The sequence below is a fragment of the Nostoc sp. genome (genome assembly GCF_036918245.1).
GTDB lineage: Bacteria > Cyanobacteriota > Cyanobacteriia > Cyanobacteriales > Nostocaceae > Nostoc.
In genome coordinates this window covers 346,029-388,482 of the sequence record NZ_JBALEF010000043.1, presented here as the reverse complement: position 1 = coordinate 388,482, position 42,454 = coordinate 346,029, and the positions used below count along the sequence as shown (strand labels likewise).

The 42,454-nt window shown below is 42.0% G+C and carries 32 protein-coding genes, 2 tRNA genes and 1 pseudogene (1 of these 35 running past the window's edge); 15 read left to right on the top strand and 20 right to left on the bottom strand.

Annotated elements, in window-relative coordinates; all coding sequences use genetic code 11:
* Positions 1–206: pseudogene (locus V7L12_RS11660) on the bottom strand (hypothetical protein); the annotation flags it as partial.
* 36 nt (positions 207–242) lie between these two features.
* Between V7L12_RS11660 and V7L12_RS11655 the strand changes: the two are divergent.
* Complete coding sequence (locus V7L12_RS11655) at positions 243–1,511, top strand: inorganic phosphate transporter (RefSeq protein ID WP_335084421.1); 1,269 nt, start codon at positions 243–245, stop codon at positions 1,509–1,511.
* Positions 1,512–2,172: 661 nt separating this feature from the next.
* On the top strand, positions 2,173–4,587 hold the full coding sequence (locus V7L12_RS11650) for an EamA family transporter (protein WP_335084420.1): 2,415 nt from the start codon (positions 2,173–2,175) through the stop codon (positions 4,585–4,587).
* A 1,777-nt stretch (positions 4,588–6,364) separates the two neighbouring features.
* On the opposite strand, the gene V7L12_RS11645 is transcribed toward V7L12_RS11650, so the two are convergent.
* Positions 6,365–6,640: a hypothetical protein gene (locus tag V7L12_RS11645; protein ID WP_335084419.1), complete on the bottom strand. Its 276-nt coding sequence runs from the start codon at positions 6,638–6,640 to the stop codon at positions 6,365–6,367.
* A 112-nt stretch (positions 6,641–6,752) separates the two neighbouring features.
* Here V7L12_RS11645 and hetR point away from each other — a divergent pair, with 112 nt between their 5' ends.
* Together hetR and V7L12_RS11635 are read left to right on the top strand one after the other, a co-directional pair.
* Positions 6,753–7,652, top strand: a complete 900-nt coding sequence (gene hetR, locus V7L12_RS11640) for a heterocyst differentiation master regulator HetR (protein WP_335084418.1) — start codon at positions 6,753–6,755, stop codon at positions 7,650–7,652.
* 250 nt (positions 7,653–7,902) lie between these two features.
* Positions 7,903–8,121 carry a hypothetical protein gene (locus V7L12_RS11635; RefSeq protein ID WP_335084417.1) on the top strand — a complete coding sequence of 73 codons (219 nt, stop codon included), beginning with the start codon at positions 7,903–7,905 and terminating at the stop codon, positions 8,119–8,121.
* Between the two features lie 202 nt (positions 8,122–8,323).
* Here V7L12_RS11635 and V7L12_RS11630 read toward each other — a convergent pair whose 3' ends face one another.
* On the bottom strand, positions 8,324–8,995 hold the full coding sequence (locus V7L12_RS11630; protein WP_335084416.1) for a hypothetical protein: 672 nt from the start codon (positions 8,993–8,995) through the stop codon (positions 8,324–8,326).
* Between the two features lie 461 nt (positions 8,996–9,456).
* Between V7L12_RS11630 and rpsD the strand changes: the two genes are divergently transcribed.
* Entirely contained in the window at positions 9,457–10,065 is a 609-nt protein-coding gene (gene rpsD, locus V7L12_RS11625; RefSeq protein ID WP_012408407.1) for a 30S ribosomal protein S4, read from the top strand.
* A gap of 59 nt (positions 10,066–10,124) precedes the next feature.
* On the opposite strand, the gene moaA is transcribed toward rpsD, so the two are convergent.
* Positions 10,125–11,111 (bottom strand): GTP 3',8-cyclase MoaA, encoded by a 987-nt coding sequence (gene moaA, locus V7L12_RS11620; protein WP_335084415.1) that lies wholly within the window; start codon positions 11,109–11,111, stop codon positions 10,125–10,127.
* Between the two features lie 162 nt (positions 11,112–11,273).
* Here moaA and V7L12_RS11615 point away from each other — a divergent pair, with 162 nt between their 5' ends.
* Complete coding sequence (locus tag V7L12_RS11615; RefSeq protein WP_335084414.1) at positions 11,274–12,305, top strand: hypothetical protein; 1,032 nt, start codon at positions 11,274–11,276, stop codon at positions 12,303–12,305.
* A gap of 43 nt (positions 12,306–12,348) precedes the next feature.
* On the opposite strand, the gene V7L12_RS11610 is transcribed toward V7L12_RS11615, so the two are convergent.
* The 3 genes from V7L12_RS11610 to V7L12_RS11600 form a co-directional block, all read right to left on the bottom strand.
* The gene (locus V7L12_RS11610; RefSeq protein ID WP_335084413.1) at positions 12,349–12,492 is read right to left on the bottom strand and encodes a hypothetical protein; all 144 of its coding nucleotides are present in this window, start codon (positions 12,490–12,492) and stop codon (positions 12,349–12,351) included.
* A 311-nt stretch (positions 12,493–12,803) separates the two neighbouring features.
* On the bottom strand, positions 12,804–15,206 hold the full coding sequence (locus V7L12_RS11605) for a filamentous hemagglutinin N-terminal domain-containing protein (RefSeq protein ID WP_335084412.1): 2,403 nt from the start codon (positions 15,204–15,206) through the stop codon (positions 12,804–12,806).
* A gap of 381 nt (positions 15,207–15,587) precedes the next feature.
* Positions 15,588–15,911 carry a hypothetical protein gene (locus tag V7L12_RS11600; RefSeq protein ID WP_335084411.1) on the bottom strand — a complete coding sequence of 108 codons (324 nt, stop codon included), beginning with the start codon at positions 15,909–15,911 and terminating at the stop codon, positions 15,588–15,590.
* Between the two features lie 519 nt (positions 15,912–16,430).
* On the opposite strand from V7L12_RS11600, the gene V7L12_RS11595 reads away from it, so the two are divergent.
* The gene (locus V7L12_RS11595; protein WP_335084410.1) at positions 16,431–16,637 is read left to right on the top strand and encodes a hypothetical protein; all 207 of its coding nucleotides are present in this window, start codon (positions 16,431–16,433) and stop codon (positions 16,635–16,637) included.
* Between the two features lie 130 nt (positions 16,638–16,767).
* Here V7L12_RS11595 and V7L12_RS11590 read toward each other — a convergent pair whose 3' ends face one another.
* Entirely contained in the window at positions 16,768–17,103 is a 336-nt protein-coding gene (locus V7L12_RS11590; RefSeq protein WP_335084409.1) for a hypothetical protein, read from the bottom strand.
* Between the two features lie 412 nt (positions 17,104–17,515).
* Between V7L12_RS11590 and V7L12_RS11585 the strand changes: the two genes are divergently transcribed.
* The 3 genes from V7L12_RS11585 (at position 17,516) to V7L12_RS11575 (ending at position 22,617) form a co-directional block, all read left to right on the top strand.
* Positions 17,516–18,475 (top strand): ribonuclease Z, encoded by a 960-nt coding sequence (locus V7L12_RS11585; protein ID WP_335084408.1) that lies wholly within the window; start codon positions 17,516–17,518, stop codon positions 18,473–18,475.
* 597 nt (positions 18,476–19,072) lie between these two features.
* Positions 19,073–21,265: a GumC family protein gene (locus V7L12_RS11580; RefSeq protein WP_335084407.1), complete on the top strand. Its 2,193-nt coding sequence runs from the start codon at positions 19,073–19,075 to the stop codon at positions 21,263–21,265.
* A gap of 206 nt (positions 21,266–21,471) precedes the next feature.
* Complete coding sequence (locus V7L12_RS11575; protein ID WP_335084406.1) at positions 21,472–22,617, top strand: SpoIID/LytB domain-containing protein; 1,146 nt, start codon at positions 21,472–21,474, stop codon at positions 22,615–22,617.
* A gap of 72 nt (positions 22,618–22,689) precedes the next feature.
* Here V7L12_RS11575 and V7L12_RS11570 read toward each other — a convergent pair whose 3' ends face one another.
* Positions 22,690–23,988: a hypothetical protein gene (locus tag V7L12_RS11570; protein WP_335084405.1), complete on the bottom strand. Its 1,299-nt coding sequence runs from the start codon at positions 23,986–23,988 to the stop codon at positions 22,690–22,692.
* 225 nt (positions 23,989–24,213) lie between these two features.
* Between V7L12_RS11570 and V7L12_RS11565 the strand changes: the two genes are divergently transcribed.
* Positions 24,214–24,693 carry a hypothetical protein gene (locus V7L12_RS11565; RefSeq protein WP_335084404.1) on the top strand — a complete coding sequence of 160 codons (480 nt, stop codon included), beginning with the start codon at positions 24,214–24,216 and terminating at the stop codon, positions 24,691–24,693.
* Between the two features lie 88 nt (positions 24,694–24,781).
* On the opposite strand, the gene V7L12_RS11560 is transcribed toward V7L12_RS11565, so the two are convergent.
* The 6 genes from V7L12_RS11560 to V7L12_RS11535 form a co-directional block, all read right to left on the bottom strand.
* Positions 24,782–24,853 (bottom strand) — tRNA-Gln (locus tag V7L12_RS11560).
* A gap of 252 nt (positions 24,854–25,105) precedes the next feature.
* Positions 25,106–25,903 carry a WecB/TagA/CpsF family glycosyltransferase gene (locus V7L12_RS11555; protein WP_292776608.1) on the bottom strand — a complete coding sequence of 266 codons (798 nt, stop codon included), beginning with the start codon at positions 25,901–25,903 and terminating at the stop codon, positions 25,106–25,108.
* A 489-nt stretch (positions 25,904–26,392) separates the two neighbouring features.
* Complete coding sequence (locus V7L12_RS11550) at positions 26,393–26,647, bottom strand: hypothetical protein (protein WP_335084403.1); 255 nt, start codon at positions 26,645–26,647, stop codon at positions 26,393–26,395.
* Between the two features lie 33 nt (positions 26,648–26,680).
* Positions 26,681–26,764 (bottom strand) — tRNA-Leu (locus V7L12_RS11545).
* Between the two features lie 106 nt (positions 26,765–26,870).
* Positions 26,871–27,995 carry an alpha-hydroxy acid oxidase gene (locus V7L12_RS11540; RefSeq protein ID WP_335084402.1) on the bottom strand — a complete coding sequence of 375 codons (1,125 nt, stop codon included), beginning with the start codon at positions 27,993–27,995 and terminating at the stop codon, positions 26,871–26,873.
* Between the two features lie 483 nt (positions 27,996–28,478).
* Positions 28,479–28,712 carry a hypothetical protein gene (locus V7L12_RS11535; RefSeq protein WP_094349603.1) on the bottom strand — a complete coding sequence of 78 codons (234 nt, stop codon included), beginning with the start codon at positions 28,710–28,712 and terminating at the stop codon, positions 28,479–28,481.
* 160 nt (positions 28,713–28,872) lie between these two features.
* Between V7L12_RS11535 and V7L12_RS11530 the strand changes: the two genes are divergently transcribed.
* Complete coding sequence (locus V7L12_RS11530) at positions 28,873–31,008, top strand: NAD(P)/FAD-dependent oxidoreductase (RefSeq protein WP_335084401.1); 2,136 nt, start codon at positions 28,873–28,875, stop codon at positions 31,006–31,008.
* Positions 31,009–31,053: 45 nt separating this feature from the next.
* Here the strand turns inward: V7L12_RS11530 and V7L12_RS11525 are convergent, their stop codons facing one another.
* Positions 31,054–32,598 carry a hypothetical protein gene (locus V7L12_RS11525; RefSeq protein ID WP_335084400.1) on the bottom strand — a complete coding sequence of 515 codons (1,545 nt, stop codon included), beginning with the start codon at positions 32,596–32,598 and terminating at the stop codon, positions 31,054–31,056.
* 1,026 nt (positions 32,599–33,624) lie between these two features.
* Between V7L12_RS11525 and V7L12_RS11520 the strand changes: the two genes are divergently transcribed.
* The 3 genes from V7L12_RS11520 (at position 33,625) to V7L12_RS11510 (ending at position 37,636) form a co-directional block, all read left to right on the top strand.
* Entirely contained in the window at positions 33,625–35,079 is a 1,455-nt protein-coding gene (locus V7L12_RS11520; protein WP_335084399.1) for an aminotransferase class V-fold PLP-dependent enzyme, read from the top strand.
* A 303-nt stretch (positions 35,080–35,382) separates the two neighbouring features.
* Entirely contained in the window at positions 35,383–36,669 is a 1,287-nt protein-coding gene (locus tag V7L12_RS11515) for a sulfite oxidase (RefSeq protein WP_335084398.1), read from the top strand.
* Between the two features lie 127 nt (positions 36,670–36,796).
* Positions 36,797–37,636: a sulfite exporter TauE/SafE family protein gene (locus tag V7L12_RS11510; RefSeq protein WP_335084397.1), complete on the top strand. Its 840-nt coding sequence runs from the start codon at positions 36,797–36,799 to the stop codon at positions 37,634–37,636.
* A gap of 22 nt (positions 37,637–37,658) precedes the next feature.
* Here V7L12_RS11510 and V7L12_RS11505 read toward each other — a convergent pair whose 3' ends face one another.
* The 4 genes from V7L12_RS11505 to V7L12_RS11490 all read right to left on the bottom strand — a co-directional run.
* Complete coding sequence (locus tag V7L12_RS11505; protein WP_335084396.1) at positions 37,659–39,155, bottom strand: Ig-like domain-containing protein; 1,497 nt, start codon at positions 39,153–39,155, stop codon at positions 37,659–37,661.
* 80 nt (positions 39,156–39,235) lie between these two features.
* Positions 39,236–40,009: a TIGR03943 family putative permease subunit gene (locus tag V7L12_RS11500; RefSeq protein WP_335084395.1), complete on the bottom strand. Its 774-nt coding sequence runs from the start codon at positions 40,007–40,009 to the stop codon at positions 39,236–39,238.
* A gap of 138 nt (positions 40,010–40,147) precedes the next feature.
* A complete protein-coding gene (locus V7L12_RS11495) occupies positions 40,148–41,203 on the bottom strand; it encodes a permease (RefSeq protein ID WP_335084394.1) in 1,056 nt (351 codons plus the stop codon).
* Positions 41,204–41,992: 789 nt separating this feature from the next.
* Positions 41,993–42,454 carry the 3' end of a WD40 repeat domain-containing protein gene (locus V7L12_RS11490; protein WP_335084441.1) on the bottom strand. The gene runs 546 nt beyond the window's last position, so 462 of the gene's 1,008 nt are visible here — the last part of the coding sequence; its start codon lies off the right edge, out of view; the stop codon is at positions 41,993–41,995.

Below are 42,454 nucleotides of genomic sequence, written 5' to 3'. Positions count from 1 at the left end.
AAAGGTTCAACAATGAAGCTCAAAGGTTCAACAATGAAGCTCAAAGGTTCAACAATGAAGCTCAAAGGTTCAACAATGAAGCTCAAAGGTTCAACAATGAAGCTCAAAGGTTCAACGATGAAGCTCAAAGGTTCAACAATGAAGCTCAAAGGTTCAACGATGAAGCTCAAAGGTTCAAAGTTCACCCTTAAAAGCTCAAGTTTCATCCTCATCTCTCTCACTTTCCCCTTGTCCCCAACAAAATGCTTATTACCCTACTTTTCGTAGCTCTACTAGCTTTCTACGTCGCCTGGAATCTCGGAGCAAACGATGTCGCTAACGCGATGGGAACCTCTGTAGGTTCCAAAGCTGTTACGCTCAAACAGGCACTAATCATTGCTGGGGTATTAGAGTTTACGGGTGCTGTGTTGTTTGGACATGAGGTAACGGAAACTCTAGCAACGAAAATTGCTAATCCCGCCTTATTCGCAGCTACACCCCAAATATTCGTTGTTGGAATGGTAACAGTACTAATATCGTGTGGTGTGTGGTTGCAAATTGCCACATCACGCGGTTTACCTGTATCTTCTTCTCATGCAGTTGTTGGTGCGATCGCTGGATTTAGTTGGGTAGCTTTGGGAGTAAATGCAATTGATTGGTCATCAATTGGCTTGATCACCATTGGTTGGATTTTAACACCGTTAATTAGTGGTGCGATCGCTGCTTTATTCTACAGTCAAATCAAGCACTGGATTTTAGATCAACCCAATCAAGTAGTGCAATTACAAGAGTGGATTCCCTGGTTGAGTACTCTGCTGCTAGGTGTATTCGGCGTGATTGTATTACCATCACTCACAGAACCGCTAACCAATTTTGTAATTGAGCAAGTTGGTTTTACAATCCCTTCTCATGACATCCCACTGTTAACCGGTGCAGTAGCAGCAGTTGGACTCACAATCATGAGTTGGCGACAATTGGAAGAGAGGGGAGACAAGGGGGATAAGGAAGAACTACTCACCAATCCCGTGGAAAGATTATTTGCGCGATTCCAACTGCTAAGTGCTTGCTTTGTAGCCTTTGCTCACGGTTCTAATGATGTGGGAAATGCGATCGCTCCTTTAGCTGCGATCGTTTACATCAATCGCACTGGTAGCGTACCTACTGATGGTATAACTATCCCGCTTTGGATTTTAATCCTTGGTGGTGCTGGTATTGTTGGTGGTTTAGCTGTCTGGGGAAAAAAAGTCATTGCTACCATTGGCGAAAACATCATTGCCTTGCAACCCAGTAGTGGATTTTGTGCCGAACTGGCAACTGCTACCACCATCCTCATCGCTTCCCGGCTAGGTTTACCAGTCTCCACCTCCCACGCTCTCGTCGGTGGTGTAGTTGGTATTGGACTAGTGCAAAATCTCAAGTCGATTAAGTTTCAAACACTAAAAGGCATTGCTGCCGCATGGCTAATTACAATCCCTGTGAGTGCTGCCCTTAGCGCTGGCATCTTTAGCATCGCCCGGATTTTATTCTTCTAAGAATTATTAATATTGTCCAAAATTTTTCCTCTACTGGAATTTACTCAAAGCAAAACCCAGATTGCAAAAACGCGTGCTTTTGCAGAATTGCTGCTAATTCATTAGAATGTTGTGCAGGGGATAGCGTAACTTGGAATTTCCACAGAAAGATACTTTAATCTCCATTTAGAGATATAAACTGTCACACAAGTTACATTCAACACAAATTTATAGCTAGTTTCGCAAGTCAGACAATTTTGTGGCCATCGCACAGGCATCTGCAAGTCTTTGACAATTATTATTGTCAGCAAAACAGTAAATATATATTTATTTGGAGTGAGATTTCTTTAAAAGTAAAAATCTCATTAGCAAATAATTTATGAAAATTAAACTGACCAAAAACAAAAAAGTCTCAGTTCAAGGGACTTGCAGGCGTAGCGATAAATCCCAAAAAATCTAATGGTCAAATACTTATCAATGCTGAAGAGAACACGGTGTAGTAAGCTGTAAAGCAAACTTAGATGCTTTGCTAACCTGTGTCTAGTATGACAGAATTACGTTGAAATGCGGAAGTGCTGTTAAAATTTTTGATTTATCTGGCAAAATACAGGAAATTAGGATGACCGTCAATAAAGTGTACCGGAAGCAGCTTTATCGTCAAAGTGTTAGAGGTTAGAAGCTAATGGGGCGATTCGAGAAGCAACCAGAAAACCCAAGAGTCAGAGGGGAGCTATCTAGAGCAGCAGAAAATGCTCTTTGGGCTGTAGTTGAAGACTTAGAAAATCTTCAGCAGAATGTCCTCAGAGCCTTGCAGGAAGACGTAAAGCGGCTTCAGTCAGAAAAAAATCGGTTATCTGATGAGATTCAAAGCTTGGTAGAGGAAAAAGAGCATTTACAACAAGTGCGCCAAATTACTGAGCAGCAAGTCTTAATTCGGCAACTGGCAGAAGTTCTGGCAAAGCATATATCTTCACAACTGCAATCCTCTCTGGCAACTTTAGCTAACCAAAGCATGGAGGGCAAATCTTACGAACAAGCTGCGCTGAAGTCTGCTGAAGTGAGCAGCAATGTAGTAGGTGAAATCAATGAAAAAGTCGAACACATGTTTGACAGTCTCGATGACACCGTTACTGTTACCTTTAATTCCTTACAACAGGAGCTGAAGAACTATCAAAGTAATCTTTCCCAACAGTTGTCACGGATGTATAGCCAGCAGCAGCAAGGGGAAACGATTTTGGCGGAGTTTGTCAACCGCCTGCATGGAGAACTAGAAAAAACTATAGAAGAAACTTCACGCAAATCAGCAACAGCAGGTATACCTACTGTTTTGCAGTTTACGGAACCACAAAAAAACAGTTCTGTTGAAACATCCCTGCCAGAATTTGAGCAAGTAGTAAGAAATTCCCTTGAGCCAATTTCCCCGATCTCCAATAAATTTTCACCAAGGGAAACAACATTAGAGCCGCCTATTGTTAAAGAAAATACCGCGAATCCAATTTCTTCTCCCAGCAAGGATTTGTCGTCAAGGGAAATAACATCAGAGCCGCCTATTGTTAAAGAAAATACCGCAAATCCAATTTCTTCTCCCAGCAAGGATTTGTCGGTAAGGAAAATAACATCAGAGCCGCCTATTGTTAAAGAAAATACCGCGAATCCAATTTCTTCTCCCAGCAAGGATTTGTCGGTAAGGAAAATAACATCAGAGCCGCCTACTGTTAAAAAAAATACCGCGAATCCAATTTCTTCTCCCAGCAAGGATTTGTCGTCAAGGGAAACGCCATCAGAACCTACTGCGGCTATAGTTCCCCCACTAAAAGATAATGCCACCGAGCCAATTTCTGTCTTAAATCAAGAATCGCCGGAAAACGAAACCAAATCAGAGCCTGCGATCGGATCTTTGCTACAACCGAGAATGATCCGACCTTCTCCAAAGAATGTTAATGAACCAATTGCTGTCCGCCGCAAGAACGTATCGCAAAGCAAAGCTGAATCTTCATCAACCACTGCGTTAGAACCGCAAGTAAAAGCAAAACCCTCACAATCGCGATCGCCTAATTCCTCTGGCTTCTCGACACTCCAAATCGGTTTATTGTTGATCGTATTATCGGCAGTGGTATCGTCGCTTTACAACGTAGCTATCAAGGTGATTTTCCACGAAGGTTCCCAGATTTTTGGAGTATTAGAGGTAGAGCAGTTGCTACCGCCGACTTTGGGCAATACTCTGTTAATTTTGACGCTACGGTTTATGGTAGTCGTACCACTAATGGTACTTTTGTCTCCGATATTGCATCCAAGACTGTGGCAAGACTTGGAAAACTTGTCTGCTTCAGTCCGAGGAAATGCCACACCTGCCAATGCAGCTACCAAGCAGATTTTGGTGTTGTCAATTGTGAGTGGGTGCTTTTTGTTTTTATCTCAGGTACTAATCTACATTGCGATCGCTCAAGTCACAACTGGAATGGCGATCGCACTGTTCTTTATCTATCCAATGGTTAGTGGTCTATTTTCGTGGTTTCTGTTTCGCGATCGCCCCACTCTATTCCGCATCGCGGCGATCGCTGCAATTTGCTGCGGTGAATTGTTGGTTTTAGGGGGTTCTCCCAGCATCGGTATCGGTAATACTTCAATGGGAAGCAGCACCGCCATTCTTTCGGGTGTGGCTTTTGCTGCCTATATAATTCTGACGCGAGTCTGTGCTAGCAAACTGCATCCGGTGACTTTTACTTTAATTAACTTCACTACCATGCTGTTGTTGAGCTTTATCTGTTTGATGCTACCTTTGCCAAGCAATTGGAACTTGGTAGTAGTTGACCCCTCTAAAATGCTGGAACTAGTTTTAAGCGCATTTATTTTGGGTGTGCTGACTCTTGCTGGCTATTTGCTCAATAATGTTGGTATTGGTAAACTAGGTGCTTCGCGATCGGCGCTCATCGGTGGTAGCATCCCAGTTTTAACCGTGATTTTCGCTGGGTTAATCATTCAAGAAAATTTGGATATTGTGCAAATTCTGGGAGTATTATTTGTAACCTTTGGTGCGGCTGCTTTCAGCTTTGAAACAATGCGAAATCAGGTTAAACCCTCTAGTCCCACGAATTAAATGGCGAGTTTAATCAGCTTAAGGGTGATGGCAGCTACTTTACCTTCCATCACTGCCAGCATCAATCCTGACGCTAATGCGCTCACTTGTAACTTCTCTAAATCATCTGTGACAAACAAGATCCCCGACTTCTCAAAGAGGTCGGGGATTTAAGTTTTTATGAATGATTTCAGAATGCTGTATAGGTGCAGACAACACTTAATAGATCGGCAAGCAGTATTCAGAATAAATCGACTTGTAATATATTTTTAGGAATTTAGCCTGATACAGGTAGGGAAAACACGTATATGTAAGCAATATGAGTAGTACTGACTCTAGCAATGTGAGCACGAGTACTTGCTCAGAGAGAAGATTCACAAGGAGTTAAGACCATTGCAGAACATTTTGGAATTAAGAGATGAAGAAGTCGCAGAAATGTTTAGAGTACCCCGTTTTTTTGAGGCAAGCGTATCTAAATTAATTACTTTCGAGCGCAACCAATGTTAAGAACCAACGACAAAATCAGCATTTCTTGTTTAGGTTTGATAGTTTCTAAGACTCAAAGCGATGTCTACGATAGACTGCACCTACGCAAAATCTGTATCAATAAGCAGTTCTTAATGCGACTAGTTTGAAATTTATTGAGAATATAATCCCTTTGTTGATATTAAGCAGCCGGACTGCCCGTTTTTTCTATGTGGGAGGATAAATAAGTGGGCAAGAATAAACTAACTTATATTAAGCAATGTAAATTTATCAAATTGCCTTATACTGAGGGCTAAAGCCCTTATTATTGGTCGCTGAAGGAGAAGCCCCCAGACGCTCGATGACTCGCTAATGCTGCGCTATCGCCCTTGGCGTCTCCCTTTGGGAGAAGACAGCGCTAAGTCACTACAAATCTTTAATTATTCACACCCACTTACTAATTGTGTTTCGTAAGATGGTATCTTTATTTCTGTCGTTTTATACAAGTCAACTTAATCTGCGATCGCCCAGACACCCAGAAAAAGAAGCTGATATCGTAGCTTGCTGCGGATTATCATCCTTTTATAGCAACAAACTCTCTACGTAATTTAAGTCTCTCAAATATATAAAATAGCGAGGTAAAAACATACTTGAAAGTAGCCAATAAATTAGTTAAATCATGAAAATTTAAAATTCTTTCATGAAATAAATATAAATTTATTGCAAAAAAATCTCTAAATAATCATTGGATGGAACCCAAGATGTTTTATTATATGTATGGCTATTAACTAATCTTTTGGTTATTATCACGAGCGGCAAAGCCTTATAGATACGCGATTTAGTCGTAATTAATCGCGGCTTTTTGTGTCCAACATCAATATAAAATAATAAATAAAACTTGGATTTAGGAGTAGATATAAAAATATCATCAAACCTTGATTCAAGCAGAATATAAAATATTTAAATAGTCATCATTTATAAACTTTAAAATGCATAAATTTATTTCAAAACTAAAAAATAGTGATATGATAAGGAACAATATTTGAAAAACAACAGGTATTTTGAAATTGGAATTATTTGCTCTACTTGATGTCTACTATCTTTCCTCAAGCCAACGGCTGATACTGCCGAGACATCACTGGAGGTTGTAAACGGAATGATAGTTCACAACGAGCTGTATAGCTCAACCTCTAAATGTGGCTACACCTGGTAAGCGATTTGTTTTGAGACTATTCCCAATTATTTCTAGTCACTTGTGTACTAAAAATAATTCGCCAAAGCTGAAAACAAGCATCTTTCTCTAGTAACAGATATCCTAGATTAACCGCGCAAACTAGTTTTTACTCTGAGTCGGCATAGTGCCATAATTAGGTGTAAGCAGCTTGACGTTGTTGCTCTTGAAAGATGAAAAAAACCAGAAAACTAAAAGGCTTTGTAGATTAATTGCAGCATAGTTGACTGTTGGGAGATAAACCGCCGTTAAACTGGATTTGGTGGTGTCTCTAATTTTCCGGTTAGATGCAGAGACAGTTATAGTGACAACTACCGACTCTGCTTTTTGTACCAGGAAATATGCGAAAACGGTAGTTTGTGCTACCACCGATATCATCGTTATCGCATACTAATATAGTTTGAAGTAAAGACAGCCTTCAGCCAGGTGTATACTACCTATTTTCACTCGATTAAAAATTGTGTAAACGTGCTATTCAATTGTCTGTAATATGAGTAACGACATAGATCTGATCAAACGTCTTGACCCCAGTGCGATGGATCAGATCATGCTTTATCTGGCTTTTAGTGCCATGCGGACGAGTGGGCACAGGCATGGGGCATTTTTAGATGCAGCCGCAACAGCAGCAAAGTGTGCAATTTACATGACTTATCTAGAGCAGGGACAAAACCTGCGAATGACAGGGCATTTGCATCACTTGGAGCCGAAACGAGTAAAAATTATTGTAGAAGAAGTCAGACAGGCACTAACAGAAGGCAAACTGTTAAAAATGCTGGGTTCTCAGGAACCTCGCTATTTGATTCAATTGCCTTATGTCTGGCTAGAAAAATATCCTTGGCAACCGGGGCGATCGCGCGTTCCTGGTAGCAATCTGACAAGTGAAGAAAAAAGACAAATTGAGCAGAAACTGCCCAGTAATTTACCTGATGCTCAGTTAGTTAGCTCCTTTGAGTTTCTGGATTTGATCGAGTTTTTACACAAGCGATCGCAAGAAGACTTACCACCCGAACACCAAATGCCTTTGAGTGAAGCTTTGGGTGAGCATATCAAGCGCCGTTTGCTTTACTCAGGAACGGTAACGCGTATTGATTCTCCTTGGGGAATGCCCTTCTACGCGCTTACCCGTCTTTCTTATACGCCAACAGACGATGAAGAACGTACACACATCACGGTGGAAGATACCGCCCGGTATTTCCGCATGATGAAAAATTGGGCAGAACGGCGACAAAACGCCATGCGCTTGCTGGAAGAACTTGACATACTGCCAGAAAAAATGGGTCAGGCGATGGAAGAATTAGATGAAGTTATTCGTGCCTGGGCAGACAAATATCACCAAGACGGTGGTATTGCAGTGGTTTTACAGACGGCTTTTGGTGAAAAAGAAGACTAGTACAACTAACTGTGCAAACTGTGCAAAATTCTAAATTCCCAAAGCTGAAAAACTGACGTGAGTTCAACTAACCTCTCTCCAACTCCTCTTTGCGTTGGAGAGGAGCATTATAATGTTTTTCATTTATTTGAATGCTTACCTGGTCAGTGGATACTTTGGGAACAGTGCTAGGTATCGGAACGCCCACAAGTAGCAGAAGTGGTACTGAAGTTTGTCTGAGCTAATAGAGCGTTTGACGGAAGTTGCATTAGTGTACAATCCGCTTGAAGGTTCACGTGATATTTTTGTAGTCTGCTTGTACCGACTTAGGATTAGTGTGACAACAGCAAGCGATCGCTTTATCTACGATCAAACTACGGGTAATTTTTTCTTTGATGCAGATGAGATTAGTAAAGCTGCACAAGTTCAAATCACCCAGTTCTCGAATCAGGCAATGCTGACTAATCTAAATATTACTGTCATTGCCTAACGAAAGCTATATAGTCAGCAAAGGGAAATTACCCAGTCAGGTTGAAGCATTGTAATATGTAAGGTTGGGCTTCGCTGTTGCTCAACCCAACCTACAAATTAAAATCGGATGATTTATTTTTTGGTAGTCCCTGAATCAGGTTGGCAAATAGCCACTCTATATTCAACCTGTATTTTCAATCAATTACACAAAGCACTGTAATCTAATTAGTGCCCGGTTGAGTTGGAACAATTGGTTGAGTTGGAACAATTGGTTGAGTTGGAACAATTGGTTGAGTTGGAAATGGGGTAGTCTCTAAACTTGGACTTGAACCCGCAGGAATTATCGTTGGCGGTGTAGACGAAGATGAAGCACCGATAACACTATCATCAGCACTGATACAAGTATCTAGCGCTTGAGTAGCGGGAAAGTCAATTTGACTACGCAAGCCAACCACACACTGGCCAAAGCGCACGGGTAACAAACTGCGTCCACAATAATCTAAAACTGTCGGATTAGCTTCTTCCTTAGTACTTAGGCTGACGCCAACTACACAGGTTGCTAACTCTTCAGGACGCCGGGCCTTTCCACAAGAAAAAAGCGCATCCGTCGCAGCAATTTGGGTTTCCTTATCAATTTTCACCACGCAAGCAGCCAAATCTTTTGGACGCAGTGCTGCTGCACAACCTGATGATGCCGCTTCTGCCTTTACACCCACACTCAAAAGGCGACCCGCACAGACACTATAATCATTCCTGTAGGAGGCAGCAACAGCCACATTAGGCAAGATTGTTAAACATCCAGCTATAGCCAAAACTGGTAATGTTAAAATCCTGGAGGTGGAACTGCCTTGTTTGTTCTTACCTCTGCTAACCATTTTTTTGCTCATTGACATTGCCATTCTCCAAACACCCAAAGTTATGCTAACTCAAATATCTTAAAAATCCTCTGTAATCTAAGAATTTCAGAGGTAGTAAAGTATAGACATAATTAATTATGTCGAAAATTGTGTTAATATAGCTGTTTGAAAGATAAGTAGGCAACGTAAAAAGTATTTCAGAGTAAGAATACTGCGTAAACCAATCTGATGATTGAGTAGTCTACGAAACTAAATAAACACAAAAAACTTATTGGCAGTAGTACGGCGGGGCACGTCGGAATTCAGGCTTGGAAGCTAGTGTGTCGGCTCAACCGACTTAAAGCAACTGGCGTAAAGCAGATGCCTCTACATTGGTAGGATACGTCATACCAAAGTAAGCACCTTCAAAAAACCAAGAATCCGCTGATTTATCATCAGTGGAATGTCAAAATGGAATGTTTAGGTAAAGTTTAAACAGGATTAGATTAAGGAAACTCATGTCCCGATATAGAGGGCCCCGCCTCAGAATTGTCCGCCGCTTGGGCGACTTACCAGGATTAACTCGTAAAAGTGCCAGACGCGCTTACCCACCTGGGCAGCATGGTCAGAATCGCAAGAAGCGCTCTGAGTATGCTATCCGTCTAGAGGAAAAGCAAAAGCTCCGCTTCAACTACGGTTTGACTGAAAAGCAATTGCTCCGCTATGTGCGGAAAGCCAGACGTGTTACTGGTTCTACCGGACAAGTCCTGCTGCAATTGCTAGAAATGCGTTTGGATAATACCGTTTTCCGCTTGGGTATAGCCCCGACTATCCCAGCAGCTCGTCAACTAGTAAATCACGGTCACGTAACTGTTAACGGTCGTGTGGTGAATATTGCCAGCTACCAATGCCGTCCTGGTGAAGTAATTGCGGTCAGAGATCGGGCACAATCCCGGAAGTTGGTGGAAGCCAACTTGCAATACCCCGGTTTGGCCAACCTCCCCAGTCATTTGGAGTTTGACAAAAATAAGTTGGTTGGTAAAGTCAACAGCGTTATTGAGCGCGAATGGGTGGCACTACAAGTTAATGAACTACTTGTGGTGGAATACTACTCACGACAAGCGTAATAGTTATTTGTCCTTAGTCATTTGTCCTTAGTTATTTGCAAAGGACAAATGACCAATTACTAGCCGCCAATTTGCGACATGGTGCGGGTATATGTACCTAAATTACCAGAATCACGTTGTTTAAAGTTAATTTCTGGCTTGATTCCGAGTAAATGTCTAACCTGCTCTTGTAATTGAGCGGTGCTGACACCAGAACGCAGAGCAGTTTTTAAATCTATTTGACCAGTTTCGTTTAATAAACAGGGGCGCAGCCAGCCATCGGCACTCAGGCGCATCCGGTTACAACGATCGCAAAAACATTCTGACATCTGACTAATAAATCCTAGTGTCCCCTTCGCACCGGGAATTTGAAAGACATCAGCTGGGCCAGCACCACGAACTTGTGATTCTGTCAAGCCCCAGCGATCGCGAATCTGTCCTCGTAAATCGGCTGATGATACCCAACCGCGATCGCCAAATAAATGCACATTGCCAATGGGCATAAATTCAATAAATCGAACGTGCCACTGTTTATCGATTGTCAGGGCAGCTAAATCTAGAACTTCGTGGTCGTTAACGCCAGGAATCACCACCACATTCAGCTTCAGTGGGTCGAATCCGACTTGATGGGCAGCTTGAATCCCATGCCAAACTTGTTGCCAACGAGAACGCCCCTGATTACCAATAATTTGATCAAAAATATCGGGATCGAGAGAGTCCAGACTAATATTAATTCGTCGCAGACCAGCATTGTAGAGGTTTTGTGCCATCGGAGCCAGCAAAAAACCGTTGGTGGTCATTGAGAGGTCTTGAGTTTGGGGTAAAGTTGCGATCGCCCTGACCAAATCCACCACACGCGGACGCAATAAGGGTTCACCCCCAGTCAACCGAAATCGGCTAAAGCCTACTGGAATAAATACCTCTTGAATTAAGGTGAGCAATTCCTCATCAGTTAACAGCTGTTGCTTGAGAATATAGTCCAGTTCTACTCCCTCTGGCATACAGTACTGACAACGAAAATTGCAGCGATCAATTAAGCTAATGCGGAGGTAGTCTACCTGGTTCATCGTTTTATTTTTATTGTCTCTGATTAATTAAAGACTTTACAAAGGTGGTTTACCCCTTATTACTATCTTTGTTGTAGCTGAAAATACTGTACTCCCCCTTAAGTGAGAGTCCACAGATTATGGCATAATAAGCCGATCGCATCCACTAGTTAGTCATCAATCGTGCAAGACACCGACTCCATCAACGACCTTGCTGCTGCCTTACAACAGCCAGCCGATATCAGCTTTGAACTGCCCGATCCAGAAGATGAACAGATTCTAGAATCAGATTTTCAACAGCAGCTAGAAATAGCTTGGCAGGTATGCGATCGCTTTGATTTGCAAACTGAAATCTGGCGGGGGCGAATTTTACGGGCGATCCGCGACAGAGAAAAAGTGGGTGGTGACGGACGCGGTACTGGCTTTTTGCGATGGCTAAAAGAGCGGGAAATCAGCAAAAGTCAAGCATACTCCTGGATTCAACTGGCGAATAGTGCTGATACTCTCATTGAAGACGGTAAACTTGACCCCGCATCTGTGAACAACTTCAGCAAACGGGCATTTGTCGAAACCTCCAAAGCAGTCCCCGAAGTGCAACAGATGGTGAGTGAAGCCGCCCAAAAAGGCGATCGCATCACTAGGCGGGAAGTGCGTCAACTCAATGATGAATGGACAGCCATGTCCTCAGATTTATTACCCCAAGCAGTTAAAGAAAAAGCAGCAGATAACACCCTTCCCCCGCGCTACATTGCCCCACTGGTGAAGGAAATGGAAAAACTGCCAGAATCGCATCAAAAGTTTATCCAAAAGGAAATAGCTGCCAATCCTGATGTGGATACCCTGAAACAGGTAACTAACGAAGCGCGTAACTTAGCTAAATATCTTAAAGGAGCGGCTCAAGTTCAGGCGCTGACACAGGAAGATGTTGACATTGAAACAGCCTTAGAAGAAGCCCAAAGGGTCGGCTGTTTGAGCATTGCGGCTGACTTGGTAAATCAAGCATCGCAAATTGAACAAACGATCGCTAAATTGTACATGACTTGGAAACGAATCGGTAATTTAGCAGATCGATTATATGTAGATACTGGTGCAAGTACACCCAACTTGCGATCGCTCCTCACTTGCTTGGAACCTCTGGGTGGTGAAATCATGGAATTGCAACTTAGTGGTGCGACTGAACACACTGTTCGTTTGCAAATTCAGGAGACGAATTAGAGAATAGGCAATCTCGCATTTGTTATTTCGGCGATCGCATTTGTTACTTTGGCGAACGCATTTGTTGATTCGGCGATTGCATTTGTTGATTCGGCGAACGCATTTGTTGATTCGGCGAACGCATTTGTTGATTCGGCGAACTCATTTGTTGATTCGGCGAACTCATTTGTTGATTCGGCGTACGCATTTGTTGATTCGGCGTACGCATTTGTTGATTCGGCGTACGCATTTGTTGATTCGGCGTACGCATTTGTTATTTTGGCGTACGCATTTGTTGATTCGGCGTACGCATTTGTTATTTTGGCGTACGCGTTTGTTATATCAGCGATGCCTACGGCTGGCTACGCCTACGCATTTGCTGATTGCGTTTATCCTAAAACAATCTTAAAACAAAGACCTCTCCCTGGTTTTACTATGCAAAGCCTGTCCCTCTTCATTTCAAAGAGGGACAAGCTTGAACTAAAGTTCAAGGTAGGAAGAGGTTTGTCGAACTTACGCCTAATTAGCAGGGCAAGATTTAGAGGTGAGCAAGGAGTTATGGGGCGTCGCTGTGGGTACTTGAGCAACTAGAACTACATTCCCATTGGCATCCATTACCCAGCCTTGGGCTTCTACAATTTGAGTAGATTCGTTGACAGAATTAACTTTCTGTGATTTTTCTGTGTTTCGCTGCGCCTGAACAACGGCTCTTTTCTGAATACTGCCAGCACGATTCTGACTCTCTGGCTTGAGTGTGATCCAATCTGCCAGCACCGCATCATCAGCTATCAATGGCTGTGTGGGATCGGCTACTAGTCCTCCACGTCCAGTCTGAATAAATGAACTCCTTCCTATTTTTCCACCAGAATTACAATCAGCAACAATTTGCCGCGAAGCATCAACCAAATTTACGGGTAGTTCCACTAATCCTTTACTAGGGTCAGCATCTGGTGAGTTGATTTGTACAGTGCCATTTAATCCAAACTCGGAACTGGCAGTAATGTCACTATAAGGAGTCGGTTTTTCTCTATATTGTGTGCCTATGACACCAAAAGCCTTGATTTTGACATTACCACCATTGCCGCCGACAGCATTAGCACTGATGTCGCTATCTTCACTGGGGACAGCGACAATGAAGCTATTACTATTAGGTACGATGAAGCTATTACTACTATTAGGTACATTGATGAAGATATTACCGCCATCTCCCTTATCTCCTGCATTAGTGGTTATTTGACTGTTGCGGCGCATCAGTAATAAGTCCCGCACCTGTAGCGAAATATCACCACCCCGACCTAACTCACTATTAGACATGAGTGTTCCTTTGTCCAGAAGGACAGAGCGAGCAGTTATATTTAGATTTCCGGCTGATCCCACTTGGTAGGTTAGATCATTTTGAAATTCACTGCCTACAGTTACTACAGCCCCATCCCGAACAATCAATTGCCCTGTAGTTAGCGTTAAGTCTCCAGCAGCTCCAAAACCTCGTGTAGAAGCAAACAAGCCGCTGAGTCTAGAAGTATTTTCTGGGATTCCAATTAATTCTATAGACTCCGATGCGTTTACAGTCAAACGTCCTCCTTGTCCTTTAGCTGGTATAAATTCGCCATAAGGTGACATAGAACCAGCAGATTCTGTTAGTATCCTTGCTCCATCTTGGATACGCAATCTTTTAGTAATGATAGTTATGTCGCCAGCATTTCCGTCTCCTGAAGTTGCAGTAAACAATCCGCTTGCCAAAAAATTATTACTATTTGGTAAATAGGATTGGGATGCACCGCCAATCAGTTCTACGGAATCTGAGGCGTTTACGGTCAATAGTCCAGGAGAACCTGAACTAATACGATTACTATTAAGTACTACTTGTGCGCCATCTCGAACAACTAACTTCCTAGTTGTGATTGTTAAGTCTCCGGCATTTCCAATGCCGAGATTCCTGGTGCTCAAAGAGGTGCCAGAACCAATCAATTCTACTGAATCTGAGGTAGTTACCGTTAAATTTGCTCTTGGTTCCAAGCTAAGAGTATTAGCTAAAATAATGGAACCTCCATCGAGTACTAACTGCTTACCTTGCACCTGAATATTGCCGCCACCTTCGCCACTGACATCTACATAAGACGGAGTATTAGTTCGTTGAGTTAGTTGAATATTTTGAAAATTCTGAACTCCTTCATATCCCAAACTCCAAGCTTGGTTTGTTGGGTTTAGGTTGACCTTAACCAGACTATTGGCAGCAACACTTCCGAGTTCAATTCTTCCTGACTTTGCTGTTAAATTCCCGCCCTCCAACGTTATGTCACCACCCACTAGTGCTAAGGTTTTGCCTGTTTGCACTTGTAGACCAACAGGGTAACTCAAACTATTAGCTTCGCCATCAAGACTAGGTGCTTGGGATCTATTGTATATGGGAGCTGCACTTGGGCCAAATTGTAAGCCAAAAGGAACGCTGACTGTGAGCAGAGGTATATTTTGAGGTTCTATGGCACTAAACGTTGTACCATCAGCAAAGTTCAGACTATTCGCCGTGCTTGCAATAAATGAACCGTTAATTTGTAAAGACGCATTAGGCCCAAAAACGATCCCATTAGGATTAATCAGAAATAGATTAGCTTTGTATTGAGCTTTAATGATGCCTTCAATGTTAGAAAAAGACTTCCCTGTTACTCTGCTAATAATATTCTGAACACCCTCAGTATTTCTAAAATCAGCAGTAGTTCCATTCCTTACAGAAAACTCTTTAAAACTGTGAAACAAGTTGTTTCCTACTAAGGTGCCACCTTCAATACTTGTGATATTGTTACTTTCTGTAACTTGAGAATTAGTAGGTAGAGTATTATCTCCAATAATTTGAGCTACAGCAGAGTTTGCATAGAAAGTTATTGCACTACTTATTATGACTCTTAGCCATCGATTCCAGATCATAAAATTACTCATACCGAAATATTACAACCCACTAGAGAAAAGTTTATTTAGAGGATGTCTGAAAAGTTTTGACAAGGTATATTTTGTCATTATGAGTGAAGCTTCGCTTCACTCATAATCTCGATTTTTCGTTAAGTTGTGAGATGGTTCACTTTGCTGGCGCTACGTTCAGCATGACATTTTTGACTTCTCAGACATCCTCTTAGCTCGACTTTATCCAAAATTAAGACTCGGTTTTCTTTATCGGCAAAAACCCTAGCTTTTTGGCAAATACTTTTTCCACCTCACAGATTATCGATGAAGTTAAAAAAGTAAAACTAATGTCCCATAAAGGTTTCAGTTGAAGTGAGCGCGTTGGGAAAAAAATGGATAAAGTCGAGCTTAGGGACATATCCATCCACCATTTGGACAGCAAGGTAATTTGTCATACCATACACATCCCATTAGTTTCTTTTTCTGGTCTGGAATTGCTAACAATAATTCATTAACTTTTTGGTCGCCAACAGCATCACTCAATTTAATCTCGGTTAAGTCAAGAATACACTGAACCTTGAGAATTTCTTGCCCTGATATGCCATATTTTTTCACTATCTTGCCAAAATTAGAGTTATTCAATATATTATTCAATTCGTTTTTAATCTCCTCTTCTAATTGCTGTAATTTTTGAGGATCAATGACTGTTTGCTGTGAAGTTTGAGATTCCATGAATTTTACTCTCCTTGTAGACTGTTAAATGTGTGAACTTATCTTGTGATGTACTAAATTAACGTGAGTTCGATTAGTACAGTTTGGCAATGAAGAAATCAATAATACAAAGTCTAGAGTGGTACGAAAGCATTAGGTTTCTAACGTTCTTGTGAACTCCGATAATTATGAATTCAGCTTGACTAGTTATAATTACGCATTGTGTTACAGAACTTCATATATTTCTGCCGGATTTGTTTCAAGGATTCATGAATCTGGCTACTCACCATTGATTACTCAAGAGAATTGAGTAATTGATATCTCCTCAAGTCTCACACTCTGCTTACGGTTTGGATAAACCCACAGGCTTTATTAAGGCGATCGCTTATATAAAAAAGTTCATTGCAAAGCAGCGATGTCTATGGTGAGCTACGCCAAAGCACTACACCTGATTTGAGTACAAGGGGTGATCGCTTGTGTGAAGGTCATAGTGAAGAAGCGATCGCACCCACAGCTTAGTTTTGTAGAAGGGGCGATCGCTTGTATAAAGTTCATAACAAGGAAGCGATCGCACTAACACCTGAGTTTAGTAGGAGGAGCGATCGCTTATATAAAGGTGATTGCGAAGAAGCGATCGCTTGTGTGAAACTTATAGCGAAGGAGCGATCGCACCGACAGATGAGTTTATTAGGGACTTATTTGTTAGAAATCGCTTACAAGGAGCGATCGCGCCGACAAAAGTTATGAGAATTAAACATTAATCTAAAGACTGCTTAACTTATCTCAAATTCTAATTAGCAGCGCAAGATGTAGGGGTGAGCTAGGAGCTATGGTGGGCGTGTCGCCCCTTCAGCAGCAACTACAACAATCACACCAGTTACCTTTCGCAGCAACCACAACAAGGACACCAGTCACATTCCGCTAGTAAAACATTTTTTTTGTCTGGAATTACTTGTGTAAAGCTATTAAGTTTTTTCTTCTCTACAGAATCTCTATCTGGAATTGCAGTTTGGTCGATAGTGTTATTAAATTTCAGCGCATTTCCTGATATATTATGCTTTTCAAGCACCGTGCTACTGAAGTTAGATGTATTCAGATTATCCTGTAGAGTAGCATCCTGGCTAATTTGAGCAATAGCAGAGTTTGTAGACAAAACTACTGCACCACTTATTGCAATTCCTAGACCTTTAACCCAGTACAAAAGATTGCTCATACTTGATATCCCACCTTTTTAAAGAAGTGACAGTTGCTGTACAGCTAGCAAAGTTTTAGTAATTTGAAGCAATATACATCAAAATCGGTAATCAGTTTTTTATTTTTTATCAAAGTTTATAGAGCTTCACTTTTGCATACAACCCATATTCCGCACCTGGAACTGTCACAAAAGAAATGGCAAAGAAAAGAAGCCATCGCACTGACACCTGAATTCAGTCAAAAGAGCGATCGCTAACTATGCCTAATACTTGGCCTGAGCGATCGCGTAGCGTCTCCAATAGTTGCCGTTCGCGTAGCGTCCCGCAGGGAAGGGATGCCCAATCCCCAAAATGCTAAATATTTTGCTCGTTAACCGTGCCACTATAGAAAATAGAGCTGCAAATTGAGCAATAGGAAGACTAAAGAACACTGTGCAGATAACATTCTTAGGGACGAGTTCCGGTGTACCCACGCGATCGCGCAATGTTTCCAGTGTCGCTCTGAGATTACCCCAAAGGGCAGAACTGTGGTTATTCGACTGTGGCGAAGGTACTCAGCATCAAATTATGCGGAGTGAACTGAAAATCAGTCAACTCTCCCGAATTTTTATCACCCACATGCACGGCGACCACATCTTTGGCTTGATGGGACTTCTTGCTACTTGCGGCTTGGCTGGTAATGTGCAACGAATTGATATCTATGGCCCACCTGGATTAAATGATTACATTCAATCCGCCTCACGTTATTCTTACACGCACTTTTCTTACCCAATCAAAGTTCACGCCATCCGTCCAGGGATAATTTATGAAGACGATGACTTCACCGTTAGCTGCGGTAATTTGCATCATCGGATTACAGCTTTCGGCTACCGCGTAACCGAAAAAGACCGAGCCGGACGCTTTGATGTCGAAAAAGCCAAGGCGTTGCAAATTCCTCCTGGTCGGGTTTACGGTCAACTCAAGCGCGGTGAAACAGTTACCCTTACGGACGGACGGGTGATTGATGGCACCCAATTGTGCGGCCCTACAGAAATTGGTCGAAAAATTGCCTATTGTACAGACACAATTTATTGTGATGGTGCGGTGGAATTAGCTCATGATGTTGATGTATTAATTCACGAAGCTACCTTTGCCCATCAAGATGCAGATATGGCTTTCCAGCGATTGCATTCCACAACCACAATGGCAGCGCAAACAGCCTTAGCTGCTGGGGCGCATCGACTGATTATGAGTCATTTCAGTCCCCGCTATGCTCCCGGAAATACTTTGGAGTTGAAGGATCTCCTTAAAGAAGCTCGTGCTATTTTTCCCCGTACTGATATGGCTTACGATTTTATGATTCATGAAGTACCCAGACGACGGGAAGTAGAGTTAACCAAGGTAGGCGTTTAAATTTTGGACTTCGGCTACGCTCAGTCGAACGATTTTAGATTTTAGATTTCCTATTGAACCCTTCTAATCTAAAATCTAAAATTAACCAGGCTCTATCTTAGATTTTAATAGTTACAATCATAACATCCAGCAAACAAACAGCAGTTTACTTTTCTGAGTAAGTCAACTATTTAACTAACAATTTACGGTTAACTAAGTGTATCAAGAATATACAAATAATATGGTTAAAATATTTTTATCAATGTGTTTTTTCTATTACAAGTTATCAAAATAACTTTAATATATATAGTAATGTTGTGACTCGAATAATTTTATACTCAAATACTTAGGAAAAATAATTAATTTTTTGTCAAGATTTTTCTTCTTTAAATAAAATATTTATTAAAAATTTATCCTTCCAACACTGATTAAGAATTTATATGCATGAATTGATGAACATGAAAGCGCCAGTTTGCATAATATTGTGCCAAATTAGCTTGTCATTGTTGGAAGAAGAATTAAGTATGCGATCGCAGCTATTAGGTGTAAAAAATCATTTCATATTTCTCATAAATCTTCCAAATAAATATAGTGTTTCGATATTAGAGGAGTTTAATAGTGGCTAAGATTAGTCTGAATCAAGAGCAACAGGTTACTACTTCAGCAAAAGGCACAGTTGACATCAGACAACTATCTACTATTTTGCTTCGCCGACGCTTTCTAATCTTTGGGGTTTCTTGTGTAGTTATGTCAGCTGCTAGCCTCTTGGCTGTCATTGCCAAACCTACTTACCAGAGCAATATGCAGATATTGGTGAATTCCAATTTATCTGAAGGAGCACATTCAAATACTCAGGTTACTGATTCAAATTCTCAAGTTGTTGATTCCACTACTCAGATGAAACTCATGCTGAGTTCTAAGTTGCTTCAGAAAGCTGTAGATTTACTCCATTCTGATTATCCTCATATTACCTTACAAGACATCAATGGTCAAAAAGAACATAACAATAAAGCACCTTTAGAAGTAACTCCCGAAGCGGGAGGCATCGGGGCAAATAAAGTTTTTAATCAGGCATTTAAAGTTTCTTTTAATGATAAAGATCCAGTAAAAACACAAAGAGTACTTCAAGCTCTACAGAAAGTCTATCAAAACTACAATAAACAGCAGCAAAAAGAACGTCTGAATCAGGGATTAGCTTTTGTAAATACTCGCCTACCTGAGATAAAAAAAGAGGTGAGTAAAGCTGATAAAAATTTAGAACAGTTTCGCAAAAAATATAAATTACTCGATCCCGAAGTCCAAAGTAAAATTCTGCTAGAATCTCTAGCCGATATTCAACAACAGCTACAAACTACTCGTGCCAACCTTCAAGATGTAAACGCTCGCTACGATAATCTAGAGCAACTAATAGCGTCTTCGTCCCAGCAGAATACATTACTTTCTTCTCAATTAAATCAGTCAAGCCGCTATCAAGCATTATTAAGTGAAATTCAAAAGACTGAACTAGCATTGGCTAAAGAGCGGCTCCGCTATACAGACGATTACCCATCAGTACAAAAATTAAAACAGCAACGCCAAAGTCAACTTTCTCTATTACGAGAAGAGGTGAAAAATATTACTAATAGCAGTAAGGAAAAACCCTTATTCAAAGGACAAATGCTAGGGGTTGATCCAACGCTAGTAGATGAGTTTGTTTTGGTACAAACAAGTGTTTTAGGGCTAACTGCCAATGAAAAAAATTTAGTCGAGTCAGAACAGCAACTACGCTCTGAGCTAAACAAATACCCAAGTTTAATAGCAGAGTATAATCGTTTGCTGCCAAAGGTACAAACTAGTCGCAAAAACCTTGAACAACTACTCCAGGCGCAACAGTCATTGGGACTGAAAATTGCTCAGGAAGGATATAACTGGCAAGTTTTGGCAGAACCTTCTCCCGGTATTTATATGGGTAACAACAGATTATTACTCTTGCTTGGAGGAGCAGTAATTGGCCCGATTTTAGGTATCTTAGCAGCCCTAATTTTGGAAAAGTTTAATGACGCTATTTATTGTGCCGGAGATTTAAAGAAACTAACGAACCTACGTATACTGGGATCGGTACCAAAACTACCATCAATTGGTGTCAAAAAACGGCGGCTTGGCTTGCCTTGGAATGGCCGAAGAAGCTCAGATTTTTCTGTAATAGAAGCTAGTAATAAATTGCCCGTCCATGAAACTTTGGACATGATCTACCAAAATATTCAAATATTAAAATACCCTTTACCGTTCAAGTCGCTGATGTTTACTTCAGCACTACCAGGGGAAGGGAAGACAACCTTAGTGTTAGGTCTTGTAGCTAGTGCTACCCGGATGCATCGACGGGTATTAGTAATTGATGCTAACCTACATAATCCTAGCCTGCATAAAATCCTGGAACTATCCAATGACTGGGGACTATCTCTGTTATTAGTTGATGAGACAACTACTCATTTTCAAGATTATATCCAGCCGATTCACCCCTCCATTGATATTTTGACTGCTGGGCCAGAACCAGAAGATACAGTGAAGTTGCTCAGTTCTCAACGGATGAAAGAACTAATAGAGGTGTTTGAGCAAAGTTATGACCTAGTATTAATAGATGCTCCATCTATTTTAGGCACAGTTGATGCCAGGATTGTGGCATCTTTTTGCAGTGGTATTGTAATGGTAGAGCGTATGGGAAAAGTGACTCGAACTGAACTGACTCAAGCAACAGAAATTTTGAGTAAGTTGAATTTAATTGGAATTATCGCTAATGAAGTGAGCAATTCTCAAAAGGTATTGGCATCGTAAATCGGAGAATAAAAGTTTCTCTTCCACAGCAGTCAGATTTGGACGATTCACTTTCCCTAATTACTGATTTCTACCTTATATTTAAAGCAAAATGCATAATTAGTAGGAGGTGGCAACCTCCAGCGTTGGAGAACTGTCTCATCTTAAAGTAGTAGACGCCATAATCCAGAGCGTCAATTAGATACTAGTGTGATTAGATGATCAGCATGAAATTCCAACTTGACTTAGGCTCTTTATTTTCTCAGATAAAAATACGTTATTGGTGGGTAAGTATCTTTTTGTGGATAGCTTTGGTTGCCCCAGCCCAAGCGTCTGTAATTTTACGCGTGGCAATTGCGAGGGGCGTTAATCAGGTAAAAGTGGGTAGTTCCACCACTGGCATCGTTAAGGATAGTACTGGCCGGACTCTTGGACAGTTGCCAGCAATGAGTGCATATTATGCCCAAGCCGTTCCTGGCGGTGTTGCTTTAGACAAGTGGCAGTCTGGTTTATTTTGGATTGAGCCAACTGGCAAGGGATTTGTTTATATTGGCGATCGCTGGTATCGGGGCAGAACTCTGGTTGTCCCCACAGACAAAGGCTTAACGGCTGTTAATTGGGTTGATGACCAAGAATATCTCTACAGCGTTCTTGGTGGCGAAATGGATGCTAGCTGGCCCCAAGAAGCTTTAAAAGCTCAAGCGATCGCAGCCCGCACTTATGCCCTCTACGAACGAGAAAAACAACGGAATAATCCCGTTTACGATTTAGGCAATACTCCCGATCGCTGGCAAATTTACAAAGGTGTCATCAGTGAATCTCCTGCTACTTATGCCGCAGTGGATTCTACTCTAGGGCAGGTACTAACTTACAAAAATCGGATTATTCTCTCAGTCTTCCACGCTTGTTCTGGGGGACACACTGAAAACGTCGAAGATGTTTGGGGAAGCAGCGAACCTTATCTACGTGCTGTTCAAGACTACGATCAAAATATCCGCGAGTGTAATTGGGTGAAAACCTTCTCGCCCAGTGAAATTAGCGCTAAATTTCCTGATGTGGGCAGTGTGACGGCGATGATTCCAGAGACATACTCACCTTTCCGCAGTGTTAAAGTTTTAAAAATTGTCGGTAACAAGGGCACGAAGGTGCTACAGGGCGAGGAAGTGCGAACAGCCCTCAAGTTAAAAAGTACCAAATTTAGCGTCAATAAGGGGGCTGATGGTAGTTTTGTACTGCAAGGGCTTGGCTACGGTCATGCTTTAGGCATGAGTCAGTGGGGGGCGTACAATCTGGCTCGGCAAGGAGTGAACCACCTGCAAATTTTGGGACATTATTATCAAGGTGTAGCTCTAACACCAATTCAGGCGAAATAATCAGGGATTGGGCATTGGGCATTGATTATTTCCCTTGTCCCCTGCTCCCCTGCTCCTCTGCCCCTCTGCTTCCTATTCCCCACTCCCACGTTCTAAGCGCCGTTGCCATTCAGCATCAATTTTTGCAGAACGTTCAACTTCTTGGTCGAGTAAGTCAGTTTCGCTAGAATACACTAAATCTTCGTTGCCAATGACTTTTTCTGTTGCAAATTGTTGGGCATAGTTGATTTTTTGTTGCAAAAGTGTATCAGGACTTGCCAATAGCCTTGCTCTGGAAAGGCGATCGCGGTTGCGATCGCCTATTTTGCGATTACGCCACCGAATCCAGAAATAACGCAATAACGGTATACCTAAAAAACCTGCTCCGTAAGCCAATAGCAGCCAATAAATTCCTTGTACAAAAGCTACCAGTCCACCTAACTGGACGGCAACAGTTCCATCGCTCAACAAATTTCCCAGTACTAAAGCACCAACAAAATTTAGTACACCTAACCCAGCACTCAGCATAATTTGCCCGGAACTTGCGGCGCTAAAACGCCAGAGAAATTCCTCCAAGTGATCTGATATTGCATGACGGCGCTTTTTAACTGCACTCACCTGCAACTCTGGGAAGTAATAAACAATTTGCCCTTCTGGGCTTACCCCCGGTTGCCCATTAAACCGCGTTAGAACGGGCAACATATAATCTTCGTACTCTCTTGTGTATCCCTCACCAATATCATCTAAGTATGGGGCAATTTGTTCTGCTACCACTGCACCACGATTACTCCGAATCACCGTAGCAATTTCTTGCCAGCGGCGTTCTTCTAAGTTGGCGTTCGGATTACCATCGCCAAACAAAAACGAAAAAACAGCTTCAAAGAAATTCAGATTGCTTTCTTCCCGGCTTCCACGTCGCGGTTCCTGGTAGTGGGTGTCATAATTTGGGCTAAGATACCAAAATAAATTTGGAAAATAGAAGAAGCCCCCACCGCCGGAATTACTGCCTCGATTGTCGCCGTCACGGTCTGAATTGATAGAGGTAATGATAATGAAGATGGTAACAGTTATCAGGGCGATGGAAACAGTTAAGAAAATTCCAAAAGAAATGCGAATCAGGTAAAACAGAACACTCCAGACCTTTTTCCACCATTCCTGCAATCGTAGCCGGAAGTATTTATTACGCAAAATTGCTCGAAAATTTTGTGGAAAAAGGAAAACTATATCACCGGAATCCGCTACCTGTAAATGTCCGCCAGCATCAGATGCCAGGGCTAACAAACTTTGATTAGCTTCAGCGACGTTCAATCCTGCCTGAGTTGCCACATCACCAACGGTAACACGGTAGCCCAGTTGTTCCACAGCTTGCATGATGGTGGGACTGGGAGCCATTGCTCTCCCCTCCTATTAAAACTTATTCCCTTTTCTTAAGTATAAAGTTTTATTTTGAGGGACTTGGTAAAGGTAGGAATAAAGAATTAAATCATTAAAAAATATATAAGTCACATGAATTTAGCAAACTGATACTAAAGTTGATAAACCAACAAATGACCAGAGACGCAACATGTTATAATTGTTTTCCTCAGCTTGGTTAACCAGCAAATTTTCTGCTCAAATATGGTTCAATATACTCTCGCTCAAAGCCCAGAAATTATCCTTACTGTTTCTGGAAAAGATTCAGCTAAAGCCCGTGATAAAGCAATGGATCAGCTAATGGAACTGATGGATGCAGGTAAGCTACCCACGGAACTGGAAGAAGGATTTGGTCCTCAACAATTAATTGAGGTAAAAGAGTCAACTATTGATACTGCTAGTGGTGAGGATACTATTACACAAGCTGTCCAGATTCTGAGTAACCTGGCCACGCTCAAGCTGAAAGTTCAGGAGTCACGAGCTGAAGCGTTGGAAATTCGCAAAGCTGTTGATATTCTGTTCACTGATGAGTCGGTGACAGAAGAGGAAATTACTCGACTCAAGGAAGGTTTTAAAGTTCTCAAAAATTTTGCCCAAGCTAATGTGCGTTACCAGGAAGCGCGAGCTAAAGCAGAACTGGCTCGGAAGACTCTAGATCAAGCTCTCAAATCTCCTGACAAGTAACATTTACAGAATTATATGCATTGAGACACATCTTAAAAATGCAATTAAAAAATCTAAAGACAGGCTGTTATGCCTGTCTTTAGATTAACTGGGGCGCTAGGATTCGAACCCAGGGATGGCGAGACCAAAACCCGCTGCCTTACCACTTGGCGACGCCCCAACAATTTCACTATGATTAATATAACACTTAGTCTTGGGTTAATGTCAAGTACTTTAATAGTTGATTTCAAATAATGGTTTTTTACAGCAGGACATTGATTGGTGGGAATCTTTGCACTTTGCTTCTTTCATGATTTTGAGGTGAACCCTTGAATCTTCGGGCTTCAGGCATAAAATTCTTTCCTTAGCATCTAAAATCTGGTTCCCTTGATGATGAACCGCTTAGAGTCAGTCTTACCCTATTTCTTTTTCTTTAATCCCCAGTCTCGTGAAGGAAGACCCCTGCAATCCGACTTGATGATAGTAGTTGTTTAGTAGCCAGCCATATAAAGAGTGGAATAGTCTTCGCATAGCGGCCGCAAAGTCGGCGTGGTTCTTGAATCCATCGATATAGCCATTCAAGTCCTAAGTCTCGAACTATGCGGGGTGCCCGCTTATGAATTCCGGCATAAACTGGGAAAACTCCACCCAGTCCAATCATTACAGCTTGTATTTTGCCCTTATGTTGAGCTATCCAATTTTCTTGTTTGGGACATCCCAGAGAAACTAAAACAGCGCTAGCACCACTAGAGTTAATCTTTTGAACCAAGGCTTCGTCCTCAATTTCAGTTAGGGGACGAAAGGGTAGAGGTTCCATTGCCGCAATCTTTATCTGCGGAAATTCCTTCTCTAACCTGTTTTGCATCCTAGACAGAATTTCTGTTTGGGAACCTACAAAGAAAATGCTCAGATTTTGGGTTTGAGTTAGCTGACACAATGCGAGAAAAATATCCATCCCTGCTACACGGTCTTGGTAAAGCGCTCCCATTTTTCGCATCATCCATACCAGAGGCATACCATCAGGAGTAACTATATCTGCATTTCGCAATACGGTGGCAAACTCTGGATTCCAATGGGCTTCAATGAGCATGTGTACATTGGCTACATATACAGTTTTACTCTCACGCCTACTCGCCCACTTCAGTATTGTTTGTATCTGCTCGTCAAACCGTAAAGCAGTAATAGGAAAATCAAGCACTTTTTTAGTAGGTAGAAGCACTCTCGCCACCATCAATAACTCCTGTATCCAAGAAAACAATTCATAGATTACCTAGACCAATCCAAATTATTTAATATTCGGATTGGATGACTCCTGACTTTTTGTAGGTTTGTGTCATTGTTGGAAGTTAACACATGGAGGTGCAATTGCCTTTTTAGTATACTTTTGGCTTAATCGGTAATACTAGAATTATTTGCTGCTGTGTCTTAGCTTACTGTTTTATGTTAAGGATTTCAGACACTGCTTGACAAAATTCATACTTCCTTCATAATTAGTTTTTGGTTAGTTCATCCAAGCATTATAATTGCGATAAATTCCTAGAGAGATGCTGTATATTAAGTAGTATACAGGACTTAATTGCTTAAGTATAAAAGTAAAATTCTAGCCACTTAGTCTGCCGATTTTATACGTAAATATGCGCTTAAGAGGTTGAATTAAAATTAGTATGTTTTAAAGAATGGCTAATAACTTTTTATTATGATTTACAAATCTATTACAGATTTAATTTAGTCTCTGTATTGATGAAAAATCTCTAAATTTTATTTTTTTCTGAAATAAAAGCCCAAAAAATAAGGGAAAGATAAACTTATCTTTCCCTGCTCTCTCGTTTTTGTTATTGTCTTGCTTGTTACTTTCTTTAAGTCTTTGGCGTAACATTTGCCTTTGTTTTTTCAGTTGACGCTTCCTAGCAGAACCGCCTCTACCTTTATCATTTCTGCCTTCTTTACGGGGAGATTCCCATCTTTTCAGGCGCATAAGTTTTTAACCTCTTTAGCACTTGTTTGGTAGTGGGCAGGAGGAGAATCGAACTCCTATGACCGTAAGGCCGCCACATTTTGAGTGTGGTGCGTCTACCAATTCCGCCACCCGCCCTTGTATCTAACCTTAACTAGTATACTCTAAATTAAGAGATTTTGTAACAAGTCTGAAAATTATTTCTCAAAGTTTTGCTGGAATAACAATCTTAAGAATCTCCAACTTAAAGGCGTGGCAGGTTCAATAAACTAGGGTCAATATCCTGTATTTTGGCACAGCCGCTAAGGGCCATTCCCACATTTAACTCATCTTGCAGCAGTGAGATGATATGAGATACGCCGATTTGTCCTGCTACCGCTAGTCCCCACAATATGGGTCGTCCGATCAGTACTGCTTTTGCTCCTAATGCCAGAGCTTTGAGAATGTCTGTGCCCCTACGAATGCCTCCATCCAACACCACTTCTACTTTACTATCCACTGCGGTTACTATTTCAGCGAGGGCATCTAAAGAAGCGATCGCACCATCGAGTTGTCTGCCACCATGATTAGAAACAACAATTGCTTTGGCTCCATATTCTACAGCCCGCACAGCATCATCTGGGCGTAAAACTCCTTTAATGACTAAAGGTAGCCCAGATAAAGACTGCAACCACTCCAAATCGTCCCAAGTGACTGCTGGGTTTAGCTGTTGGGCAAAATAGGTAAATAACCCAGATTCGCCTTTTTCATGGGAAATATCTAGCCCTGAGATACTAGCAAGATTAGCCAGATGTAAGTCTTGGGGTAAGGCAAACTCATTACGTCTATCTCTCTCACGCTGTCCGAGAACAGGTGCATCTACAGTTAGACAAAGTGCTTTGTAGCCTGCTTTATAGGCTTTTTCTACCAAAGCACGAGTTAATCCTCGGTCTTTATGGATGTAAAGCTGGAACCATCTTAGAGAATCTGGAAACTGATGACATGCAGTCGCCACTTCTTCAATGCTTTTTGTTGCCATTGTACTTAACACCATACCCACGCCAGCTGATGCAGCAGCTAAAGCCGTGGCAATTTCTCCGTCTGGATGGGCTAGACATTGAAAAGCCATTGGTGCAATTAACAAAGGTAGTTGCAGGGGTTGTCCTAAAATAGAGGTACTTAGATTGCGATCGCTCACATCGACTAATATCCGAGGTCGCAGCTTGACTCGTTCAAAGGCAGCACGATTATCTCGCAATGTGATTTCGTCCCAAGCACCACTGCTATAGTAATCAAGTGTCGTTTGAGACAGATGTTTTTTTGCTAGCTTTTCGTACTCAAAAAGGTTGATGGGTTGAAAGCGATCGTCAGTGGATAAGTAGGTAGACATAATTAAATCTAAGATAAAACTTTTGTTCGTAGTCAGCGATTTAGCGCTCTGCATAAGATTTTAAATGGCTAGAGTCGCTGACTACGATTATTCATTGTCAAGGCTTTCAAATGGATTTGTAGCATAGTTGTATTTATTTTTACTCACTTAGTTAGCGATCGCTCAACTTAAGTTATGTGCCGAAGCTTTGTTCAAATAGCATGAAGATTGCTCCCAAAAAAAGACCTCTGGCGCAAAGCAGAGGTCTTTCCGTTTCAGAACGTTGTAAAATTCATAAGCAACGTAAAACGCTGATATGGTTAATTTAGTGCCTTCTGTGCCATGAACGCAAAAATATCAACCCAATTGCCAATCCCATACTGACCATTATTATTACTCCTATACCAAAAATACGTAGGCGCAGCCCGCCGCAGGCATCGCCAATATTTAGGTACAGACCTAGATATCTAATGCTGCGACCAAAACTTCATCATACACAAGGTTTTAGGAGAACTTTTCCCAGGATTGGGCAACTAATTGGCTTAACCAACGGCGTTGTTGCTGATCCAGCAGTGGATCGTCTGCTAGCAACTGAGCGGTCAATTCTTCCAAAGATTGACCCTGAGCGCGGACAATTTTAATTACTCCAGCGATCGCACTGGCAACTAGTTCTTCATCAATCGGCTGTTGTCGTAGGGCAATAATTTCTTGGGGACTGTCTGGAATGGGATAATTCATGGCGTGGGTTTACAGAAATACAAAATGAACAATAAATTTGACAAACTCTTAAAATTTCTTCACTAAATCTTTACGAAACTAATAGGGCGGAGTTTACCTTACTTTGTGCCTTAAGAAAATCTGTCTAAGTGAGTAGATTGATGGGAAATGTCAGAAAAAGATGAAAGAAATCCTTTATTTAGAAGTTCCAACTCCAGAAACAGAAACTGTGCGTAGTTGGTTACAAACAGATTTTGAACCTGGAAATGGAGAAAAAGTGCTTACCTCGGAAGGTTTTCGCCTTCAAATACCCAGTGCTACTACACCTGCTGGAGTGAGTCTTTCCGAAAACTTGCCTACAGAACTTTCGGTATTTGTCTGGTCGGTGCAACGAACTACCTATCTGAAAGTGTTTCGCTGGGCAGAACAACCTTTTCCCAGTGAAGGACAAATTCTGCAACGCTTGAGCAAGGAAATCAGAAGCCGTTTTCCGCATCATTACCCAGAACCGCCAGCAATTGATTTATCCCAGCAATCAATATTTGCCGCACTAGGCTCTACTTACCCCCTTACCGTCAAGTATTTTCAGAAAATGCCCAACGGTCAATATGACCTAACTCGTGCCTATTGGTGGGAAAAACGATGGCGCGAAGGGGTGCAGAATCCGCAGCAGCCGCGTCAAGTGGTGTTTTCGCAGGGGAGCAGAGGAGCAGGGGAGCAGGGGAGCAGGGGCGAAACAACTAATGCCCCCATACCCCATGCCCAGTACGACATCATCTACATCGGTGGCGCACTAGGCGCAATCCATGCAGCACTGATGGCAAAACTCGGATATAAAGTCTTGCTGGTGGAACGAATGCCCTTTGGGCGGATGAACCGAGAATGGAATATTTCGCGCGACGAGATTCAAAGCTTGGTTAACTTGGGTTTAGTCACCCCCGCTGAGTTAGAAACCATCATTGCCAGGGAATACAAAGACGGATTCAATAAGTTTTTTGATGCTAATAATCCAGCCAAACTGCGATCGCCCGTCCTCCACACACCCACAGTCCTAAATTTAGGCTTGGATTCCGAAAAATGGCTCCAAATGTGTGGGCAAAAACTGCAAGCGGCAGGCGGTGAAATTTGGGATGAAACAGAGTTTATCCGTGCAGATATTGATATATCACAGGTAGTTTTGCAAGTCAAGCACTTGCCCAGTCAGATTGAGAAGCAAGTAAGTGGACGACTGCTAATAGATGCAATGGGAACCGCGTCCCCCATCGCTTGGCAATTAAATGGTGGTCGTGCCTTTGATAGTGTCTGTCCGACAGTGGGAGCGGCAATTGAAAGCGGATTTGAGCCAGGAGTATGGGATTCCCAATATGGGGACGTTCTTTACAGTCATGGGGATATTTCGCGGGGAAGGCAGTTAATTTGGGAATTGTTTCCCGCAGCAGATGATGAACTGACGATTTATTTATTTCATTACCACGAAGTCAATGCTGAAAATCCTGGTTCCTTGCTGGAGATGTACGAAGACTTTTTCACGATTTTGCCAGAGTATCGCAGGTGCGATATGGACAAATTGGTGTGGAAGAAGCCGACATTTGGGTATATACCAGGGCATTTTAGTGTGGGAAGTCGCGATCGCACAGTTGCCTTCGATCGATTGATTGCGATCGGTGATGCAGCATCACTCCAATCTCCCCTCGTCTTCACCGGTTTTGGTTCCCTAGTTCGCAACTTAGAGCGTTTAACAACGCTGTTGGATACTGCCCTCAAACATGACTTATTGAGTTTGCGACACTTGAACCAAATTCGCGCCTATCAAAGCAACGTTTCCGTAACTTGGCTATTTTCCAAAGGCATGATGGTGCCCACAGGGAAATTTTTACCACCCCAGCGGATTAACTCCATGCTCAACACCTTTTTTGGACTGTTAGCAGATGAACCGCCAGAGGTGGCAGATAACTTCATCAAAGATCGGTGTGATTGGTTAACCTTTAACCGTTTAGCACTGAAAGCAGCTAGGAAAAATCCTGCCTTGCTTTTATGGATTTGGGAACTTGCTGGGCCAAGGGATTTAGGGCGATGGCTTGGTAGTTATTTCAACTTCGGTCGTCATGCTCTGATTAGTGCTTTACTAAGTCCGTGGTTCCCGCATTTCTTGAACCGGGTAGGTTTTTGGCTGGAACCCCGAAATCCGGCATTATGGCTGTGGCTGTTGGCGATTAATTATGCGATCGCCACAGGCAAACCGCGATCGCCAAGTCAGGTGGCAAAATCCAACCCAGAAGCCATAATTCCGAAGTCAGAAGCAAGAATTCTGAATTAGTCATTAGTCATTAGTATTAGACAAATGACTAATGACAACTAACTCCTAACTCTTGGGGCGGAAATTCGGCAGTTCTACAGATGCCAATGACTTACGCCCCTTGGGTGGACGCTGCGGATAAACTACTGGTGAGGGTGAATTGTCATCATTGGTGTTATCACCTAATGACTCTGAGGACAAATTACTTGCTGACAATTCCAACTGTGTCAATTGTGAAACTTCTGACCAGTAGTCTTCAGTTTCTCCAACAGGTGTTTCGGTGTGAGATGGAGTAGAGGAAACCAGTAAGTTATTGGCTGGTGAAAGCACAGAATCTGTAGTCCAAGAAGTAGAGGTAGTTGCAGGAGGATTAATTTCTGCTTCCAAATATTCCTCTTGTGGATTTTCTAATTCCTCATCGTCTTCTAAGATTGTTGCTAAAGTCTCCCAAATAGGAGCATCACTAACATCCGTTTTCGCAGCAGGTGGTGGTGGTGATGTAGATGCAGGCTGGGAGGTGAAAAACATTTGGATTAGACTATCTAATTGCTGATCTAAATTTGATGAACCCGAAGGTGAAACCGCTTCAGTTGTATCTGGAGAATCATCAACTTCTGGAGATGGCGCAGGTTGTGTTGGTGTTGGCGTGTCTTTCTTAACTGTCCAGTTCCAAGAAGATGATGGTGGTGTCGCAGGGGCTTCATTTCTTTGGAATGGGATTGGTGCTGAGGGTTCACCCCAAGAATTATCTAGATCGTTACTTAAGGATTCTTCTTCTGCTGACCAAGGTTGAATTGGCTGTGCGTTAGGAAACAAAGACCGAGCTTTTCTAGAAAATCTTCCTTGGCTACTAGTTATATCTTTAGGATGTTTTGCAGCATCTTCTAAGGAGTCATAGCTAGGAACCGATGTATCTAGACATTTTTCCAAAGCTGCTTTGAATTGCAGCGTCTGGCGTTGTTGTCGCATCAGTCTAGTACGTAATTCCCGACAAACATTTTCTGATTGCAATAGCTGCTGAGATTGTTCGTTGTTATTAGTGTGTAGCAACGTACATTCTCGCTCTAACTGGGCAAGGCGTTGTTGGCTAATTTGTAGCTGTGCTTTATAAGTATCAGTGAAAATTTCCTGACGTTGAACAGTTTGTACAGCAGTTTCTAATTGTTGAAATAAAGATTTTATCTGTTCTTGAGCCGCAGCTAGTTCCTGAGTGTGTTGGTTGAGCATCGACTCACTAACACTAGAACGCGTTTTCTGCCACTGCAAAACCTTTTCTGACTCAGCTAGGTTGTCTTTTAGCTGCTCTACTTGTTCATACAATTTATTGTTAGCCGCACGTAATTCTTCGTTCAATGCCAGCAGGTTTTGAAATTCCGAGTCAATAAGTGCTTGTTTGCCGCTTTCAGGCTCTGCAACCCAGTCCTGCCGGACAGTATCTTGTAATAATTGTGTATCTTCAGCTGGCATGAGGAGTGGCAGTTTTCTAACTGTCATATTGTCATTAGGCACAACTGAGTAAAAGGGACAACTCGCCTGCTCTGATTGTGGCGAATTGACAGAATTTAGGGATTCTATCACAGCCCCCTTGTTTGAGGTGTCAGCTTCATTCATCACTCTTGACTCACCTGCTTAAAAATATTCAGCAGTGCTGGCATTAGCATTGCTTATCAACTGTGTCTAATCAGGGTTTGCTCTAGAAGCTAAGTTTAACTCTCTCCAAGCACCAGCAATTAATCATCAATTGGTGTTCCCCATTTTGTATCTAGACTGATGCCGTTATAACACTATGATGCTCTTTCCCGTCAAGAAGAGGCAAGCTAGAAGGGGAACTCGATCCGCCTTTGAGGATAGGCAAGAGAGTGGAAAAACCCAATACGTTAAAAACTAAACTGTATTAACTATTGGCTGATGAAGTTTTTCTACATCAAAAAACTGCCTTACGTTATATGTTATTTCTTCTAACCGCATCCGTCTTAAGATATAAATATAAAATGTCTCCTTCAATACATTTTTATACTGACTTATTTATTACTTAGGATAGATATCCGTATAAGTATCTACTATTTGATGATAATTCTGTGCTCCTGGGCGATCGCTATTTAATGTCAGCAAACAACTAAGAGCTTTTGCGATGGCTGCAATATTAGTAAAGCATGACAAATACGAATAAATACGTATAAAGCAATGTTGAAGAAGTAACAATGAGTCTAGGTTAATTAATAAAGCTTTTTTAAAGAGCAATCTCAACTTAGTAGGGGCTTTTTTATCCTTAAATACAGTCCCAGTAAGCAATTATAGGCTTAGTTAGTGAGAGGCTTTTTCTATCAACTTGTCTTCAATGCGTCAAGTTTGTTTAATGACTACAAGAAAATTGTTTAAAGTATACTTGACTGCTTACGAACATTCTTTACATCGTGTATTTATTAACGACATAAATACCTTAATTAAGTGTAAACACGGATATCATTTTTAATTATTTTATTAAAGAATAATTGTATTAACCGCATTTTCTACTAGAAATAAAGTAATTATAAAGACCATAGTTACTGGCAATTAATCCGATTGCAACGCGAAATAAAGTGTTGTGGCAGTTAGGCTTTTTCAAAAAAATCCAAATTTGAAATAGGGGTGCCAAAGATGACTGATGTACTTGCAATGGGCGCAAATATCAAGCAAGAGACTGCTAAATTACCGCTGTTTGTAGAAAATTGTGACAGCTTTTGGGACAAAGAAATTAGACCGTTATTTACAGATGAGTCTCTATCTTTCAAGGTTAAAACTCTTAACGGAAACTATGTCAAGTACGTGAACTTGGATAATGGAGCTACAACCACACCCTTTGTAACCCTCAAGCAGTACGTGGATGAAATGCTTGACACCTATGGCAGCGTACATCGAGGTTCTGGGCAAAAGTCTATCATCACTACACGAGAATATGACGCCAGTCGAAACATCATTCGCGACTTTGTGGGGTCATCTTTAGACAACTATGTAATCTTTGCGAAGAATACAACAGAAGCAATTAATGGAGCTGCCACACTTTGGGCAAAAAAACCTGGAAAAATTCTAGTTTCTGATATCGAGCATTCATCTAACCTGCTGCCTTGGGTTACTAGAGACGAAGTTGTGCAGTACAGAACGCAGCCAGATGGAAGTGTAAGCGTTGCAGAAATTGAAGATATCTTCAAGGCACACCAAAATCTCCCCGAAGCCGAGCAAATTAAGTTAGTAACTATTACAGGTGCTTCCACAATTACAGGTTACAGACCCCCAATTTACGAAATTGCAGCTTTAGCACATCGTTATGGTGCGAAGATATTTGCCGACGTGTGTCAGTTAATTCAGCATGAACGAGTCGATATGCGTGCAGATGATGACCCATGTCATTTAGATTTTGTAGCTTTCTCTGGACACAAGATGTATGCCCCTTATGGAACCGGGGTTTTGCTGGGGCCAAAGGAATTTTTTGATAGTTCCTACCCTTATCAAATTGGGGGTGGAAACCTGCCTTATATCACCAGAAACCTGGAGATTAAACGTTTTTATACAGAACGGGCCCATGACCCCGGAACACCAAACGCAATGGGTGCGATCGCTATTGCCAAGGCGATTGAAATTATCGAAGCAGTAGGGCGCGATCGCATTGCTCAGTATGAACACTCTCTAGTTGAATTTACATATACACGGCTTGGGCTGATTCCTGGTGTCAAAATACATATTCCCGGAGATAATTTAGCCCATGTTATTCCCTTTGATATTGATGGATTTGACGGACGCTTAGTAGCAGAAATTCTGGCACAAGAATATGGCATTGGCGTTCGGGCTGGGGCTTTCTGCACTTATGAATATATTCGCAAACTCAAGAATGTTTCAGACGAGCAAGACTGTGAGATTGCTCGGGAAGTAGACAGAGGAATTACACGTAATATTCCTAGTATTATCCGAGCCAGCTTTGCTGTATATAATACATTAGAAGATTGCGATCGCTTTATAGATGCGATCGCTCAAATAGCTAAAAACGGATTGTTTCACTATTTGCCCAATTACACACAAGATCAGATAACTGGTTTTTGGACAGCTATAAACAGCTAGTCTCGCTCTTTGTCTCGCCAAAAAATATATGGCAGTAGGGGCACGGCAATGCCCATTGGTGTCAACTTAACGTGAAACCCGCTTGGTGAGAACGTTTTGCCCTCACCCCCAGCCCCTCTCCCATCCGTGAGAGGGGAGCCAGAGATTTAATTCCCTTTCTCCCTTGGGAGAAGGGGTTAGGGGATGAGGGCGTGAGGTGATGTGTAAAACACCTACCCAATATAGTTTTCAGCTTAAGTTGACACGTATGGGTAATGCCGTGCCCCTACTGAAAATTAAAAATAATTACAAGGGGGTAATAGCTTGAGCGATGAAAACCTCTTTGACCAGGAGGATTATTTACAGGCACGGGTTGAACAGTGCATCTGGCAAAAAAGTACAGATGCGGGTATTTCGCGCCAGCGCTTTCTGAAAATACTAGCTACTATGGTTAGCGCCACAGCCATCGCGGGGTTAGCGAAACCTGCACCGGCTTACAGTCAGGCAGCTATTAAAACTAAAGGCAGCAAAATACTTAAGCCATTGCCACCAGGGTATATCTCTCATAGCAAAGGCACATTAGAGATGAACTGGGAAGCGATGTATGGGCGTGGCTATTTAGTACCAAATGATTGGTTTTATGTTCACAACCGCAGTACACCTCCGACCTTTGACCTATCTACATGGCGTTTGCAAATTCATGGAACTGGCGTTTCTGCACCTTGCGAATTTACCTACGATGAAATCATCGCTATGCCATCCATCTCAGTCACTTGTGCCATTGAGTGTGCTGCCAATGGTCGGCGCTTCTTTGAAGAGGCTTACAACACCCCACTCCCTGGAACACGGTGGAGACTTGGGGCTATTGGTGTGGCTGAGTGGACTGGTGTACCACTTGGGATGTTATTAGAGCGAGCTGGACTGAAATCCACAGCGAAAGACGTACTCGTTGAGGGTGCAGATGTGGATTCGCTGGACTCTAAGGAGACAAATAAATCCAAGTTCAGCAGTGTAGTTCCAATTAGCAAGGCATTAGCAGATAACTCGCTCGTCGTCTATGCCATGAACGGAGAACCATTACCTCCAGATCATGGCCAGCCGTGCCGTGCCCTATTCCCTGGTTGGGGAGGAAACGCCAACGTTAAATGGATTGAGCGAATTGAGGTTTCTGAAACACCGATATATACCCAGTGGGTAACGGAGCAGATGGTGCTAGTTGGTGCAGATTACCCAGCGATCGCTCCGTATAAAGGTAAGCTGATTACCTATCAAAATGTTAAGAGCGCTTTCGAGTTAGCTTGGCCCGCTACGCTTTCGGCTCGAACCCACTTACTGCGTGGACGTTCTTGGTCTGGGAAAGGAAAAATTGTCCGTGTGGAAGTCAGCCTAGATGGTGGCAAAACTTGGCAATTTGCACGACTGAGAGAACCAAATTTTCCATTTGCATGGGTACGCTGGGACATTGAATGGAACCCACTTCCTGGGGAATACTTTCTCCAGGCTCGTGCTACTGACAATTTAGGTAATACACAACCGAGTACAGTTCCGTGGAATGACTCTGGATTGCTCTATGGAGGTGTTGTTAGCCATCCGGTGACAGTACAGGCATGAGGAAAATAAGGGAGATGAGGGGTACAAGAAGAATAATCTATGCCCAATGCCCACTTGCCCTGAGCGAAGCCGAAGGGATGCCCAATGCCCACTCAGCACTATCAGTTCTCTAGAAAAATAATTATTTATGATTGATATTAGTTGGTTGATTTTAGTGAGTGGGGGTTTAATATCTGGAGTCATCGCTGGACTTTTAGGAATAGGTGGCGGTATTATCACAATTCCTCTTTTAGTCACACTAGGTTATACTCCCGTTCAGGCGATCGCTACTAGTAGCCTTGCTATTGTAATTACTTCAATTTCTGGAAGTTTGCAAAATTGGTGGATGGGCTACTTTGACTTTAAACGAGTAATTTATTTAGGAATTCCAGCCTTCTTAACTACTGGAATAGGTGTATATTTTGCCAATAAAATTCCATCTTATATAATACTCTTTACATTTGGCATCATACTACTTGCTAATATTTATCTGATTGAGCTTCGCAAGCAATTATCCTTCAAAGAAATAGAGAATACAGCCCCAGTATTTAACCCATTAGTTTCTAAAATTGGCACTGGGGGAGCAGCAGGAATTTTAGCAGGTTTATTCGGCTTAGGTGGCGGTACGATTATGGTGCCACTGCAAATGCTGCTACTGGGAGAAGAAATTAAAGTAGCAATTCAGACTAGTTTGGGCGTGATTGTCATCACTGGTTTAGCTGCCTGCACAGGACACACGTTAGAGGGAAATATTCTGTTTGTTCAAGGTATAGTTTTGGGATGTGGCGGTCTTTTAGGCGTTCAAATGAGTACTCGCACATTGCCAAAACTACCAGATTCTACTGTGAGTTTAGTACTTCGCATTTTCTTAGGAATACTATCAATTTATATTTTTTGGGAAGCTTGGACAAATTATCAATTCATAGTTTCAAATCCAATAAATGAGGAATTGTCAGCTTGGTATCAACAAGATTCCCGACTTCTCTAAAAAGTCGGGAATCTAAGCTTTTTCAAGGTAGCCATCGGGGATGAAATCCGGCTAAGGGAAGTTGTTCTGGTCTAATTTCAACAGTCGCAGCATCAGCGATGGGCAACAGAGGCATTAACCACAGGCTACTGGTAGCAATAACATCCCCATCATCAGTTTTCAAAGTATTTGTGGGTAATGATGCTGTCGTGTTTGTCTGCGGTACTACTTGGTCAAATAACAACCCCAAACCGTCGGCAGATAAACTCATTTGCACATTCCGTTGAGCGGGAGGCAGTACTAACAGTGGTTTCTGTTGCCCAGTTTTCAGATCAATTGCCACCACATAGGGCTGTTCTATGTATTGTTCCTTGGATACTAGCTGTGTCAGCAAGCAGTAGAGGGTGGGTGAGGCGATGTCAAATTGGCAACTAAGAATTGAACCTGTTGTTTTTAATAGTTGTTTCTGCACACCTTGGTTTGTCACCAAAAATAAATCCCGCGTATAATCTGTATTAAACTTTACCATCGCTGCTTGAGAGCCATCTTTGGAAAAAGCTTGTACCAAACCAAACTGCGGCAGGAAATCCAAAGGTTTACTGGCATCACCTTGCAGTGGTAAAATCGCTGCTCCCTGTCCTTGAGCAACCGCTACGGCTTTACTATCTGGTGTCACCATAAAGTCTCCCCCCGGTTGACTTTTTAGGCGTTTTGGGGTAGATTTTTCTACTGAACCATCACTGGTTGCTGGCATAAACCATAGTCCAAAGTCGCCAGGATTAGTTTTATTTCCCCGCTGGATAACAATAGTTTGCCCATCAGGTGATAAGTCAAATTTCAGGTTTTGATAATCTTTACTATCTAAAGTCAGGTCAACTTTGCCTTCTGGTTCTGCTTTTTGTCCAGATTTAGCAGAAACGCCTGTTGTCACGGTATACAGTTGGGCTGAAAGTAAGTCTTGATTGTTTGCGGCGCGAGCAGAAAATAAAATTTTCTCTCCATCAGGAAATGACTCAAAGTCGATTACTATCAGGTCTTTGGGGGTAAGTACTCTTTTTTGCTCTTGGGTTAAGTTGTAAAGAACTAACCGTCCCTGTTCTTCTCGATCGGTTCCGATGTAAAGGATGACGCGATCGCGTGTACGAAAGCTACCTGTAAAGGGCTGTATCAGCCGATTTTTGCCCTCTTGCTCCGCAAATTTATCTTTAGCTCCTTGTAACTGCACTTTATAATTTGTGCCATAAGGTGCTGGTGTTACCAGTGTATAAACCATCCGCCGCCCTGCCCAACTGAATTTACCTGCTAGGGGTGGCTCGATTTTCAAGTTATCCTCGACGCTTTTTACTTCCATTGGGCGGCTGAAGGTGAGGGTGAAGGAATTATCTTCTGCCCCAATTTGTTGATTTTGCCAGGTAAATTCCCGGACACGAGCAGTTACCACATCACCTTGCAAGATGATTAACCCAATCAGCACACTCAGCAGTAGCATTAGTGCGATCACTATACGATCCAGTGGTTGGAATGCTTTAGATTTAGTCATTGGTTATGGAGCATTGGGCATTGGGCATTGGGCATTGGGCATGGGGCATCTACAAATGACTAATGACAAAGGACAAATGACTAATAACTATAAGGATTCTGGGGTTGAGGAATCTTTTCGAGAGAGGTAGCGGCAATGGTAAGTTGGCGTTTACCTGCCAAATTTTCTGTCACCATTTGTCCTTCTACTTCCAGCCATGTATCAGCAGAGTAAAGCTCTTGATTATTTTGTAGTTTGACGGGCAATCCCACAGGGTAAGCATCTGCTGCACAGCAACTTAAGACAAATCGTGCTAAAAACAAATATTCTTTTCCTATATCGGGCGGGTGAATCACAAATCCCTGCACCTTGACTTTTTGTCCTGTATATGTATCTGGCTCAGGATAGACATTGACAGTGCGTACCCAGTCTACAAGCGATCGCTCCTCTGGACGAACAGTAGCCCGAAAGGCTTGAGGTTTGACACGTGTGCTTCCCAATAAATCAGCCGTCACCCCCCTTTGGAGTGCTTTGTCACTAGCAAAAACTTGCGGTGTAATGATAAAACCTAGAATTGCTGTAGTCAACAACAAAGCACTGCCCCAACCAGGAGGAAATAAACTAATATGCGGGGCGTTTGGTGTCACATCACGGCGACGACGTTGCCAAAGTTCCTGCATTTTGAAGAAACCAATAACAATCAAGCTGATACCAGTTACAACTACGAACCAAATGTAATTTGGATGAATCAACAGGTTCAGCTTGTTAGTTAGCCAATATCTCAACATCAAAGTGCCCCAAGCTGTAATTGCTATAGCATCCAGCCAAGGGAGTAATAGATTTGGAATTTTAGATTTGGGATTTTTGTTGGTCATTAGTCATTGGTCATTAGTCATTAGTCACTTGTACTGAGCGTAGTCGAAGTATTGGTCATTGGTCACTTGTACTGAGCGTAGTCGAAGTATTGGTCATTAAGCAGGACAAAGGACAGATGACAAATGACAAATAATTTTTTAAAAGACGTGCAAGTTCAAGAAAAGGGTGAACACAAATGTTAATTGTGCTGCTAAAGCAAATAAGTAAAAAACCGTTTTGGGTTTAAAAATGGATAACATCAAACCAATACCTTTGATGTCAATCATTGGGCCAAACACTAGAAATGCCAACAATGAACCACTGCTAAAGGTTGAGGCAAAAGATAGGGCAAAGAAAGAATCAACTGTAGAACAAATTGACACGACTACCGCTAATATCAGCATCACCACAATTGAGGTAATCGGCCCAGCACCCAAACTGAGAATTAATTCACGGGGAGCTAGGACTTGAATAGCAGCAGCGATCGCACTTCCTAGAACCATGACTCCGCCGAGTTCTCGGAATTCTTGGATGCTATTATCCACAACTAAGCGCAGTTTCGCTGCCAGTGGTTTATTGGAAGTAGAGACTGAGGTAGGCGGGACTACGAAATTAGCATCTATCCGTAGAGGTATACCTGTTTTTCCTCCTAAGATATAAGTCCCGGATTGCAAGATATTCGGTGTCGTTACTTCCTCTTGTGGTTGGTAAGCCTTACCACGGCGTTTGGTTTCAGGCTGTGCGGGTGGATTAAACTTCAGATAACGAGCGATCGCAGGTTGGACTATGGGATCTAAGTCCTTTTGAAAACTGAAAACAAACCCGATAATTGTGGCAATTGTTAGAGAAAATACGACTCGTAAGACTACTATTTCTGGCTGATCTCGAAATGCTGTCCAAGTGGCCCAAATTACAACTGGGTTAATTGTTGGTGCTGCTAGCAAAAAACCAATTGCCACTGGTGTGGGTACTCCTTGAATCAGGAATCGCCGCGCTACCGGTACATTCCCGCACTCACACACCGGAAACAAAAAGCCGATCATGCTGCCAACTAAAGCACCCAAGAGCGGATTTTTAGGCATTTTTTCTACTAGTTTGCGCTCATCAACAAAAAACAGCAGCAAACTGGAGAATAAAACCCCAAGAAGCAAAAAAGGCATCGCCTCGACTAGCAGACTTAAAAATAGCGTAAAACCATTGTTCAGTTGATTCATGAGCGTCGCAGTCAAAAGCGGTTTTTAGTTTTAGGATTCTGCCTAGTCATTTTATCGAAATGGGGATCAAAAGCAGTTCGGGAAAATTAAACATCATTTAAGTAGCAAGTTATCCTACTTCAAAATAGCTGTTAAGTGCTACAAACCTTGGTCTCCAACGAGTTCGTGATTTTTAACCCAGTGCATTTACTGACGATGACCATTTCTAAGATTGTCTAAGTTCAGAAATTGTTCCAATCTAGAGGGCAAGTAACTGCACAGATGATTTGAAATTACCTATGTTTATACTTACAGTAATTTGCTGGATAAGATATTAGTTCGGCTGTATTTTCATCAAGTATTCACAGTTCTTCAACATTTGGGGATCGCTATTATAACTCTTGCAAAAGTCCCTAACACCCCACCCCCAACCCCTCCCCGATGCCAAGGTGAGGGGAGCGTTTGCTTTACTCAAATGCGGGGTGGGGTTCTTTATTTTTGATTTATGCAAGAGGTCTATTGGTTGCTACCATCATTGATTTTGACTAGTTATAGAAAAATTTGATCTGAGCTTTGGTTGATTTTTTACTACAAAAACTCTAAAAAGGCAAGACCAAAGTTTAGCAGATAGAGGAAATGATTGGGGGAATCTTTCGGCGTTAGCGATAGCCTGACTTTCTATATGACGTGAAAAGTTGAGCTATGGCGAGTCACAAAGCCTTGAAAGGAGTGTCAACATGATATCCCCGATTTCTTTTCAAAAGTCGGGGATATAGTCTACTCTTTGACGATTATTTTGTGAGATCGCTGTTAATTACGTTTTGTTGGAATGCCCCAAATCTTGATTTTTTGATCGAATCCACCACTGGCAAGAATTTTACCATTTGGACTAAAAGCGATCGCACTTACCCAGTCTGTATGTCCACTCAGTGTATTTATTAACTCGCCTGTAGTTAAATCCCACAATTTAATTCCATCTCTGCCGGCACTAGCAAGGGTTTGTCCATCGGGATTAAGGGCGATCGCATTTACCCAGTTATTATGTCCTGTAAGGGTGCGGACTAATTCTCCAGTATTAATATTCCACAGTTTTATGGTGCGATCGTGGCTAGCACTAACTAATGTTTGTCCATCTGGTGTAAAGATCACAGCGCTAACAGCACTAGAATGAGCTACCAATTCACTGATTAATTTACCAGTACTCAAATTCCACAGCTTGATTACACCCTTATTATCACCACTAGCCAAGGTCTGTCCATCAGGACTAATAGC

Coding starts and splice junctions, on each gene's coding strand:
- V7L12_RS11610 (WP_335084413.1), bottom strand. CDS start 12,492: ATGCGTACGCCGAATCAACAAATGAGTTCGCCGAATCAACAAATGAGT.
- V7L12_RS11650 (WP_335084420.1), top strand. CDS start 2,173: ATGGGGCGATTCGAGAAGCAACCAGAAAACCCAAGAGTCAGAGGGGAG.
- V7L12_RS11535 (WP_094349603.1), bottom strand. CDS start 28,712: ATGAATTATCCCATTCCAGACAGTCCCCAAGAAATTATTGCCCTACGA.
- V7L12_RS11500 (WP_335084395.1), bottom strand. CDS start 40,009: ATGACCAACAAAAATCCCAAATCTAAAATTCCAAATCTATTACTCCCT.
- V7L12_RS11510 (WP_335084397.1), top strand. CDS start 36,797: ATGATTGATATTAGTTGGTTGATTTTAGTGAGTGGGGGTTTAATATCT.
- V7L12_RS11505 (WP_335084396.1), bottom strand. CDS start 39,155: ATGACTAAATCTAAAGCATTCCAACCACTGGATCGTATAGTGATCGCA.
- V7L12_RS11605 (WP_335084412.1), bottom strand. CDS start 15,206: ATGATCTGGAATCGATGGCTAAGAGTCATAATAAGTAGTGCAATAACT.
- V7L12_RS11600 (WP_335084411.1), bottom strand. CDS start 15,911: ATGGAATCTCAAACTTCACAGCAAACAGTCATTGATCCTCAAAAATTA.
- V7L12_RS11530 (WP_335084401.1), top strand. CDS start 28,873: ATGAAAGAAATCCTTTATTTAGAAGTTCCAACTCCAGAAACAGAAACT.
- V7L12_RS11655 (WP_335084421.1), top strand. CDS start 243: ATGCTTATTACCCTACTTTTCGTAGCTCTACTAGCTTTCTACGTCGCC.
- V7L12_RS11570 (WP_335084405.1), bottom strand. CDS start 23,988: ATGGCTCCCAGTCCCACCATCATGCAAGCTGTGGAACAACTGGGCTAC.
- V7L12_RS11520 (WP_335084399.1), top strand. CDS start 33,625: ATGACTGATGTACTTGCAATGGGCGCAAATATCAAGCAAGAGACTGCT.
- V7L12_RS11555 (WP_292776608.1), bottom strand. CDS start 25,903: ATGGTGGCGAGAGTGCTTCTACCTACTAAAAAAGTGCTTGATTTTCCT.
- V7L12_RS11550 (WP_335084403.1), bottom strand. CDS start 26,647: ATGCGCCTGAAAAGATGGGAATCTCCCCGTAAAGAAGGCAGAAATGAT.
- V7L12_RS11540 (WP_335084402.1), bottom strand. CDS start 27,995: ATGTCTACCTACTTATCCACTGACGATCGCTTTCAACCCATCAACCTT.
- V7L12_RS11575 (WP_335084406.1), top strand. CDS start 21,472: ATGAAATTCCAACTTGACTTAGGCTCTTTATTTTCTCAGATAAAAATA.
- V7L12_RS11565 (WP_335084404.1), top strand. CDS start 24,214: ATGGTTCAATATACTCTCGCTCAAAGCCCAGAAATTATCCTTACTGTT.
- V7L12_RS11590 (WP_335084409.1), bottom strand. CDS start 17,103: ATGAGCAATCTTTTGTACTGGGTTAAAGGTCTAGGAATTGCAATAAGT.
- V7L12_RS11495 (WP_335084394.1), bottom strand. CDS start 41,203: ATGAATCAACTGAACAATGGTTTTACGCTATTTTTAAGTCTGCTAGTC.
- hetR (WP_335084418.1), top strand. CDS start 6,753: ATGAGTAACGACATAGATCTGATCAAACGTCTTGACCCCAGTGCGATG.
- V7L12_RS11630 (WP_335084416.1), bottom strand. CDS start 8,995: ATGTCAATGAGCAAAAAAATGGTTAGCAGAGGTAAGAACAAACAAGGC.
- rpsD (WP_012408407.1), top strand. CDS start 9,457: ATGTCCCGATATAGAGGGCCCCGCCTCAGAATTGTCCGCCGCTTGGGC.
- V7L12_RS11645 (WP_335084419.1), bottom strand. CDS start 6,640: ATGATATCGGTGGTAGCACAAACTACCGTTTTCGCATATTTCCTGGTA.
- V7L12_RS11525 (WP_335084400.1), bottom strand. CDS start 32,598: ATGAATGAAGCTGACACCTCAAACAAGGGGGCTGTGATAGAATCCCTA.
- moaA (WP_335084415.1), bottom strand. CDS start 11,111: ATGAACCAGGTAGACTACCTCCGCATTAGCTTAATTGATCGCTGCAAT.